This window comes from Serratia sp. HNCC26DJ244, from assembly GCF_057180565.1.
The window spans coordinates 1-57,671 of sequence record NZ_JBXUGO010000017.1 but is presented as its reverse complement, the minus strand read 5'-3'; the positions used below and the strand labels follow the sequence as shown (position 1 = coordinate 57,671).

The window sequence follows — 57,671 nt, the reverse complement described above, 5'->3', positions numbered from 1 at the left end:
GAATTTTATTCTGTAAATCAACTGCCACTGACAGGAACAAGCGGTGTAAACAGAATAAAATTCGAATTATTACCGTACTGTTTGGGCAACCAACAGTTCATTATGCTGGATAAGTACCACCACGCTAATTTTTTACTCGGAAAATATGGGTTGGGAAAAACATTCTGCGTGGAAATCGTACTAAAAAACTTACACAACACTATCAGCAAGATCCATTACACTGTCAATATCATTGATTAATGTAAAAATCTGCCATGAAATTAACCATTGAGCGTTTAACTCATTTGTCTCCGCAAGACCTGATCGATCTGGGTAAAATCTGGCCACATCAACAACCAGCACAGTGGCAGTGTGACCAGCAAGATGGCAAGGTATTATTCGCCGCCCGCTTTAATGACCGACTATTGGCCGCAGTAAAAATTGAGGTGCAAGGAAACCGAGCACAACTGCACGACCTGATGGTTCGCAAGGTGACCCGACGCCGGGGGGTTGGGCTCTACCTGGTGCAGGATACACAACGCCAATTACCTGAGGTGCGACACTGGCAGCTTTCTACCTCCGGGTTGGCTGCGGGGGAACGTAGCGAAATCGACAACTTTATGCGTGCCTGCGGCTTTATGGCACAAGGTGAACTTTGGCAAAAATGAAACGTTGGCTGGTAATAGCGATATTGCTACTCCTGATGCTGACGGCCTGGTTTTCCAGCCGCCAACCGGCGATTAACTCCTCTCCCACCTGGGATCAGCAAGTCTATATCTGGCAACGAGTCTGGACACCACAACATGGCGATGCTCTGGTTGCCAGCCATGATCTGTTCTCAAGCTTACGGGTACTGGGTTTACAAGTGCATCCCCAAGAGGGGGTGCGCGAAATCGCGGTTAATACTAGCTTGCTTAAACAGGATGGCCGCCCGTTATGGCTAGTGGTACGTCTGGACGGGCAACTGCAACAACTGGATGAAACCGCCATTTACCCGCAGTTGCAACAATTGCTACAACAGTGGCAAACCGCAGGATTGCAGGTCGTTGGTGTAGAGATCGATCATGATGCGGCCACTGCACGCTTGCCTGCCTATCAACATTTTCTACAACAACTACGCCAACAACTGCCTTCTTCATTACAACTGGGCATTACCGCGCTGCCCACCTGGCTCAGTTCCCCCGCTTTATCTGGTGTACTACAACAGGTCGACAGTTCTGTGTTACAGCTACATGCGGTGCTCTCACCAGAACAAGGGCTGTTTGATGGTCAGCAGGCTCTGGGTTGGGTGGGGCAATATGCCCGCATCAGTGGCAAGCCCTTTCGCGTAGCCTTACCCACTTATGGCATGGGGCTGATAGGGTTTGATGCTCAAGGTGCACAGGTTGAGAGCGAGTCCACGCAACACGTGGCTGGCAACTTACAAGAACTCAGCGTAGCACCACAACAGATTGCCGACTTCTTGCAACAGCTCATCCCGCTCTCTCCTAAGCATTTACGTGGTATTATCTGGTTTCGTTTACCGTTAGCCAGTGATCGCAGAGCCTGGTCAATGGAGACATTACGCGCCGTCATCACTCAGCAACCATTAACTGTTAACTGGCAGGTAGAATTTTTACCACAGCCACAGCAGAATGGATTATATGACCTGAACATCCAGAATAATGGGCCGGTAGATGCCCCGTTGCCCCGCGAAGTGCACATTCAGGCTGAGGGTTGCCTGGCTGCGGATGCAGTGGGCAATTATCAGTTGGCAACGTCATCGCAACAACCGCGCTTTGTCCGTATTCGCAGTGAGCAGTTACGCGCAGGGCAATCACGCCCCTTGGGCTGGTTACGCTGTCAACAGATCACGCCAGGAGGTACTGATGTCATCCCTTGATACGCCTTTATCATCGATAAGGTATAAAAAAAGTTATCTCCGTTCGCTGCCGCTGGCCTCACTGATTGCTGCGGCATTAATAACCCCCCTTAGCAGCCAAGCTTGCGGCCCGTTTTTTCTCAATCGGTTACTGGTCGACCGCAACAGCACGCTACTGGTGATGCCGGAGGGAAACTTCGCTTTCGAAACCCACCGTCTGGTGCCGGTAGACAAACAATTACCGTTATGGAAAGAGCCGGTACCCGAACCAGAAAACGCGCCAAAACCAGCATCACTGTCACCAGAACAGCAAATCATTGCCCAGATGCGGGCCACCCGCACCGTAGAACAAGTGGATGCCGTAAATACTCAGGGACTCTCTAATGCTGCACGTCTGTATACCCTGGGGGCGGTAGCTTTTGCCGCACAGGACCCACGAGCACCTGAATACTTCCAGCTAGTTCTGGCGCTACCGCTTGCCGAGCAAGGGGAATGGGGGTTACGGGCACAATACTCTTTGGGTCGTGTTTTCATGAGCGACTATGCCATACCTGAAAGCCAATCGTCTTCCACGGCACCATCGCTTCCCCATCCAAAAGCCGCCCAGTTAGCGCAGGCCACTGCTGCCTTCCAGCAGGTCATTGACAAAGTGAAAGCAGGAGCCGCCGACCCTGACCAACTGGCACTCAGTAGCCTCGGGCAACAAGCACGAATCCATTTATGGCTGGGGGAAATTGTCCCTGCCGTACAGCTTTATGCCCAGCAAACCGCCCAAGGCGATCCCCAAGGTGGGCTTTCGTTGCAGTACATTTCCAGCTATCTGGTTAAGCCGGAACATCTGGAGGCATTAAAGCAAGCCATTAATGACCCGTTAGTGCAGCAACTAGTGACTATCGAGCTTTTTGCACGCAGCAGTAACCTGTACATGATGAGCTCAGATGACGGTGCAACAGCGTTAAAACAGACGATAATTCCCATTCTGACGTTGTTGAATGATTCCGTAAAAAACGGCTTCGTCGGTAGCGATAGGCTGGCAGCGCTGGCCTATCGCTCAGGGCAATATGCCATGGCCGCCAGCCTACTGAAACAAGCAGGTGATAGTGGTTTAGCCTGGTGGTTACGTGCCAAAATGGCCTTGCGTGCAGGCGATATTAAAGCCGCTACCGCAGCTTATGCTAAAGCAGCCGCTGCCTTCCCGGCAGATGAAACCTGGGGGCAACAGAACAGCGATATCGACGACTTTAATACTGAACTGATCGTTCCAGATTGCCGGGTGTCCGGTGAACAGGCCATTCTGGCGTTAAACCGTGGTGATTATCTGCAAGCCATAGAATGGATGTATCGTGGCAAAGAACCTTATTGGGCAGATGTGGCAGATATCGCCGAACGGGTATTGACCGTCGATGAACTGAAAGGTTTTGTTGATAAGCATGTGCCACCACCCAGCACACCACTAAAACCAGTTAATCCAGACGATGATGACTACAGCGATCAGTTGCTCACCATTGACGTTAAACTGCGCGAGTTATTGGCACGACGGCTAATGCGTGCTAGCCGTTATCAGGAAGCACTCAGCTATTTTGCTATACCAAACTACCACCAGACAGCGGAGGAATTTGCCGCACAGTTACAAACCGCACAGGATAAAGCGCAAGATAAAATCACACGCGCCAAAGCTTACTATCAAGCTGCCTACTTGCTGCGCACACAAGGGCTAAAGCTTACCGGCTACGAAATGACGCCAGACTATGCCATCTATGGGGCGGATTATTCCTATGTGGGGGATGCTTTCAATACCCATGAGCTAAAACACAAGAGCTGGATCAGCGCTGCCGAAGCGGCTCGGGCGGCCAAATCATTGCCAGACGCGGATAATCGTTTCCTTCACTACCGCTGGCAGGCAGTAGAATTGGCGAAAAAATCGGCCAATCTATTACCACCGAAGAGCCAAGCCTACGCCGCGGTATTGTGCCACGCCAGCAGTTGGGTCATGGCCCGCGATGCCAAGACAGGCCGAGCACTCTATCAACGCTATATCAAAAACGGTGCCGTATTCGACTGGTCAAACCAATTTGGTTCCCACTGTCCAGAACCAGAATTTGTCAAAGCTGAGCATTAACTAGCAAGACCACTAAGCACACAAACAGAAAAGCCCAGAGTATCAATCTGGGCTTTTTGATAAATAACAACTTTCCGATAAATAACAATGTGTTTCAAACTGCAGAGCCATTAACCATAGCGTCAATAAAACTGGCTATAATTAAGCCTCGATCGCCATCTTTAATTTCTTCATGGCATTCTTTTCAAGCTGGCGTACTCGCTCAGCAGAAACGCCATACTGATCGGCCAACTCTTGCAAAGTGGACTTGTTGTCATCGTCCAACCAACGGGCACGGATAATATGCTGGCTACGCTCGTCCAGACCTTCCAACGCATAGGTCAGCTTATCTGTGGCATTACTTTCCCAGTTATCTTCCTCGATCCCTTCGGCAAAATCAGAGCTTTTATCCTGCAGATAGAGCATCGGCGACAAGGTATGACCATCATGCCCGTCATCTTCTGGCATGGGGTCAAAAGACATATCCTGCGCCGCCATACGGGATTCCATCTCCAGTACGTCTTTAGTTGTCACCCCCAGCTCACGGGCCACCAGTTCCACTTCATCCTGGTTGAACCACCCCAAACGTTGCTTGGTTTTCCGCAGGTTAAAAAACAGCTTACGCTGAGCCTTGGTGGTAGCCACTTTCACAATACGCCAGTTACGCAAGACGTATTCATGAATTTCAGCCTTGATCCAATGCACCGCAAAAGAAACCAGACGCACCCCAACTTCTGGGTTGAAGCGACGTACCGCTTTCATCAGGCCAATATTCCCTTCCTGGATCAGGTCTGCTTGTGGCAGACCATACCCTGAATAGTTGCGAGCAATATGAGCGACAAAACGCAGATGAGACAGGATCAGCAGCTTCGCTGCTTCCAGATCGCCCTGATAATGCAGCCGTTCAGCCAACTCCCGCTCTTCCTCTGCCGTCAGCATTGGATAGGTGTTGGCGGCCCGCAGATAGGCTTCCAAGCTGCCCTGCGGGACTAAGGCTAAAGTTTGCATTTCTTTGGTCATTCAACCCCTCTCTTGATTAAACAGGTCATGCCGGTGATTTAATGGTGGGATTTTATTGATTTTACGACAATTGCGGTTGCAAAAGCGGTTTCACACATGAATCACCTAAACATTTTCTGCACAATTTGACCCTTTCCCCCCCCCAAAAGTTCACTACTTTTTAACATTATCACCACGGGGGGAACCGACCTATATTACTTTTGCCGCTATCCTTCCGCAACACAGTCATCACCCGTGCTGCAGAAAAACAGTATATCAAAAAATCACTATTGAGGTGTAAAGCGACGTAAATGTTGCACCGTGGCCAACCAGGCTGCCACCCAGCCAATCATCGCGGAGACCAAGAGCAGCAGTAACGCCTCATCCCAACCCAAGCCATGCAAGGTGAAGGTGGTACCAAATACAGTTGCCACATGGGTGACCACCGTCTCCAGTTTCCATACCAACGCGCCAGACAGCGCTAATGACAATAGCGCACCAAACAACCCAAGGATTGCTCCACCATTAAGGAATGGCCGCAAGATAAACCCATCGGTAGCACCAATCAGTTTCATGACATTAATGGTATCGCGACGACTGAAAATATTCAGACGTACACTGTTACCGATCACCAGGAAAACCGCCACAATCATCAGTATGCCAATCATTGCCGCCACCTGCCCAACCAACCCAGTCAGGGCGGCCAGACGAGCAAACCAGCTATCATCCATGCGGACTTCTTCCACACCAGGAACCGCCGCCACACGATCACGCAGGGTATTAAGCGTTTCAGAACTCTGGAAACTCATTTGCGGGGTGATGATCGCCACAGCAGGTAACGGATTTTCCTCCAACATATCCAGCGCGCCACCAAACCCAGACCAATTGCGGAACTCACCGCGAGCCTCTTCACGGGATAGGTAGTTCACTTTGTCTACACCGGCTTGGGCTTTGATGGCATCCAACACTTTTACCGCAGCGTCATCATCAAGGGACTTATCCAGATAGACCGTCAGTTGCGGCGTTGGGTACCATTGTGTCGACGCAGTACTCACGTTCTTCCAGATAATGTAACAAACGCTAGGTAAGGTCAGGGAAATGGCGATCACCATCACGGTCAGCAATGTGGCCAGTGGTTGGCGCATCATATCAGCCATGGCATTCACCCAAGCATAGCGCCACTGTTGATGCCAGCCACCGCGTAGTGCCTTGCTCTTGGCGGTTTTTGCATTAGTTGCCATCGTGCGCGTCTCCTACCATACGGCCCTGGCTGAGTGTCAGGATACGATAATTACGCCGGGAGATAAGCCCTGTATCATGGGTTGCCATCAATACCGTTACCCCGACGCGGTTGAACTCTTCAAACAGGCGCAAAATACCTTCCGACAGCACATCATCAAGGTTACCGGTCGGTTCATCTGCCAGCAGTACCGCGGGTTTGTTCACCACCGCACGGGCAATGCCAACACGTTGCTGTTCACCACCAGAAAGCTGAATCGGAAAATTCTTCGCTTTATCCAGTAACCCCACCTTATCCAATGCGGCCGAGACGCGACGCCGGATATCTTCGCTACTGGCACCGGCAATGATCAGCGGCATTGCCACGTTGTCATACACTGTGCGATCGAGCAATAAATGGTGATCCTGAAAAATCATGCCAATTTGACGGCGCAAAAATGGCACCTCACGGTTCTTCAAGCGGCTGACGTCATGCCCGCCAAACCAGATATGACCGGCACTTGGCCGCTCGATGCCACAAATCAGTTTCAGCAGGGTACTTTTCCCTGCACCGGAATGACCGGTCAGAAATGCCATTTCCGCTGGCCGTAAATGGAAATCGACCCCCTGCAGGGCTTGGCGGCCGCCCAGATAAGCTTTACTGACCTGTTCAAAGCGAATCATCGGTATTAGTCCTCTCGGGCAAAAAGTGCCTCAATAAAATCGCCAGCCTTAAATGGCCGTAAATCTTCGATCCCTTCACCAACACCAATATAACGGATCGGAATACTGAGCTGATCGGCGATCGCAAAGATCACCCCACCTTTGGCGGTACCATCCAGTTTAGTCAGCGCGATACCGGTCAAACCGACAGCTTCATTAAATAATCTCGCCTGACTCAGCGCATTTTGCCCGGTACTGGCATCCAGCGTCAGCATAACCTCATGAGGGGCCTGGTCGTCCAGTTTTTTCATGACGCGCACAATCTTCTTCAACTCCTCCATCAAGTGCGCCTTATTCTGCAAGCGACCGGCGGTATCGGCGAGCAATACATCAATATTACGGGCTTTAGCCGCTTGTACTGCGTCGAAGATCACCGAGGCGGAATCAGCACCCGTATGTTGAGCTATCACCGGAATACGATTACGCTCCCCCCAAACCTGCAATTGCTCAACCGCCGCTGCACGGAAAGTATCACCTGCGGCCAGCATGACGGATTTACCCTCCGCCTGGAACTGACGTGCCAGCTTACCGATCGTGGTTGTTTTACCGACACCGTTAACCCCCACCATCAGGATCACAAAGGGGGTTTTACCGCTGACATCCAGCGGCTGATCCACTTTGAGCAAAATATCTGCCATCTCTTCTTTCAGCTTGCCATAAAGCGCTTCCGCATCTTTCAACTGCTGATGGCTGGCATGTTCTGTCAGGGAGGTAATGATTTTACGTGTGGTATCCACACCCACATCGGCGATCAACAGCTGTTCTTCCAACTCATCAAACAGATCATCGTCAATCTTCTTGCCGCGGAACAGACTGATAAAGCCAGAACCCAGGTTTTGTTTGGTTTTCAGCAAACTCCGTTTAAGCCGGGTGAAAAAACCTTCTTTGGTGGGGCGTTCCTGTTCTTGTGCTACCGCGGGTTCTGGTTGCTCCTGCTCCTCCACCATCGCTTCAATCAATGGGGGTTCTGGCTCAATCTCAATAATGGCGGGAGGCGCTTCAACTTCAACTTCAACTTCGGGAACCCGCTGTTCAGGTTCAGCAGACAGCGGTAATGGCTCGGCCACTGGAGCGCTATGTTCAACCAACGCCGGGACATTTTCGGCAATCGGTTCACCACTCAACGTAGCATCCCATTCCCCTGGCGTTTCTATCACTTCAGCGGGTGCGGACGCCATAACGGGAACTTGGTCATCCAACGTGCTAGCTGTGGGGGTTTCTGTAACCTGATGTTCCACCGATTCGCTGGCTGGCTCAGGTTGCTGTGATTCCTCTTCTTTTTGACCTAAACCCAACCAGGAGAAAAAACCACGTTTCTTTTCTTTTGCCATGTTCTGATCCTGCTCCGTACCAATGGCTTGCCAATGCGAAAAATCAATCCAACAAGTCTATCACTTTCCCTCGTCTAGCAACACGCATCCGGCATGCTTTCAATCCACTAATCCAGTAACAAAAAACCCGCTTCTTGTCCCTGGTGTATTTTCCAGGAAATGATCAGGTATATCCCCATCGCCATTCAACTTAGGTATAGAATAGTAGTAACTTTTCGTTAACCTTACTCTTTTAAGATGTTGTTATGGCAAAAATAGCGGCACACGGTATACGTAAAACACCGCATTCCAGCTCTGCTGGACAGATCCGCATCATCGGTGGTCAATGGCGCGGGCGAAAGTTGCCCGTTCCTAACAGTGAAGGGTTACGTCCTACCACTGATCGCGTGCGTGAAACTTTATTCAACTGGCTTGCGCCGGTGATCCAGGGGGCACGTTGCCTGGATTGCTTTGCCGGTAGTGGTGCATTAGGGTTGGAGGCGCTGTCTCGCTACGCAGAAAGTGCCACGCTGTTGGAATATCAGCGCCCGGTAGCACAGCAACTGGAGAAAAACCTGGCATTACTGAACGGCAATGGCAGTGTGATTAATACCAACGCATTAACCTGGCTGGAGGAAAAAGGGTCCCCCTTTGATGTGGTATTTCTCGATCCGCCTTTTCGCCAAGGACTACTGGCTGAAACCATGACGCTACTGGAACAACAAGGTTGGCTGGCGGATGAAGCTTGGATTTATGTCGAAGCTGAAGCCGAAAGCGCTGCTACCGAAGTCCCAGTGACCTGGAAATTACACCGCGAAAAAGTTGCCGGTCAGGTCGCTTACCGCCTTTACACCCGATCCGTTGAAGAGAAAACCGAACATGCTGATTAATCTGGGCCGTTTATTAATGCTCTGTGTCTGGGGTTTTCTCCTCGCTAATCTGTTTAACCCGTTCCCCAAACCCCTGAAGTATTTTATCGATGTCGCCCTGTTCTTTATGGTGGTCATGCACGGGTTGCAGTTGGTACTACTCAAATCAACGCAACCGAAAGAGAGTCCAATCAGCCGCTGGCAAGAAACCAAAATCTTTATTTTTGGCGTTTTTGAGCTGCTGGCATGGAATAAAAAACAATCTCCAGTTAAAAAAAAGTAATCGGGACCAGTGTGTTACTACTTGCGGTGATATAAAGTGTACACTGACAGAATGACAATCCAGGCACCGATACCCAAGTGATCGGGTGATACCAGTAAACGGCAATCGAGCCCGATAAATTGATCCATTGGGTGAGAAGATACAGCCAATATCACGGTATCGCTGAAAGGCGATGGGTCGATGCCAATGAAAGAAGGAAGAGACTATGAGTTGGCCGTTCCTTGCTGTATTTTTTTCCGGTTGGCTGTTCGTTGATGCCTCCTACCGTGGACCCCATTGGCAACGCTGGGTATTCAAACCGGTCACGTTACTCCTATTACTGTTATTAGCCTGGCAAGCCCCGGAGTTAGGCGTAGCAGGTTACCTAATCGTCTTTGGCCTGCTGGCAACCTTGGCCGGTGACATCTTATTGCAACTCCCCAATGAACGGTTGCTGTACGCCATTGGCGCGTTCTTCCTGTCGCATTTGCTGTATACCCTGAGTTTCGCCAGCCAGATGACCTTTAGTTTTTTCTGGCCGTTGCCCTTGGTCTTACTGGCCTTTGGTGCGTTATTATTGGCTACCATCTGGAGCCGGCTGGAAGAGATGCGCTGGCCGATCACTACGCTGGTGGTGATGACACTGCTGATGGTCTGGATAGCTGGCGAGCATTATTTCCTGCGCAGCACTGATCTGGCCTTCTCACTGCTGATAGGTTCTTTATTGCTGCTGGTGGCCAATGCGGTCTGGCTGCTGAACCGTTATCGGTTTACCTTCCGCGCTGCCGATGGGGTCACGGCTTTCTGCTATTTCGTTGGCCATTTCCTGATTGTGCGCTCACTCTATTTGTAGTTCACATTATCGTTCCCAGCAGGTTCGGCGCGCCGAACCTGCTTTCCCTCGACTAAATTAATCTCCATACATTCTTCGCCCCTAATCGATTAGATTGGGCTACTTGGGCATGGGTCACGGTAAATTCAGATTGGCGTTACACTCTCCTGACAGTGTTCAAGCAGAGCACGAATAAAAAAATAGGAGGTGGGTCAGCGGCGAGAATTAATCACGCCAGCATTCTCTGGCGTGATGATTTTCTTACTGTTGGCTTATCAGGACATCCAGTGCTTTGTAAAGCGCTTTGGCACTACGCTCATAACCACCAACAGTGAAATGAACTTTATCTGGCCTGGCCAGACCGTTCTGTGCCCAGTTATTCATGGCACAATCGCCGCCCATATACTGTTGCCAGTCCCAATAGAGCAATCCTTCACTTTTCGCCACCGACTGCTGGGTCTTAATCACGTTGCGTAGATTGGCGGGTTGTTGTGAACGACAGTCCGGTGCAGCTTTGTTTTTAATGCTGTCCCCGGGGCCGACCAGCAGGATCACGGCATTGGGTATTGTTTGACGAATTTTACCGACAATTGATGTCAGTTGTTCACGATAAAGCGCCAGATCGAGGGTGTCATTAAAGGCTTCATTAGTCCCGTAAGCGAGGATCACCATATCCGGTGCGGTATCCGCCAAAGTATTGATCCATTGCGCTGCCCATTTATCCATCATCGCAATGGTCGCACCGTTGATGCCCACAGAAGATAGCATCACCCCGGGATGATCACGGGTAATCAGCCAACCACCAATGTTGAGCGACGTTTGCTGATTGGTGGTGATGGTCGCGGGGAATACCACTGGAACGGGCTCAGAAAAACGCCATCCAGAAGAGGGCTGCAGGTTCAACATACCCACATTATTGGATTGTACCGTGAGCGATGCGGGATAATCAGCCTGATACAGAGCCTGCATATTATACTGATTTACTGAAGCATTTCGCTCTTTCATCATCAGAGAACTATGCCCGGTCAATGGCGAAATGATAAAACCGCCCAGCGGGAAATTCGGTGCGTTATCTTTCCTGCTGGTCAGGAACGACCACTGTTTTTTGGGTTCGGTGAAAATCAAATTAGCGCTACGCTGCCCAACGATATTACTGGGTGGTACCAAACCAATCCCGGCATCGCCGTAACGTGCCTGGAATTTATCACGCAGTGCACCGGAAAAGAAATCCGCCGCCGTATGGGAATCCCCCATCTGCACGATATGCACACGAGCGGAAGGATCGCGCAGCCGCTGGGTAAAACGGTTAAAATTCGGCTCGCCGAAATTGGTCAAATCATTATGTGCCCCCAGTTGCACCTCAGTTTGCGGCTGTTGCTCTGGTTGCTTTTCTTTCGTCAATTGACAAGAGAGCAAACCGAAGATAGCAGCGAAACAAAGACCTTTTTTTAATAGGTTACGGTGCCTCAACGGGTGTTTTTGTTGTTTCATGATGTGTTTCTTCTTGCGCCTCAGGCTTCTCATCCGGTGCGGCGTTAAATTTAATCATACTCAATACCGTATCTGCGAGAATTTTCTGCCCTTTATAGGTGAAATGGATGCCATCCCCACTGCGTAGCTTGATGTTGCTGCTATTGTCACCGATATAATCGGAATAGGTATTGCCCTGATATTTAAAAATTATATTTGCGGAAAGCCAGACCTGCCCTGCCTGGGAGACTTCCGACTGATAGAGATCACTGAGGTAGTGTACACCATCCGACAACTTCTCTTTGCGCATATTCGGCGGCCCGATCCAGATAACATCCACGTGATATTCCTCTGCCGTTATCAAGATATCCTGGATCCGCTTGCGATACTGGGCTTCCCACTCTGGTGAAGTAAAGCGCAAATAGCGCCCGCCGCCCCCTTCAGACGGCATATCCCAGGGGTCATTGGGCCCGAGGAACACCACCATCAACCGAATATTCGGATGAGTCTTCAAGGTATTCCTGACTGTTTCCGGCCAATTGAAGAATTTCGGATACGCCAAGCCGGTGCTCTGCTTACTGAGGTTAAGACTTTCAATACCGTAGTTTTTGGTGAGCTGTGATTGTAGCACTGGGGCAACCCCCTGCATGAGGGAATCACCGACAAAGAAAACAGCATCTCCCTTGGCAAGCTCAATGACTGATTTCGCTGTTTTCTTCACCGCTACCTGTTCAACACCCTGTTCCGAATTCGATTTCAACGACGCTCTAACGACCACGAGATGATGACGATTCAATAATTCCGGGAACGGCACCGACAATCCAACTACCGGATGGAGATAACCATTAATAAAATGTAACCCCACCTGAAATCCTTGCGAAGATTCCACACTGCTCGCCATGGTCTCTTTAACCGATTCTGTCGATTCTGTCCGTTCTGTCGATTCTGTCCGTTCTGTCGGTTCTGTCCGTTCTGTCCGTTCTGTCGATTCTGTCCGTTCTGTCCGTTCTGTCGGTTCAACGGTTTCGACAATATGATTACCCTGAATATGCAACCACATCGTCTCACCGGCACTCGCCCCCCCCTCTAAAAGATAGCCACCGAGATCCCACGCGTAATATCCCTGTAATCTTGCCCATGGTGCAGACTGGTGATACATCTGCTGCCAGTAGCGCTCCAGCGCACTCTGATTTATCCAGACCAGCGCAAAAGTTGTTATCACAACGATAAAGACCACTTTCAGTGCACGCTCAACATTTTCTGTAAAATCAAAAGTTTGCATAAATAAAACCCGGCATACCTGAAGGCGATAAAATGAAAACCAACGTCATAAAAAGTGCCAGCGGCAGCGGATAATAAATCCACGAAACACGCTGATAATGTCGCCCCACCCAGTGATACAGCGCGACGCACTGCGGATACAGCAATAACAGCCCCCAGAACGCAATAAGCATCGGCGCACTGGTGATAAACGACTCACCCCATCCACCGGTAGTCAGTTGTGTCAACATGGTGATTGCATCGTTAAAGGTGGCACTGCGGAAGAAAATCCACGTCAGGCAGACCACATGGAAGGTAAAAATACGCGCCAGCCAAACGTTGGTTTTCTGCCATATTGAGGTAGCGGGGCCTTGATGCAATGGGAAGAGCTTATGTTTGATGTTTATCAACACGATCCCCACCCCGTGGAGCGCCCCCCAGATGATAAACGGCAGACCAACACCATGCCAAATACCCGAGATCACCATGGCAATAAAAGCATTTATATTCATGCGGAATGTACCTTTCCGGTTTCCGCCGAGGGGAATATAGACGTAATCACGAATGAACTTGGATAAACTAATATGCCAGCGTGCCCAAAACTCTTTCAAGTTAGTGGCAAGGTAAGGGGCATTAAAGTTCACGGGTAACACAAAGCCGAGCAACATCGCGATCCCCGTCACCAGATTGGTATAGCCGGAGAAATTAAAGTAGATATTCCACGCGTAGGCGTAAACCGCCACCAGGTTCTCCCCGGCATTGTAACTGACTGGCGAACTGAACACCGGGTTGACAAAATTCTCAGATAAATAGGCGCTGAATAAAAATAATTTCACCATCGACAGGATAATGAGTAACAGCGCTTTTTTATAATCGATAACTTCTCGTGATCCCGCCTGAACCTGCGGCATAAAGGTAAGTGCGCGATTAATCGGACCGGCCACGATACTCGGAAAGAAGCAGAGATAAAGCACCACATCCCAAAAAGGGGCTTTTTCGATCTCTTTACGGCAGACAGACACCACATAACTCACTGAGTGGAATAGATAGAAAGAGAGTCCCAGCGGTGCGAGCATGGCGAGTGTCGGCAGCTCAGCCTCAATGCCAGCCTGATTCAGCACTCCTTGCAGTGATTCCTGTAAAAAACCGTAGTACTTGAAAACGATAAAACTACCGACGATCCCGACTCCTAACAGACTATATATCCAACGTGACGATAAATAGCCGCTAAGAACATTTGCCAGCAGGTAAATAAACAACGTATACCCTGCCAGAACATAAGCAAAGTTCGCTTGGAACGAAAAAACAAAAAGATAACTCGCTGTGATTAAAAGAATGTTTTGTAATCGAACATTTTTTTGACAGAGCCAGTAAGCCAGAAAAAAAGGGGTAAAACAGGCAATAAATTCAAATGAAAAGAAATTCATATCAGACTCTGCACAGACGAACGAAGAACGCCGATAGTAAGAACGCAGAGTATAATAAAATTTATCAAATAATATTCAATAGGAATACTCGTATTCAATCTAAATCACTGACTGATGGAAAATCATCAGGATTGATTCGATTGCCGACCTGCGGCGAGTGGATTGAACTTGGAGATATGAAATAGAACATCAATCTACCCTCCTGGCTCAGTGAACCAGGAGGGTACGATTTATGATTTATGAGTTCCGGGCTACTTTCTGGGCCTTCGAAATCAGTGTCTTATTACTGTCATACATCTGCAGCAGATAGCGGTTATAGGAGGCACCCTTCTGAGAATAACCTGATAGCTGACGGATCAGTTCTGGTGTACTCAGTGAATCATCCTCACCCAGACGCTGTTTTGCCCGCTCTGAACGCAGTGAGTTATACGCCTTATGTGTATTCATATTCTTAATGTAGGCGATAACACCGTCCTCAATGGTTTTGTAAGCGTAATAACCTTTCACCTGACCTGGTGCGGTAACGCAGTTTTGTCCGCAACGCAAACCAAAAAGGTTGTTGTTGGATTGAGCCAGTTTTGATGTGCCCCAACCGGATTCCGTTGCAGCCTGTGTGGCAACGAAGTGGGTAGGCAAAATATCGACGCGATGTAACAACGAACCCCAGTTGGTGCGCTTCGGTGAGTTGCATGTCATATCGTAGCGCTGACACAGGGTTCTGAGCTTGGCGATATCACTCGGTGACCAGTGCTTGGCATCCTGGTGTTCCAGTAACCAGCTCCTGTCATTCATAATTTCACGATTGAGTCTATCAATCGTAGGGACAATGACATTAAGAAACGCTTTCTTACGCGGTGTGCCTGAAGGGTACTTTCGCAAATCAGGCAGCATCTGATGAGGCTGCTTGCCTTTATGAGAATACTCTATGTTCGTTATGGCACTGGTTGAAGCGTAGCTAAAACCGGTAGTCAATACAAAAATAAAGAAAGCGAATATGGCATTTGTCCTCATTGAAAAAGAGGGCATTTGCTTTTCCTCGTCTGTTGTTTGAACAAAATTCAAACGGATACTAACAAAATAGAAAAGCCATAACCAGATTTTTTCGCAAGCCCCATTGGCTCATTCACGACCAAACTGCGATGGCCTATCCTCATCATCCACGGCAAATCCGCTCCTGCCGGGGCTCAAGAAGCCACCACTGCTGCAACTGGCATAACATTGCGGATCTCACGCTTGACTCTAGAGTCTACTCCAAGGTGTAGACTCTTTATCAGACACCAGCGTTGTTTCAAGTGATTGCCTGAGGGGGCACTATGCATACTCACCAAGAGCACCACCACCAAGAGAAAAACCAGCAAAACAGTTGCCATTGCAACCATCAACATAGCCAAACACAGCATGGCTGCAGCCATAAAAAAGCGACAATAGGGGAAAACCCTGCCCATTCTCCCGAACAACCTCATGAGCACGATAACCAGAATGGCTGTTGTGCCCACCATGATGATCCTGATGAGGAGAGCGACAGTCTGACTGCCGCTCCCCCTCGCGGCAGTCAGCGCTTCAGTTGGACAGTGACGGGTATGGATTGCCCCAGTTGCGCAAAAAAAATTGAAAATGCCGTTGCATCACTACCTGGCGTGAATCAGGTACAGGTGCTGTTTGCGACTGAAAAGCTGGTGGTGGATGCCCAGTCAGATATCAGCATCAATGTGCGAAACGCAGTAAAACGCGCGGGGTTTACGCTCCTGAGCCCCACAGCCAACCACCAAAACAGTGAAGTTAAAACCATCCACTGGGGGGAATTTACCCCATTATTACTGCTCTCCGGGTTGATGTTAACCAGTTGGATGATTGATATTTTCAACCCACAATGGGGCAATATTGCCTTTATTATCACTGCCCTGGTTGGACTGTTGCCCATTGCCAGCAAAGCGTTACGACTGATTCGTTCAGGTACCCCGTTCGCCATAGAAACATTGATGAGTATCGCGGCCATCGGCGCACTATTTATTGGTGCCACCGCAGAAGCGGCAATGGTGCTACTGCTATTTATGTTGGGTGAGTTGCTGGAATCCTATGCCGCCAAGCGAGCACGACGTGGCGTTAAGGCGTTGATGGCCTTAGTCCCGGAAGATGCCTGGCTGATCCAGGGTAATCAACGTAAGCGTGTTACGGTTGCCAGCCTGCGCCCTGGCGATGTGATAGAAATCGCCCCGGGTGGCCGCTTACCTGCTGACGCTGAGTTACTCAACCCGTTTGCCAGCTTTGACGAAAGTGCCTTAACTGGGGAGTCCGTACCAGTAGAGCGCCAGCAAGGGGAGAAAGTCGCGGCTGGCAGTTTGTCTGTCGATCAGGTGGTACAGGTAGCCGTCATATCGGAACCGGGCAACAATGCCATTGACCGCATACTGCAATTAATTGAAGAAGCCGAAGAGCGCCGTGCGCCCATTGAGCGTTTCATCGACCGCTTTAGCCGTTACTACACCCCGGCGATCATGCTCTTGGCACTGGCAGTGATCCTGATCCCCCCGTTGCTATTGGCGGAGCCTTGGTCGCTGTGGATTTACCGCGGGCTGACATTACTGCTGATCGGTTGCCCATGTGCCTTGGTCATTTCCACACCGGCCGCGATCACTTCCGCGCTGGCGGCAGCAACACGTCGCGGTGCGCTGATTAAAGGCGGAGCCGCGCTAGAGCAGTTGGGGCAAGTACAAACCATCGCGTTCGATAAAACCGGCACATTAACCCAAGGCAAACCCACGGTGACGGATGTATTGCCCGCCGAAGGGATCAGCGAGCAGGTGTTACTGGCCACTGCCGCCGCCATTGAAGCAGGGTCACACCATCCACTGGCGCAAGCTATCATCAACCATGCGGTAGAACGCAGGGTTGAACTCCCTCTCGCTGAAGGCCGCCGCGCACTGGCCGGTATCGGCGTTGAAGGCATGGTAGCCGGTAAAATCATCCGGATCAGCACACCGGGCAAGCTGGCAGAAAATCAGTTAACCCGCGAATGGCACCACAAAGTAGACACCCTGGAAAATGAGGGGAAAACCGCCGTGGTGGTACTGGTTGATGGCGCGCCCATTGGCCTGTTGGCCCTGCGCGATGTGTTGCGCGAAGATGCCAAGCTGGCGCTGACCCAACTGGCAGCGTTGGGGATTAGTAGCCTGATGCTCACTGGTGATAACCCGCGCGCTGCCGCCGCCATCGCCAGTGAGCTGGGGATCGACTATCGCGCCGGATTAATGCCAGAAGATAAAGTGCGGATAGTCAGTGAACTGAGCAAACAGCAGTACACTGCCATGATTGGCGATGGCATCAATGATGCCCCAGCCATGAAAGCCGCCAGTATCGGCATCGCTATGGGCAGTGGTACTGATGTGGCGTTGGAAACAGCCGATGCGGCACTGACCCACAATCGGCTGGTGGGAATCACCGAGATGATCCGTATTTCCCGTGCCACTCGGGCCAATATTCGCCAGAACATTACTATTGCGTTAGGGCTGAAAGGGATTTTCCTGGTCACGACTTTGTTGGGTATAACCGGTTTATGGTTGGCAGTACTGGCAGATTCCGGCGCTACCGCACTGGTGACCGCCAATGCCTTACGGTTGTTGAAAAAACGCTGATTCCCCTGGCTCCAGCGAGTTGCAGCTTACCGGCAACTTGCTGAGGCCAGTGTATAAATATCTGTTACTCCGCCAACCCCTTGCGCAACAGATAGCGATACGGCGCCTTATCTGTTTCCTGAGCCAGCAAAGTGTGTTCCATAAAGCGGCAAAAACCCGGTATGTCGCGGGTAGTGGCAGGATCATCGGCAATGATCAGCAAGGTTTTGCCGTTATCCATATAGCGTACCGTTTTACGCACCATCATTACCGGTTCCGGGCAGCGTAATCCCAAGGCATCTAGCGTCTGGTCTGCCTGGGCAAAAATGTCAGTCATATTCTTCTCTCGATCAAAAAACATCCAAGTATACTTACTGGATCTTAACAGCGCTTAGTTTACGCCAGTCGTTTTTTTGCGCAAGATACGTTAACGTTTGCGTTAAATTTAACCATTGCATTCGTTGCGCAAACACGTATCATGCCGCCGCACAGCTAAAAAATGACATGGGTTCCCTCACCCCATCATCCAAAAAGGTCACATTATGTATTCATTTACCCCCCAGCAACGCTTAACCGCACTGGTTTGGCTTTCGCTCTTTCATATTACCATCATTGCCTCCAGCAACTATCTGGTGCAATTGCCGATCAACATTTTCGGCTTTCACACCACTTGGGGAGCGTTCACCTTCCCATTTATCTTCCTGGCTACTGATTTAACGGTACGGATCTTCGGCGCACCATTGGCACGCAAGATCATTCTTTCCGTGATGATCCCGGCGCTGCTGATCTCCTATATTATTTCTACGGTGACCTTCCAGGGAGAATGGCAAGGGTTTGCGGCTTTAACCCAATTTAACCTGCTTGTAGCACGGATTGCCGTTGCCAGCTTTATGGCCTATGTGTTGGGCCAAATCCTCGATGTCCATGTCTTCAACCGCTTGCGTCAACGCCGCACCTGGTGGGTCGCCCCAGCCGCTGCCATGTTGCTGGGTAATATCAGTGATACCATGGCCTTCTTTTTTATTGCTTTCTACAAAAGCAGTGACCCTTTTATGGCCGCTAACTGGGTGGAGATCGCACTGGTAGATTACAGCTTTAAGGTCATGATCTGCATGTTGTTCTTCCTGCCGATGTATGGTGTACTGCTGAACATGTTGCTCAAGCGCCTGTCTTCACACCAACAGCAGAGCCGGTTGCCGTTAAGCCAGTGGTAATGCTGGCGTCGTCTCTTATCCTGTGGGATATCTGACACCCAGGTGACTGAGTGCCATACTCCATTTATCTGTTATCTGTAAAAGAATAAGGACGCCCAATGCGTAAAGTAGTGAGATTGATGGCTATCAGCCTGTTGGCACTTGGCCTCGCTGCCTGTGATGGTGCTAACAAAGACAACAAACAACCCGTCAACGGCACGCCGGCAAGTACCCCAGCAAACCAGACGCTGAGCTTATTGGATGGCAAGTTGACCTTCTCACTGCCCAATGGCATGGCAGATCAAAGCAGCAAGCTCAATAGCCAGATCAATAATCGCTATGTCTATGCCGACAGCAGCGGTCAACGTGTTGTGATCGTGTTGCTAGGGGACAAAACGTCAGAGAGTCTGGAAGTACTGGTTCAACGCCTGGAGCACCAACTACGCACCCGTGATGCCAACCTGGAGGTGCTCAGCAATAAAACCATTGACGCCAATGGCACCCCCATGCGCCAGCTAAACACCATCATCACTGGTAATGGTCAAAAATCCTACACATCCACCCTGCTGGCGCTGGTGGATGATAATCTGCTGACTATTCAGATCATACTACCGGCGGATAACCCACAGCAGGCGCAAGACGAAGCACAGCTTATTATCAACACGCTGAAATTCAGCAAGTAACACCCGGTTCAATCCCCGAAGCATCAGTGCCGACGGGGATGGTATTACGGGTATCGTATTAAGGGTGCAGCTTCTGCACCCTATGCTAAAGCCTGTGCCAACAAGGTAATAGGGTGTTCACAACGCTTGCTGGTGGACATTTCTATCTGCCATTTGCAGGTTTCGCAATCCGTGATCACCATATCCACCCCACTCGCTTCAATCTGCCGAAACAACGAGGCACCAATACCTTGCGCCGTTTGATAGTTCTCCGACTTGAAACCGTAGGTTCCGGCAATGCCACAACATTGTGAATCCAGCACGACCAATTCCAAACCTGGGATCTGCCGCAACAGTTCTAGCGTATAAGCCGTCCAGCCCATTTTTTCCATATGACATGGCGTGTGGTAAGCCACTCGTAACGGCATTGGGTTGAGTGGCAATGTGCGACCTTGCTGAAGCAAACGGTAGAGGTATCGAGTTGCCAATTCCACTCGCTCACGCACTGCCGAGGTGTCGACATCCAGTAAATGCGGGTACTCATCACGTAGGGTAAACGTACAGCTAGAGGAGGTGGCAACCACTGGAATACCTTGCATCACCACCGCTTTATGCAGTGATTCGGCATTCACTTTGGCCTGCTTTTTCGCTTGTGCCATAAAGCCATTGGCGATAAGTGGTACGCCACAGCACTTTTCACGCTCCAGTAGCTGCACACCAATATCGATGGCGTTAAACACCTTGATCAGATCTTTACCCAACTGGGGATGGTTATAATTGACAAAACAGCCGTGGAAAAAAGCCACTTGTTCCGTATAACGCTGCTGCTGTTGCGCCTGCTGGCGGTACCAACGGCGGAAAGTACCAAACGAATATTTTGGCAGCTCACGCCGATGGTCAATCTTCAGCGCTTTATCCAACAGTTTGCGTACCGGTTTCAGGCCAGTGGTGGCGTTAACAATCGGCGCAAACGGGGTTGATAACGAGCCCATAATGTCCGTATGGCTGAGAATGGCATCACGCAGTGTCGGTTTACTCTGGCTGAAATTGGCGCGAGCACGTTGGATAATGTCACCGATTTTCACATCGGAAGGGCAGGCCACTTCGCATCGCTTGCAGTTGGTGCAATATTTGAGCGCCTCATCGTAAAGCGCTGGGTCTTTCAACCGTAAACGCTCACCGTCTGGCCCAGCCTGTTTCGGCCCTGGATAGAGAGGATTAACCTTGGCTACCGGGCAGTAGGTGGTACAAACCGTACATTTGATGCAGCTCTCAAAACTCATGTCTTTTGACTGGCTCATTTTACGTTGTGCCCCTCTATAATCTGCTGCGCCACATGCAGGGCACCAATCAACGAGACCCCGGCACCACAACCTTGCTGTAACGGATCATAACCACCGGCCACGGCACCAATGGCATACAGATTAGTGATCGCCTCCCCCTGCTTAAGGGCTCGCAAATTAGCATCGGTTTTTACCCCAAACTGCAGGTAAGGCTGCGCCGCGAAAAAATCCGGGTGACTCCAGTCGGCCCGCTCGGCTTTGCTGAAGACATCCAGCCCGAACACCGGCTCACGGATACCGGCTAAATCAGCGACCAAACCGTTGCTGAAGAAGCTGCCGCTCGCCAATACCACCTGCTGCGCGCGCAACGGAATATCCGTGTGATTGCGGGTATACAATCCGCTAATGCGCTGCTGGTCAATACTGGCCCGCAACACGGTATCTCCCGGCATAAAGACACCACCCAGTTGTTGCAAGCGCTGGCGCAATGCCTGGTACAAACGCATCCCCAACACCGAAGGCGGTAAGGTTGGCAGAAGGAAAACCGGCCTGCCCACTGCTTGGCGTAATGCGAGTAACGGCTGGTCACTCTCCAGCCCCAAGCAGGCTGGCAAGAAAATAGCCTCAGCTTCACCCGCCTGGCGCTTCACCTCTTCCGCCAAGGCCGCCAAATGCTCTGGCAGATCCAGTACACGGGCAATGTTCGCCGCGCGAAATTCACTCGGGTTATTACGCAAACGATCTAAAAGAGGTAAATGCAAAAATGCCGCTTCAGCGATCACCTTTTGTTCTTCAATCAGCGAACTGGCGGCCATCTGCGGTTGGAAATCGAGAAAGCCCTCAATACCCAGCACTGCAATATGCTGCCAAGGCAAATTTCCCCCCCACGCAGATACCGGGATCGCCTGCGGACTCAACCAAGTCGCCCGGCGCGTGCCCAGTGGCGTAACACGCAAATGGTTCCACTCACAGCTCCCTTGCATGGCAACCCCACAACGTTGCAGCAACTCCTCCGCCTCCCGCGCCAAGGTCGCAACCTGAGTAGCCCCTAGCAGACTGTAAGGATGCTGCGGTGCCTGTTGCTGCAGTGCAGGCAATGCGGCGAGAGGGGAAGTGACTGCCGTACCATCAGGCAATTGCGCCAAGAGATCGAGAGAGCCGGAAGAGAAGTAGAGCGCACTCTGGCCACTACTGACCACGGCACAACGCTTGCCAGATTCCGCCAAGCGAATCGCACAGCTCAACCCGGCTAATCCTCCGCCAATCACCACCACATCAAATTGCATCATCCGCCTCCTGTTGGCACTCGCCAGGCGCATCCAAACCACATAAACCTTGATAAACCCAACTGGTGAATTCACTTTCCCGCAGGGCATCGCCCCAGGCAATCGGGCGTACACCTTTCCAGCGCTCATTGAGGAAATGGGAAAGTTGTTCAATAGATTGTTGCGGGGTTGTCATCTTAAAACGCGTCAGTAAACCCGCAGCACGACAGGCACACAGTTCCCCTTGGCAGGTGCCCATGCCGACACGGGTACGCCGGCGTAAATCGACCAGGTTATTCACCGTCAGCGAGTTCACTGCATAGCGAACTTCCCCGGCGGTGACCGCTTCACACTCACACACCAGGCTGTTATCCAGCCGATTGCCGGACGGCACCAAGCTGGCGAGATCACCATGACGATAGACCGCCGAACCGCGGATGCTGGCCGGAAGAGAAACCACACTACGCACTGTCTCTTCTGCCGACTGACGAGAACCCGGTAACGCCTCTGTGGCGGTAGTACAAGGCGTATCGACCCCCAGTTTGGCGCACACCTTATCCGTTACCCACTGCGCCATCAGTCGGTAAGTCATCAGTTTACCGCCAGTAATGGTGATAAACCCCTCCAACCCATCGCGCACTGCGTGGTCGAGCAGCACAATGCCTCGGCTGACGCTGCGCCCAGAAGGATCATCATCACAAGCAACCAATGGCCGCACGCCAGCGTAAGCACGCAGAATACGGGTTTGTGCCAATTCAGGTGCCAATAGCGAACCTTCACGGAGCAACAGGTCCACTTCCTGCGGCGTGACCACCATATTGTCAATCTGGTCATAATCAATATGCGTCGAGGTGGTACCAATCAGCGAGATGGTATCCCCTGGCACCAGAATGTCGGCATCGGCGGGTTTTCGGCAGCGGTTAATCACCATGTTGTTAATGCGATGCCCCAAGATCAGCAATGCCCCCTTGGCAGGGAACATACGGACACGCAGGTCGGCATACTCGGCGATTTGCTGCCCCCAGATGCCGGCAGCATTCACCACCACCGGCGCATGGATATCATAATGGCGCGCTAATTGATGGTCGAAAACGCGCACGCCGGTCACACGATCAGCTTCACGCAACAACCCCGTCACTTGGTGATAAGTCAGGATCTGTGCGCCATGCTCACGGGCATCGAGCATATTGGCGGCCGTCAAACGGAAAGGATCTACCGTACCATCCGGCACGCGTACCGCGCCAATCAAGTCAGGATTTGCCGCGGGTTCGAGGTGGCGGGCCAATTGGGGATCAATCGCTTCAGCCTCAATCCCGGCCTGGTGGCAAGCCGAGATAAATTGCTGCTGATACGCCAGTGAATCCTGTGGCAAGGTAATAAACAGGCCATTAGTCGGTTCAATACAGTGATGGGCAATACGCTTAAGGATGCGATTCTCTTCAATGCATTCACGGGCCGATTCACTGTCGGTCACAGCATAACGAGCCCCACTGTGTAACAACCCATGGTTACGCCCTGTCGCCCCGGTAGCGATGTCATGCCGTTCCAATAAAATACAGCGCAATCCCCGCCGCGCGCAGTCACGAGCAATCCCCGCGCCGGTAGCCCCGCCGCCAATGATGATCACTTCCGTTTCAGTCACTGGTGAGTTGTTACTCATCACGCCCCCTAATTCTATGGTAATAGGGTTATTTAGGCATAACTCCAGGAACAATTGTTTGATAAGGAGCAATAACGAGCAATAAACGAAAACAAAAAGCCACAATAGTGATTCAAATCACGCTAATCGCCCCTTAGCCACACTCAAAACGCTAATAAATCACTCAAAAAAACATTAACCGTTATAAATATGTAACAAATGCGCGCCACATCACAGAGAAAAATGCCAGTTTTCACTAGGATGATGCTCGTTATAGAACACCATCCGCTCAATCATCTCCAGGAGATCCTTTTCCTGCTGATGTAATAACTGATAAAGCCATCGGAGGCGCTCATGCTGAGTATATTTAAACCAGCCGCACACATTTCCCGTGTGCCACTCGATAAGGTAGATCCGCTCTACCGTAAGCTGCGCTGGCAAATTTTTATGGGGATTTTCTTTGGTTACGCCGCCTACTATCTGGTGCGTAAAAACTTCACCCTGGCGATGCCGTATCTGGTCGAGCAAGGGTTCAGTCGTGGTGATCTCGGCTTTGCACTGTCAGGTATTTCAATCGCCTATGGTTTCTCCAAATTTATTATGGGCTCGGTATCTGACCGTTCAAACCCTCGGGTTTTCCTGCCTGCCGGGTTGATCCTCTCCGCCGCTGTGATGTTATTCATGGGCTTTGTGCCTTGGGCTACCTCCAGCATTGCTATCATGTTCGTGCTGCTGTTTCTGTGTGGTTGGTTCCAAGGTATGGGCTGGCCGCCTTGTGGTCGTACCATGGTGCACTGGTGGTCACAGAAAGAGCGTGGCGGTATCGTTTCGATATGGAACTGTGCCCATAACGTGGGCGGGGGCTTGCCACCATTGCTGTTCCTGCTCGGTATGGCCTGGTTCAATGACTGGCGTGCCGCACTGTATATGCCCGCGTTTGCCGCGATCCTGGTCGCACTGGTCGCCTTTGCCTTAATGCGTGATACGCCACAATCTTGTGGTTTGCCACCCATTGAAGAGTACAAAAACGACTATCCAACCGACTACAGCGATAAAGCGGAAGAAGAACTCACTGCCAAGCAAATCTTCATGCAGTATGTCTTGCCTAACAAGTTGTTGTGGTACATCGCCTTCGCCAACGTGTTTGTCTATTTGCTGCGTTATGGCATTCTTGACTGGTCGCCAACCTACCTGAAAGAAGTGAAACACTTCACACTGGATAAATCATCCTGGGCCTACTTCCTCTACGAATACGCCGGTATTCCAGGCACCCTGCTGTGTGGCTGGATGTCGGACAAGGTGTTTAAAGGTAACCGTGGTGCCACCGGGGTGTTCTTTATGATCCTGGTCACTATTGCCACCGTTATTTACTGGTTGAACCCGGTGGGCAACCCGGGCATCGATATGGCTTGTATGATCGCCATCGGCTTCCTGATCTACGGCCCAGTGATGTTGATCGGCCTGCACGCCCTAGAGCTAGCACCGAAAAAAGCCGCAGGTACTGCGGCGGGCTTCACCGGTCTGTTCGGTTACCTGGGGGGGTCAGTGATAGCCAGTGCAGTTGTGGGCTACACCGTGGACGCCTTCGGCTGGAATGGCGGTTTTATGGTGTTGATCGGTGGTAGTGTGGGGGCGGTATTGCTGTTACTGCTGACCATGTTCAGTGAGAACAAACACAAGGCAGAACTGGCCGCCAAACGCCATTAACAACATATTTGCATGATTTAAAGGCCGCTTCGCGGCCTTTTTCCTTCCTCTGACAGCAATCAATAAGGAGTACAATGAAATGCGGACTCAAGTTAAAGCTCTGCTAACAGGGATGCTGCTTGTCACCTCAATGGCTACTGCGGTCCAAGCCGCAGAGAAAGTGGTCATTGCTCACCGAGGTGCCAGCGGTTATCTACCGGAACATACGCTACCGGCAAAATCGATGGCTTATGCCATGGGAGCGGATTATCTGGAACAAGATGTGGTAATGACCAAGGATGATAAGCTAATTGTCCTGCACGACCACTACCTGGATCGGGTCACCGATGTCGCGAAAAAATTCCCTGACCGTCACCGTAAAGATGGGCGTTATTATGCCCTCGACTTTACGCTAGCAGAGATTCAGAGCCTGAAGTTTACCGAAGAATTTTTGGTCAAAGATGGCGTTCAGCAGCAGAAGTTCCCTAATCGATTCCCGATGTGGAAATCCGACTTCCGCATCCATACGCTGCAAGATGAAATTGAGATGATTCAAGGTATGAATCACTCTACCGGCAAAAATGTGGGCATCTATATAGAAACCAAAGCGCCTTGGTTCCACAAAACTGAAGGGAAGGATATCTCCAAAGCGGTGCTGGAAGTGCTGAAATCCTACGGTTATACCAAGAAAAGCGATAAGGTCTACTTGCAGAGCTTTGATGCCCCAGACTTGCAACGGGTGAAAAAAGAGCTCCTACCTGCCATGAACATGGACATCAAACTGGTTCAGTTGATCACCAATACTGATGATCAGAAGGTGATCGAAACCATGGAGATCCACCCAGATGGTAGCCTGACCCCCTACAGCTATGACTGGATGCTGAAACCAGGCGGTGCCGCCAAACTGGCTAAATATGCCGATGGTATTGGGCCATGGTATCCAATGATTGTGAAGAGCACTTCAACGCCAGGCCACATTGAGCTGACCACCTTGGCGAAAGAGGCTAAACAGCAAGGCTTGCAGGTCCACCCTTACACCTTCCGTTCTGATCCAGGGCAGGTTCCTCCTTATGCCAAGGATTTCAACGATATGTTGAAAATTTTCTATATCGATGCGGGGGTTGATGGTGTATTTACCGACTTCCCGGATAAAGCCGTGAAGTTCCTGCAACAACACCAGTTACACCAGTAAACCCAACCAAGCCCCATCCACTCGGGTGGGGCTTCCAGAAAATACTCCCCATAACGTCACTTCAGCTTATGCCGATTCACGGGCTATAAATGCTCGAAATTGGGGAGCAATGACAGTAGCTAGCACGTCGATATTATTTTTTACCAGAGCGAACGGCAGCGCTCCCGTATCAACGTGAGCCAAGAACTGTTGCTGCCGGTAGAGCTGATACTGATATTTCATCTTGGCGAGAATAGTGTCGGCCGAACCAATCATCATGGCATTATCAATGGCCAGCGAATGGCGCAGAAAATCAATAGATGTCGAATCAGCACGTAATTCTTTCATCATTCCGTTGAAATAAGGGTAGAACTCCTCAACCGCCTGTTCATCACTCTGCGCAGTATGGAACCAACTCGTGGTGGTGATGGGCATCACCTGCATCGGATGGCCGGCTACCACTGCTGCTTGCCGATAAGCATCGATCGCCATTTTAAAGTTGTGAGCACTCCCTGCCAACGTCGTTATCATCATCGGCAATCCCTTATTTGCTGCACTCACCGCGCTGTCACTATGGCCACCCACCGCGTGCCATATTTTCAATTTCCCATTCATTGGCTGCGGGTAGATCTGCGCATTCACCAACGGTGGCCGAAATTTCCCCTGCCAGTTGATGGGCTGTTGCTGTTCACTTGCTTGATTAATTGCTATCAGCAATTCGAGTTTTTCATCAAACAGAGCCTCATAATCGGCGGGGGAATATCCCAGTAAGCCAAAACCGCCTATGCGTGAGCCCCTTCCCACTACGATCTCCGATCGTCCATTTGAAATCAGATCGAGCGTGGCAAAATCTTCAAACACGCGTACCGGATCGAGGGTACTGATCACGCTGACTGAACTCATCAGGGTGATGTTTTTCGTCGCCTGTGCGGCTGCGCCCAATATCACGGTATGTGCCGCACTAACAAAACCCTTCTCATGACTTTCACCAAGAGCGTAAATATCAAGACCGACCGCTTCAGCCTGTATGGCCATTTCGATTAAATTCCTAACCCGTTCCTGCTCAGTGGATTTTTTACCGGTTATCGGATCAGTCAGATGGGCCCCTATCGATGAGATGCCTATTTTGAAAGGTGATTTGTTGCTATGCATGATTAATTAACTCTTGTTCTTCTTGTACCCAATAAGTCAGGGGACTGGTTAGTCCCCATTATCATTAGTTATTTGAGCAAACCTAACTGCTTCATAAAGGTGTAGTCATCGTAAAATAACCACTCTTCATCCATTGTTCCTTTATCATTCCAACGACCGATAGTGGCCATTTCTATTTCAAAGCGTTTGCCGGTTGGCTGAATCACCGTACCATCCGATAAAACCATCGGCTTGGTGAACGTACCGCGCCATACACCAGTGACTGCAGTATAATTACCCTGACCAATGCGTACATGATGGATAGGGTTTTCAGTATCCGGTGCAAACGCAAAGATTTTCTTTGAACGCTCAAGATGGTCTTTTAAGCCATAAGTCACCGTACCATCGGGATAGTGCACAATAATATCTTCCGCGTGACTTCTATTCATCTCATCCCATTTTTGGTGACTATAGACATTAAAATCCAAGTCATCAAAATTCCTGAGATTTTTTTCTACGTTTTCTCGTTCCGTTTTAAATTCTTTCAATGTCTTGTTGATACGCTCTGGTGCTTTAGCATCAGATGTCGCAGAGAAATCATCAGGTTTATTTTCGGCTGAGAATACTGAGAAACTCATAAGCAGTGCGATAGCAATACCTGACTTTGATTTTATCTTATAACTCATAAAATATAACCTTATTATTTCTATAGATATAATCCATACCCTTTTAATTTCAAGTCGAATATATATTCTTCCTGCGACTAAAATTATTTAGGGTATGGCGAGAATGGCGGATATAAATCAGTTAACCAGTTTGGCCATCATATAAACACCGTTTTTATCGTGCGAAGCGATAATCTTATAATCTGCATTGGCTTTTTTTGCCTGAGCAGCTATCTGCGCCTCAGCACTGTCAATAGTAGAGGCTCTTGCAGTGACATTTTGAGCCAGGCTACTGAAAGAAACGAGAGAGGCAGCGGTAAAAAGAACAAAAAATTTAACCTTATTCATGGGAGCTCCTTTATAGTAAATATATTATTTATCAAAACAATTACTGCACGAAACAAGGATATCCCAGTTAACCATTCTTAAACATGTTAAATAATTGCCATAGTCTTTCAATAAAATTGATGATGCCGTAATGATATGATTGAACATACATTTATCCCCACGGGCAGCAATAACATTCGGCATTTGGGTGATATATTGCCAAAATGTGGACTTATTCCCTGCAACGACCCATCATTAAGCCAACCCAATACACAGGTTGAACATGTACTCATCAATGATGATTAACAAGAGGATGGTTCGTGGAGCGTTCAGTATTATTGCATCATCTCAAAACATCATGCTATGCCTTCTCCGCCGTCGTGTTAACGGGTTGGGTTACCGACTCGTTGAACGAGGAGTTGATTTTTAAAACGTTTTTACGCCTGTTGCATCCGGAAGAGGTTGAACGTTATTCACATCCATTTACCGATCTGGTCAGCTTTTCCCTCTGGGCTATTCCGTTGGTGTTTACCACGCTGTTGCTGTTATTTGCCTCAGTGATGACATTACATCATGTTAAAAAACCACGCCTTTACCAAATAACGCACAAAAAACCACTCTTGCATGCTCCCCATGTTGCGGGTACCCCGACGCCAGAGCAATTAACCGCTTTCTTGCACACTTACGCCACTGCGGGGAAAATCTCACTACTGGTCCCCCACGCCTTACAGCAAGAATATCAAGTGCGACTGGCAAGCATTGAAGAAGCGAACAATATTGATATTCACCTACTAAAAGAAGATGACGACCTGCAAAAAATAGCCATGGAACTTGAGCAGTGGATAAAAAAAGAGGCAAAAAATAGGTTAAATGAACATTTGGGGCCGGTGTTTTTTGATATTACTTACTCATCACCGGTACGCAGCAGCGCCGCTTTATTTTGCAGTCTGGAGCAGGATATAGAGCTGATTCAAGCGACGCCTGATGGAAAACTCACTTCTTATGACCTAGTCTGCAAGATCCAGGAATAACCTCGGTCTGCCCAGTGAGGCTATCTCAACACCGACATAATAAGTGCAGGCTATATCTTGGTGCTAGTGCTGGCTGAAGGGGAGTTTAACCATGTAACTTGGCACGAAACGAAGGTGCCAATAGATAGTCCATGCACCAGCGGCTTACTTTACCCATCCCATCGGAACGGGCCGCAAAGAAGATCTGCGTAGCATGTTTATGTTCCTGCATCGGCTTTTTAACCAATAAACCCGCATTCAACAGTGGCAGAACCAGATGGTGCGGCACATAACCAATCGCCACGTTGCGCTGAATCAACTCAATGCCCGTCGCAAAGTCGGGGACGAACATCGGCTTTTGCCCTTCTAGCAGCCAAGCCTGCTGCGGCACAAAATTGACTGCGGTATCGCGAATACAAACGGCGGGATACTGGCGCAACTCGGTATTCTGCAGCGGTTGAACCTGTATGGCTAACGGATGCTGTGGCCCAACGACAAAATCCCACTCCAGGTGACCAATAGATTCACTGACGATCCCTTCGGTGCTCGGTACCGCATGAGGGGCACCAATCACCAGGTTAGCCCTTTTACCATATAAGGCATCCCAACAGCCGTTATAGACTTCGGTATCGATAGTCAGACGGGTAGACGGAAATACGCGCTCAAAATCACAGACAAACTCGACGATAGCGGAACGAGGAATAATGTTGTTCACCGCAATCGTCAGTTCTTGTTCCACACCACTGTGGATCAGTGCGGTATTGCGGCGTAAAGCATCCAGGTCATTAAGAATGGTCTTACTGTGTTCGACAAAGTACTCCCCCGCCGGAGTGAGTTCGATATAGCGGCCTTTACGCAGCAGGAGTTCAACACCAAAGCTCTCCTCTAGTTTTTTAACCGTGTAGCTAATCGCAGAAGGGACTTTATTCAGATGTTCGGCAGCGGTTGTGATGCTCTGGTATTTCGCAACCAGATGTATAACCCGCAATGTCTCATCGGAAATAAACATAATGACTCCCTGAAGTGGCCTGGAGAGGAGAGACTGCCAACCCAAGGTTGGGCAGTCTGCTCATTATGCTGGATTATACCACGCTCACCTAGCCGCTGATGGACTCTTCTTGGTTACTGACGGGCTCCCAGGATATTTTTTCACCCTTTCTGATCTGCTGCCAAGTTAACAGACAGAACATCAGCCCAACAATAAAGTAAGCCAGGCTCACTGCCGGGGTGGCATTAAACGCCAGTTTGTGCCCGTGAATAAAGCCGAAAAACGACAGCATTGAGGCGATAAAAGCAAAAACTGCCGCCCAGTTAAAGCGACGGTCAATAACAAACACTGCTATAGCAGCCAACATCAACCCCGCCAACACCGCACCACTGCCCAAGGTCGCCATACCATTAAGCAAAACACCACTGCCGCGTAACTGTTCAGTAAACTGCAGCGTTTTGTCCACACCAGTGGCATTAATTACACTGTTCATCTGGCTATTCGCCCACTCAGCAATATTCGGAATAAACGCTAAAATAATTGCTGGAGCATGGCGTTTCGGTGTCTCTTGGAAAGCCTGGGCACCGATAATCAAGCCGATAAACAATAAAATGGGAATAATCGCCACAAGAGGAATAATGGATAAAAAAACCGCCGTCAAACCGAGGAAGCAGACCAGCGAGATACCAATACCAGTAGCTAACGAATAGCCTACGCATCCCCCGACTGCTTTCCAACCAGGATGGCCGACATAAACCGCCGGCGGGAACGGGGAACCTAAAAATGCACCTGCAATGGCGCCCATACCATCGGCAATTAATACCGCACGTAGATTATAATTGTCCCCTGCTGCAGAGGCAGACTCAACGTTATTAATTACCTCAGTAAAGTTATAAATGCCCAAGGGGACAGCGGTAACCAGCAGTGGCCAGACTTGCGCCATGGGAAGTGACAGCACATCAGCAGTGAGTATGGGGAAATAGACACCAAAGTGGTTAAATGACCCACCCACCTTGGACAGATCCATCATATTACTGAAACCAAAAAAGGTCGCTCCCCACGCCAAAGCGGAACCAATAATAATCACCGCCAGACCACCGGGGATGCCGAAAGGCAGACGGACACGCCCCATCCAGGAGATCAGAATAATCATAAAACAGATTAATCCAATCCAAGGGGTTTCATACATCAAAAAACCCGGACGCATGGCGATAAACGTAATGGAAACCCCCGCCAACGCACCTAACATGGCGGCTCTTGGGGTATATTTACGAATTGTCGGGCCAATAAAAGCACCCAGTAGCACAATACACCCCACCAACAGTGCCCATACCATCCCCAGGATCCAGCTTAATATGGGATTACCGGTGCTAATGTAGGTCGGCAACATCACCATAAAAACCACAATAAACATTTGCGGTACGCTAGGCCCATAAGGCAGCGCGGTTACGGTATTTCTCTTTTCAACTTTGGCTTTCTGGTAGGCAATATAGGTATAAAAAAGGTTACCTATCAGTAGAGCAATCCCTAACGCAGGTAAAATACGGCTGTAAACATTAACCTCGGGTATTTTAACGACATAGAGGCATAACCCGGTTAACACCAAGGTATTGACTAATATATTGGTAAACAGACCAAAAAATGCATTTAAATCACCAACACTCCACAATTTTGGTTTAAATTTTTCCACCTGCATGCTACCTGTCTCCGACAATAAACACGAAAAATTCTTATTTGATGGGGATTTGTTAGGCAAAGCGTAGACTGACTCACCAGTGCCAACCCTATCTCCCACCGATCGTCTAATTGCAGAGATGTTGACTAGGTGATGAGTCCCTTCCATGGGACTCGACCATTGTCGCCTTGCGGCAACTTGGGTCTTTAGATTACTTTTTCTGGCTCAGTCGACTTAACAGGATATACCCCAAACAAGCCACCAGAATTGAATCCACTGAAGGGATGGTCGTCAAGGTAAACATGTTATTGACGGTCATAAAACCTACAGCAGAACCAGCAGCCCAGGCGACAAATGTCAGCAGTTTAATCTGTGGTTCTGTCGTCAGCACTGTTTCCTGATAGCCATTACGACGATAGAGGAAAAAGTCGGCGATATAGATACCGGCCACAGGCGGGGTGGCAATGCCCAAGAATAACAGGAATGGAATAAACCAGGCCATGATATCCATGCTACCCACAATCGCCGCCAGCACCCCTAACACCAGAGTGATCTGCCATTTAGGGAAACGGGTGAACAAGGTTGATACCACCAGCGTACCTTGGAACATATTCCCCGCGTTACCGGTAATACAGGCAAAGATCAGCAACAGCGCCGCAGGCAATACCGCACCAAATGCCGCCATCGCTGTCAGTAGCGACCCTTTACCACTCAAGGCGCTAGGTGTCGCACCCACCCAATACAGTAGTGGATAGGCCACCAGAAAGGTGATAATTGCCCCAATCAAGGCATGCTTGCGGTTATGCACAAAGCTGCCAAAATCCGGTAGGGTTGCCACCAGCACAATAATCGTCCCCACCACGGTAGAGACCGCCACACCAGTATCCATGCTGGCTAAACGCTCACCCAGTTCAACCTGCCCGTGGGTAGCAACATACAGGATATAGCACAGCACCAGAGCAATAATCGGTACAGCAATTTGCGCCACTTTGCCCAAGACAGCAAAACCAAAGGCGGTAGAAGCGACAAAAATACAGCACCCGACCACCACCAACAGGGGCACTGGCAAGACCATGCCATACTGTGCCAACAAATCATGCACCGAATGGCCGAACATATTGGCGGTGACGGCAATCCAACCAAACAAACTGATGGCCATCAGAATATTGATAGCCACCGCACCACGCTCACCAAAAGAGTATTTCACAATGCCGTAGGTTGGCAGACGCGCCTTTTCACCCACACAAATGGTGATAGCAGAGAGTATCGCCAGGATCAGGCCGCCCAATGCCACCACACTGATCAACTCCGTGCGGGATAACTGATTACCCAGGCTGGAAGAAGAAAGCAGTACCGGAGTGACCGCAATACCCAACAGGATCATCGCAATATGAAATCCCGATGCGGTGTTGAGGTTTTCCTCTGTTTTACGCATATATTACTCCTCGTGAATATACCCGATGAACGCCAAACCGCATGGCTCCCCAGCAACCAGCTGAAGCCAGCCACTGGGGTGAAATGCCACTTGAAACCAGGTATATAAGGCTAAGACTTAGCCAGTAAAGGTTTCACCGGTATACTGACGCCAGCCACCATGTTCGGTAATTTCTTTTTGCCCTTCCAGCAGCCAAGGTTCGGCTAATACCCCGAGCACCACACTGCCATCCTGCAATTTCACTTTACCAATCGACAACCCTTCAGGTTCGCTCAGTAATAGGGTGGCAAATGAAGCCATCGGCAGTTCCCACAGCTCTAGCGGAACAGAAATCCCCCCTTCCATCACCCGGATCATCCCTGGATGACGATCATTAATGCTCCACAAACGGTAATGGGCATCAGTTTGATCTTCACGAACAAAAACACCGCCGGCGGCAATCATATTGCCGTTCAATTCCAAACCACGCATCAAAGTGCCATTTACGGCAACCAAAGTCGTCTGGCTCATCGTTCTTTCCTTTCCTGTTAGGGCTTAATCCAAGTGCCGGTCTGGTGATTCAGTGCGGCTTTAATGGCTTGAGGGCTGGTGATCAAGCCCTGGCCGGTTTTTCCTTGTTGCTTGCTGTTCATCACAAAACGCAGAATCGCTTCCACCTTCGGCTGCATACTACCGGCACCAAACTGCCCTTGCTGCAACAAATCCTGTGCCTGTTCAATGCTTAATGCATCCAACCACTGCTGTTGTGGCGTACCGAAATTAATTGCTACCTGTTCAACCCCAGTAGGGATCATCAGCAAGTCTGCGCCCAGTTGTTCAGCCAGCAGTGCAGAAGCCAGATCTTTATCGATCACCGCTTCCACGCCACGCAGTTGTTGGTGCTCATCCTGCACCACCGGGATACCGCCGCCGCCACAGGCGATAACAATACAGCCCTGCGCCAACAGTTGAGCAATCACCTCCCGCTCGATAATCTCCAGTGGCATCGGTGACGCTACGGTACGCCGCCAACCACGGCCCGCATCTTCCATCACCGTCCAGCCCAACTTCTGCTGGCGCTCCAATGCAGTCTGGTGATCAAAGAAGGCGCCTACTGGCTTGCTCGGGTTCTGGAAGGCCGCATCATCGGCGCTCACCAGAGTTTGCGTGACCAAAGCCACTACCGGCCGTTGGATACCGCGACGTAGCAATTCGTTATGCAGCGCTTTCTGGAACATGTAACCAATGGCACCCTGGGTATCACCCACGGCATAATCCAGTGGAACCGGTGCAACTTCTTCCGCCGCCAGTTCTGAGCGGCGCAGAATAAAGCCTACCTGTGGTCCATTGCCATGAGTCAATACCAGATCCCAACCGGCCTCGATCATCTCGACAACATGCCCCACCGTTTCCATCACGGCCTGATACTGGTCTGGGATGCTGTTATGTTGGTCGTCCTGGATCAGTGCGTTACCACCAACAGCAACCACCGCTAAAGGTCTGCTCATACTGATTCTCCTGCTGGCAACGTTTTCGCCAATGCTTCAATGGCTTCAACAAAACACGACATTGGTGCAGTAGTAATCCCAGCGCCAATCTGCCCAACCCCGGCTTCTTTATGGGCGATTCCGGTGTTAATTACTGGCAGAATCTGACGATCGGCCACTTTACGCGCATCAATACCCGCCGCTGTCGGCGCAAAATTCAAGGCTGGCAACGTAAAGGCTGGGTTAGCCCCAATGGTGATAAACTGCATACGACGGCTGTTATTGGTGGCATCGGCTGGCGTACCACCAACAAATTTCACGATGGCCGGTGAAGACGCCATGGCAAAGCCGCCGACCCCAGCCGTTTCAGTAATCGCGCTATCCCCCAAATCAGCCGCAGCGTCATCAACGCCATAACCTGGGAAGAACAGCCCTTCCACGGCGTTGGCCGGTGCCTGGAACCAGCGGTCACCGGTACCGGATAAACGGATACCAAAGTTGACACCATTACGTGCCATCACGGTGACCATTGAGCTGTAAGGCACGCCTGTGGCCGCATCCATCATGGCTTTACAAGCCGCCATGGATAGATTGAGGAAGAAGTGGTCATTACCGGTAATAAATGCCACCACGCGCTGTAACGTTTCTACCGGCAGGTTGCAAGCCAGTAATGCCGGTACCAGACGCTTAATCAGCAAACCTGTGGCTGCGGAGTTACGGTTATGAACCTCATCCCCCATATGCAGGGCTTGCGCCATCAGTGGTTTCAATTCCAACTCACCAATCTGACGAACGGCCGCTTTTAACGCTGGAGCCAGTTCTTGCTTCATCCACTGCAAACGCTGCAACACTTCATCATTGTTGGCACCAAAGCGCAGGACTTTACCCAACCCTTCATTGAAGTTGCTAAACGCGCGCTGGCCATTGGTTTTATTCTCAATCACCCAGACTGGCATGGATGGGCTGATGATACCCGCCATCGGGCCCACAGCCTGGTGATGATGGCAAGGCTCCAGAGCCACTTTACCGTCTAGCACCAAACGTTCAGCCGCCTGATGATCGTTAGCCCATCCCTCAAACAGGATCGCACCAATGATCGCGCCTTTCACCGGGCCGCACATATCTGGCCAGGCAATCGGTGGCCCAGAATGCAGGATCAGCTTACGCTCAGCCATCGCCGGGATAGCCTCCGCCGCACTCATCACGTCAATCAGTACCGGTTGAGCGCTCAGGTAACGCTCAAAAGCGATCTGGTTAGCTTGTTCAACCAGCGGATGACGGACCAATGCCGCCAGGTCCAGACCGGCCTGAATATTACCCATTGCAGGTGGCTGCCATTGCAACGCAACCACATCACCTTGGGCTTGTTTTAAGTTATCGGCAAAACCGGCCAGCCCGGCGTTAACCACTTTCAATGGCTGTTGAAATAATGGGTTCATGCTGTTTCTCCGTTTTTCTCAGCCTGAATACGAGCCACCAGGCTAGCCCACAACGCCGCCTGGGCATTGCAACCAGCAACCAGTACACCTGCCTCACGCAGGGCAGCAACTTGACGTGAACGCTGTTGTGGATCGGCTTCTGTTCCACAGACATGGGCAATCAGTAACGGGCCATTGCTGCTGTGATGTTTAGCCAGTAAAGCCAGCAGTTCAGTAGCAGGATCAGCAGCGGCGCCATAACCCAAGACCAGATCAAACAGCACCACGGCAGTTTCTGGATCATTCAGTTCCTGCTCGATACGCTGGTTACGCAGGGTAGGGTCGATCATCGGGTGTGGTCTGCCACGGGTGAAATCATCGTCACCCATATCGATCAAGGTATGCCCTTCACTACGCCAGATATCTGCTAAACGAGTGTTGCCTTTAACAGGCGTATTGGATGCGGCAATAAAGCCTTGCTGTTGGCATAGCAACTGACCTTCATAACAGAAGGTTCCACCGGCGAAGACGCCACGGATAGCCCAACGGGAAGCGGCTAAGTCTCCAATGACTGACTCTAAAACCTCAATATCCTGCTGTGGAATATGGGTGACTGAATCAGGTACTGCGGTGCCATTAGCCAGTGCCACGGCAATGCCAGCTGCATCAGCCAATGTGGCGGCGGCAGTCACCCCTGGACGGGTGATATCTTCCGCTGCAGCACCCAGGAAGTTCACTACTACTGGCTTGCCACAAGCTTGGGCACGCTCAAGAATGCGCTCTGCTACTGGACGAGCGGGTGGTTTGGAGATCAGGACAATCACCTGAGTTGCCGGATCCGCAGCCAGCGCTTGCAAGCCGTGCAACATGGAAATCCCGCCGATCTCTTCATGCAAATCGTGCCCACCGGTACCTAGTGCCTGGGAAATCCCCGCACCAAGCTGATCAATACGGCAACTCACTTCCTGCAAGCCAGTGCCTGATGCCCCAACAATGCCAATCGAGCCACCTTTCACCACGTTAGCAAAACCCAGTGGTAACCCATTGATAATGGCAGTGCCACAATCCGGGCCCATCACCAGGCGGTTTTTACGCTGAGCCAACAGTTTGATCTGTTTTTCCTGCTCCAGGCTAACGTTGTCACTGAACAACATCACGTTCATATTCAGATGCAGCGCCTTGATAGCTTCAGCCGCCGCATAATCCCCAGGCACGGAAATCAGCGCCAGATTAATGTCCGGCTGTTGTTCCGCTGCCATTTCGAGACTCACCAAGGTCGGTGCACGCAAGCCGTCCGAGTTGCTTTCCTTTGGCTTGCTATTAAGCCGTTGGTGGGCAATTTCCAGCGCCTCACGGCAAGCGTCTTCTTCACCACGCACCGCAATAATCAGATCGTTTGGCCCGGCCTTGCAGCCATCATCCAAACCGGCGTCACGTAGTTGGCTAAGGTTGGTTTCCGTCCCCATGACGACGGAGGCCTGTTCAATACCAGGGAGTTTGCTGATCTGTGCAGAAATCTGCATCAGCGAAACCGAGTCCTGATAAAGATTGGCAAAAACTTTATGCATTACACTCATCGCATTTACCTGTTCGAGGTTTGCCCGTCACTGGTGTTCGGGCGGAAGGGTTCTTGACTGAAAACAATGATTTTCAGCCTATTAAAACCAGAAAATTGGGATCCGAGTTGATTCAAGCTATCGGCAATCTCCCTGCCACTTGAACCGCTCTACCATTTGAATCTCTCTACCACTTGAATAACAAAGAAAAGAGTTGATACTCGCAATAACCTGAGTTGCAGGAGGGGGAGCAAGGCCGCAGGCTGCCAGTCACAGGAATAAACCATGAACCTGGTGCGAACGGCTGTCGCCAACGCAGATGCAGCTTGCCCTATTACGAGTATCTTGCCGGGCTCAGAGTGAGCGTTGCCATGCTGTCAAAGCCTGTCACATGCCGGCTAATCCATTAAGAAATGCCGGAAACACCGCGACTGTCATGGGTTTCTCACCCGAATCCGGCGGTACTATCCACGATACCCCGGCTCACTCAAGTTACCGCGGACAAGTCGGCCACTTGAGTGATAATGGGTATCTATAGGCTTATTTTTGCAAGCCAGCCACAATAGCGTTGGCATCACTGACCCAGCCAAAAATTGCGCCCTGGGCTTTGATCATTTCCAATGCGTATTTCTGGAACTCTGGGAAATAAGAACCGACACAATCTTGAGGAATAATACATTCGTAGCCACGGTCATTGGCTTCACGTACGGTGGTATTCACGCACACTTCGGTGGTCACACCGCAGACAATCAATGTCTTGATGCCATGATTTTGCAGGATCAAATGCAGGTCGGTCTGGTAGAACGCGCCTTTGCCTGGCTTATCAATCACTGGCTCGCCTGCCTGTGGGTAGAGTTCAGGAATAATGTCATGGCCCGCTTCACCGCGTACCAGAATGCGCCCCATCGGGCCATGGGTACCAATAAAGGTTTGACCGCCACGGGTCAATTTGGCTGGTGGGCAGTCGCTCAGATCGGCACGATGACCTTCACGCGTATGGATCACCAACAAGCCCTGGCTGCGAGCGGCATCGAGGACACGTTTACAAGGTTCAATGGCGCTGCGAACGAAAGAAACATCGTTACCCAGTGCTTCACCAAAGCCACCAGGTTCAACAAAATCTCTTTGCATATCAATCATCACCAGTGCGGTGCTGGTAGGGTCAAAGGGTAGATCGAAGGGTTCTGCATGAAAAACTTGCTGAGTCATGACACATCTCCTACATCGTTGAGATTTCTGGCCTTGAGGCCGACAATTTTGATAGGTAATTTTCAATATAGTAGGGGGATCAACGGGGGATTTGACAGACAAACGATTTCGCCTGCAGCAACGAAATTTTTGCAACAGACAACCGTATAGAGGATTAATGTGAGATTACTGCAAGTTAGTGCTTTTAATTGCAATTAAATTGATGATAAATCGGCGCTACATATAAAAAAATTGTTTATGAAATGTGCGCTGAATCGCTGAAATCGTATAAAAAAAAGTAAATACCCATATTTTTTTAGGGGTATTTTATTTGCAGGACAGAAACAGCCGGTGTTTTTGCCCTGCAACTTGAATTAAGACCCGTCCCACGCGCAGTGACGTTAACCCAGGAACATCTTGCGCAGATAATGCGGTACCGCGTCATCGGCATTAGAGCCAATCACGTCACGGTCGGGCAAGGTCTCTTTCAGCCGTTGGTGAGCATTTTGCATGATGCAACCTTTACCCGCCATCAACAACATTTCCAGGTCATTCATTCCATCGCCAAAGGCGATACACTCCTTAAGGGAATAACCAACAATCTTGGCAACAGCCTCCAGCGCATGACCTTTCGACACGCCACCAGCCATCACCTCCAGGCAGTTAGACAGTGAGAAACTGACGTTAACCCGATCACCCCAACGTGCGTTAATGGCATCTTCCAGTAACATCAATGGGCCGTGATCAGCACAAGTAAAGTACACCTTGCACACACCGTCAGTTTCCAATAAACCTGGCTCAAACACTTGATACCTAAAGACGGATTCTTGGAAAAACTCTTCCTGTTCCGGGCTTTCACGATTCACAAACCAGTCGTCATTACGGAAAACGTTGGTCAGAATGTCTGGGTTGTTATGGACAATGTTATAGAGATCGTGAGCAATATCTTCGTCCAGGTTATGGCTGAAGATCAATTCCCCTTCGGTGTTGTGCACTCGCGCACCGTTGGAAGTAATCATAAATGCACTGATGCCCAGGCTATCGCGGATTTGCGAAACGTCGATATGATGACGACCCGTGGCAAAAACAAAATGTACACCGCGCTGTGTCAATAGCTGCAGAGTCTCTTTGGCGTAAGGGGTCAAGGTATGGTCTGGGGATAGCAGCGTGCCATCTAAATCAGAAGCGACGACGTGATACATAGCAATATGTTTTAACCTCTAGTGTATTGGCGGTAGCAACAGTACTACCTAATAATGAGCAAAGAAACGCAGGATTGCGCCCAGTGCTTCGGCACGCATCGCGTCCTGTTCAAACAGGATCTCATGACGAGCGCCATGGATAATCCACGGTTTGCCCCCTTCGCAAGGGTGCCCCGCATCGGATAACGCCTGACAAAAAGCCCGATGAGAACGGTTGTCTACCACCCGTTCCTCACTGGCTTGCAATAATAGGAGCGGTGTGGTTATTTTAGCGGCTTCGGCAATAATTTGCTGCCCAGCCTGAATACTTTCCCTCACCCAATGATAAGTAGGGCCCCCAATCTGGATTTCCGGGTAATCGGCATAATAGTGCAGGTTACGGCGATAACGCTCACGGCTATGGGTCAGTGCGTTCACCACATAAGGGAGTGGCCGCCAGCGCCCGGTGCCTACCGCATAATAATCACGCATCGAAGGGTGATTCTCTGCCCAGTTCAGAATCGGGGTAGCCAGCCACCTTGGCATGGGCAAAGCAATACCAAACATCGGCGCACAGAGCGCCGCTGCAGCAAATGCCTGGGGTTCACGGGCCAGAAACTGTGCCAGGATCGCCGCCCCCATGGAGTGAGCCAAGGCAAAATAGCGCTGATAACCATAAGGTTCGACTTGTTGATGATAAAACTGAGCAAAGTCATCGACATAATCAGCAAAATTGACCACATGACCACGGTGTCTATCGGTGAGTATACGCCCGGAACGCCCCTGACCACGGTGATCCAGGATCATGACGTCATAACCTTGGTGATACAGGTCATAAGCCACTTCCGCATATTTGAGATAACTCTCGATACGGCCAGGGCTAATCACCACCACTCGCTGATGTGCCGGTGAACTCAGCCGAACAAAGCGGATAGGAACCCCGGCGACACCAATAAATTCACCTTCCACCCGTTGCTGCCAAAAATCCAGCAATGGCCCGGTAGCAAAAGCAGAGAACTGCTCTTCACGGTTTAACCATTGGGTATCACTGAGCGTCAACATCGTCATTACTGGCCTTCTATACTCGTCACCAATGAAGCTGCAGCGGTGTTGGCTGCACGCCCTCGCCCCGGTCACATAGTTATCTATTCTCCCGGGGACTCACGCCTTGGCCGCCTGCCTGCAACCTCATTGAACTTGAGTATACGTTGCAGCTAGCCGATACAAAAACCGGCTCAAGATTAATTACACTATACCCAAAATAATTCGAATTGCTTTACAAAACGCTGAGCTTTTGAACAGCGCTGGCGCTGTCTCCGCTAGGGGCGAACCTCATGGACGAAGCGAGTAACGGCAGGCAACACCCAAGCAATTTGCAGGATGAAGGATATATCGCTTGAAAAGCAATGGGTATAACTTATTGTGTCACAAATCAGCCCCAAGTTCATGCAAGTTGCTGCCGGAATATCAGCCAGTCACAACGTTCCGCTAGTTTGCAAACCATGGAAGAACACATTCAGGAAGCCTGACAATGACCTTAGACTGGTGGTTAACCTATCTGCTGACAACCCTGATCCTGAGCCTTTCCCCCGGTTCAGGAGCCATCAACACCATGAGCACCGGTATCAGCCACGGTTATCGTGGGGCGGTAGCCTCCATTGCTGGGTTGCAACTGGGGTTGTGCATTCATATTGTCTTGGTGGGGATTGGCCTGGGGGCGATAGTTTCCCAATCGCTGCTGGCATTTGAACTGCTGAAATGGCTGGGGGTGGTCTATCTGATGTGGTTAGGTATTCAGCAGTGGCGATCCGCTGGTGCGCTGGATTTACACACATTGGCAGGCACCCTGCCACGCCGCCACCTGTTTCGCCGCGCCGTGCTGGTGAATCTGTCCAACCCTAAAAGTATTGTGTTTCTCGCGGCGCTCTTCCCGCAATTTATCATCCCTAACCAACCACAATTAGCGCAGTATCTCATACTCGGGATCACCAGTGTGGTGGTGGATATTATCGTCATGACGGGTTATGCCACGCTGGCCACCCGAATTGCCCGTTGGCTGAAAACACCGCGACAAATGCAATTACTAAACCGCATTTTCGGTTCACTGTTTATTCTGGTGGCGGGGTTATTAGCCACCGCCCACAAGGCATAAGGCGACCGGCAGAACCTAGCTTGGTTAACGGGTAAAGATCAGATGCACACCAAAACCGGTGAACAATACCCCGGCCAGGCCATCAACCCACTTCACCATGCGCTGATAACCTCGGCGCATCTTAGGTAAGGCGAATACCACCGCCACCAAACTAAACCACAGCAAAGTTTCGCCAGTGATCAAGGCGAATAACCCCCAACGCGCACCGGCACCCACCTCTTCCCCAACAAACAGCGAGAACACGCTACCAAAATAAATCACCGCTTTCGGGTTGGAAAGGTTAGTCAACAAACCACGGATAAAACTGCGCCCAGGTTTCGCTAATACCACTTTCCCCTCGGTTGATTCACAGGGGTGCAGATGGTGGCTACGGGCTGAGCGCAACAGTTGCCACCCCATCCAACACAGATATATGCCCCCCGCCACCATAATAATCTGATGCAACCACGCCATTTTCTGCAGGATCAGGTTCAAGCCCAGTAATGCCACGCCAGCCCAAACCATGACGCCGAGAGTAATACCCACTACCCCCAGCATCGCCTCACGGCGCGAACGACTGACTGCAGTTTGAGACACAAAAAAGAAATCCGGCCCTGGACTGATTAACGCCACCAGATGTAGCAGTGCTATCTTCAAAAACAGTATCGACATGCTTGTAGGTCCTTATCTTTCTTCATCATCGAGATGCTCGCGGATCACCGCCATAAAAGGGGTCCCAAAACGTTCCAGTTTGCGTTGACCAACACCGTTAACACTCAACAGCTCGCTGGCGTTGATCGGCATCTGCTCCGCCATCTCCAGCAAAGTCGCATCATTGAACACCACATAAGGCGGGATATTCTCTTCATCGGCAATGGATTTACGCAGCTTGCGCAATTTGGCAAATAGCTTGCGATCATAATTGCCGCCATAGGATTTCTGGTTGGCACTGCTACGCAATTTAATACGCTGAATTCTTGGCACCGCCAGTTGCAAGGGCAGTTCACCACGCAATATTGGGCGCGCGGCTTCCGTCAGTTGCAGCGCCGAATACATGGCAATATTCTGCGTAATAAAACCCAGATGAATCAGTTGGCGCAGAACACTGGTCCAGTGCTCAGTAGTTTGATCGCGGCCAATCCCATACACCGGCAGCTTTTCATGGCCAAATTCGCGGATGCGCTGGTTATTGGCACCGCGCAAGACTTCCACCACATAAGCAATACCAAAGCGTTGCCCAACACGGCCTATCACCGACAAAGCCTTGCGCGCATCCTCAAGGCCATCATAACGCTTAGGGGGATCAAGGCAGATATCACAGTTGCCACAGGCTTGCTGACGGCCTTCACCAAAGTAATTCAACAGCACCAAACGGCGGCAGGTTTGTGCCTCCGCAAAGGCCCCCATGGCATTGAGCTTATGGCGTTCGATATCCAACTGCGGACCTGCCGGTTTCTCTTCCAGACAGCGACGCAGCCAGGCCATATCGGCCGGGTCATACAACAGCACCGCTTCTGCCGGTAAACCATCACGCCCTGCACGCCCCGTTTCCTGATAATAGGACTCGATGTTGCGCGGTATATCAAAGTGCACCACAAAGCGCACATTAGGCTTATTAATCCCCATGCCAAAAGCCACCGTGGCGACTACCACCTGCAAGTCATCACGTTGAAAGGCTTCCTGCACTTGAGAACGACGGGCGTTATCCAAACCGGCATGATAAGCCGCCACACTCAGCCCTCGGCTCTGCAAGCGGGCGGCCGTGTCTTCCACCTTAGCGCGGCTATTACAGTAAATAATGCCACTTTTGCCCCGCTGGTCTTGCACCAGACGCCATAGCTGGTCGAACGGTTTGAACTTCTCCACCAACGTGTAGCGGATATTAGGGCGATCAAAACTGCTGATCTGGATCAGCGGGTCCTGTAACGACAGTAAACGGACAATATCCCGCCGGGTGGCTTCATCCGCCGTGGCAGTCAACGCCAACACCGGCATGGTAGGAAAACGTTGTTTCAACTGGCCTAGCGCCCGATACTCCGGGCGGAAATCATGCCCCCACTGAGAGATGCAGTGTGCTTCATCCACTGCCAGTAATGCGGGTGGGCAATGTTCCAGTAACTCAAAGAAACTGTCCATCACCAGCCGTTCAGGGGCAACATAGAGCAATTTGATCTTGCCACTACGGCAATTTGCCATCACTTCCCACTGCTGCTCACGGGTTTGTGTCGAGTTATAGCACGCGGCTGCCACGCCATAGGCGAGCAGTTGATCAACCTGATCTTTCATCAATGAAATTAATGGGGAGACCACCAGCGTCAGCCCATCCATCACCAGTGCCGGAATTTGATAACACAATGACTTACCTCCGCCAGTGGGCATTACGACCAGGCAATCCTGACCCGCAATGGTGGCGTTGATAATCGTTTGTTGACCCGGACGGAACTGCTGATAGCCGAAGGTATTACGCAACACCTGCTCTGCTAGCAACTCTTTGTTTATCACTGCTGCGGTTGACACACCCTTCCCCATTTAAACACGACAGCAGTACCCAGTTTGGCACTGCCATCCGCACCACAAAATTACATAATATCGTTAAGCATGACACCAACACCAAACCGTGTCTGTTTGAAGTTGTAATCAATCATCGATTCGCCATAACCACTGAACAGCTGAGTATAGAAACGCACATGAGAGGTGATAGGATAACTCCAGCCCAGCTCCGCACCACCAAAACCGGTGTTCCAGTTATAGTGGCTATTAACACTGACCACACTTTGCCCCAGGGCATAACCCACTTTTAGCCGGTAATACCCCATATACTTGGTGATATCCGGATTATCGTCGTTGCTATCACTTTCAGAAAAACGGAACCAGGGCTTGATATCTACCTGCCAATTGCCGTTCTGCGCCATCAAGCGTGCATAACCGCGGTTCCAACTACGGGAAGTGGGATCTTCACGGCCATTGGACTGATGGTTAAAACCCACTTCAATATCGCGCAACGTCCAACCAGCAAACTGGTAATCGGTGGCCCAGCCAAGGAAAATTTGGGGTTCATAGTTAGTTTCACGAAACGGCGATGACTCCTCACTATTAGAAAGTTGCCACCAGGAACGCTGAGTATAGGAAGCCCCCAATAACGAATTCTCACCGAGAATACCCGTCCAGATAGGAAAGGCCAGACTAATCTGGAATTTAACCTCATCTTTTTTGGCATTTTGCGACCAACTATAGGATTCGATAGCCTCTTTATTGAGGTCACTGGTATCGGTGTAAATTAAGTAGTTGGGTTCATAAGCATAAAAAGTGAATGGCCCATCATAATGCTGCAACATATTGCTAATAATGCTGCCACGAACCGCGGATGTATTCAGATTCTTTTGCTCAGAAGCCTCATTGGCCGATACGGCTAATGGTGCTAACAACAGCGCCATCAACGCAACAGACATAACGCGCATGATTTGCTCACTCCAGAAATATTAAGAAAAGTTGTGATAAAAACGGATTATTTTACACACAAATCATAGGCGCTGTCCCTTGCTTAATTGCTGATGGTGTCACTGAGCATCCGGTTATGAGCCATTAACTCGCTATGCCGATCATCATTACTGGGCATGTAGCATAAGAAATGCCGCCTTAACCGGATAATCAGTAAAGATGTTGAACATTTTAGTAGATGATATGTTTAGGTGGGACTAGAAAGAAACAAAAAAAAGCATAGAATTAACAAATGAGCAACACGGATTGGCGAATGCGCCCAGCAACCCTATTCCTCTGAAGGTAATAACCATGTCGCATACCCCGATGACCGTGGAAGCCGCGCGTCAGAAGATCAGTGAGATTTTTGTCTATCACATGCCATTTAATCGTGAATTGGGGTTGGAATTGCGCCACTTTGACGACGACTATGTGGAGTTGACCTTTATCAATCAACACAAGCTGGTGGGTAATGCCGCACAAAATATCCTGCATGGTGGGGTGATCGCCTCGGTGCTGGATGTTGCCGCCGGATTGGTCTGTGTCGGCAATGTTCTGATACGCCAAGATCCCCTGTTCGAAGAGGAACTGTTGGCCCGCTTGGCACGCATGGGAACTATCGATTTGCGCGTTGACTATTTGCGCCCTGGCCGTGGTGAGCACTTTATTGCCGCCGCCAGCGTGCTGCGTAGCGGTAATAAAGTATCAGTGGCGCGCGTTGAACTGCATAATCACGACGGCGTGCATATTGCCAGCGCAACGGCTACCTATCTGGTGGGATAACAGCGGGGCAATATGCTCTGTGCCAAACATTGCCCCGCTGCCCTGCTGTTGATAGCTGGCATCAATAGGCCCAACTGGAAACAGACTTTGTAACAACATAACTGTATGTAGATCACAAAATCGGGACACGCTCGGTTAACTACAGTAAAATCTCTGTATCTCAGTTCCTACCCGGTACTCCTTATGGATGCAAACCAGACGCGGCAGGGCATCTTATTTGCTCTGGCCGCTTATTTTATTTGGGGCATTGCCCCGGTCTATTTCAAGTTGATCCAACAAGTACCTGCTGATGAGATCCTGACCCATCGGGTGATTTGGTCATTTTTGTTTATGTTGGTGCTGATATCGCTGGGCCGCCACTGGCAAAAAGTACGAGCGGCATGTCGTAATCCCAAAAAGCTACTCTTACTGGCCGTGACTGCGGTCTTGGTGGGGGGCAACTGGCTACTGTTTATTTGGGCGGTGAATAACCACCATATGCTGGAAGCGAGCCTAGGCTATTTTATCAATCCGTTAGTGAATATCCTGCTCGGGATGCTGTTCTTGGGTGAGCGATTTCGCCGTATGCAATGGTTCGCCGTCGCGTTGGCATTTACCGGGGTACTGGTGCAATTGTGGCAGTTCGGTTCACTGCCCATCGTCGCTCTGGGGCTGGCTTTCAGCTTTGCCTTTTATGGGCTATTACGCAAAAAAATCGCTATTGATGCGCAAACCGGTATGTTGGTTGAAACGTTGTGGTTACTACCCGTCGCCGCCATCTACCTGTTTCTGATTGCCGACAGCCCCACCAGTCAGCTCAGTAACAACCCTTGGTCATTAAATCTATTACTGGTGGCTGCCGGGATTATCACCACCGTACCACTGCTGTTCTTTACGGCGGCAGCCACCCGGTTGCGTCTTTCAACCCTTGGGTTCTTTCAATACCTTGGCCCAACCATGATGTTCCTATTGGCTACCACCTTCTACGGCGAAACGATCGGCCTGGATAAATTGGTCACCTTCGGCTTTATCTGGGCGGCGTTAGGGCTGTTCACCCTTGATGCGCTCTATACCCAGCGGATATTACGTTGATTTCGTCGGCAAGGCGCGGTTGGAAATAAACCGCGCTATTGCTGGCCCGGTCAATAAAATAGTGAACAAACGCAGTGTCTGCATGGCCATTACAAACGTGATATCAACCCGGCTACCTGCGGCAATAATGGCCACTGTATCCAACCCTCCTGGGCTGGTTGCCAGATAAGCAGTTAATAGATCGACAGGCAAAAATAGGGTTAACATCCATGCCAGTCCGCCACAAAACAGCATCAAGGCGATAATCGACATCACTATTTGTGGCAAGGTACGCAATGCCAACAGGAAGATTGGCCGGGTAAAACGCAGCCCCACACTCCAGCCAATGACCGTATAAGCCAACGCCAACAACCATTCCGGCACCTGCAACATCATGGTGCCGCTAGAGTGTAATGCAGCCCCCAGGATCATTGGCAACATCAGTACACCAGAGGGAATACGCAAGCGTGGCCCCAGCCAGATACCCGCCACAGCAATCCCTACCGTGCCTAGAAAATTCCAATGCAATGCTGGGAACCACTCAACTGCCACACTGCCTTGCCCTGCCTCACTCCCCAAGCTAATACGCACCACCATTGCTGCTGCCGTCGCCACGAACAGCACCCGCAGATATTGCATAAAGGCCACCAGACGGACATCGGCACCAAAATCCCCGGCCATCGCCACCATCGCCGAAGCCCCGCCGGGTGAAGTTCCCCAAGCGCCGGTCGGCCCCGGTAACCCGCTAAAGCGCATAAGACACCAGCCGGCAAACCCGCTTGCCAACAGCGTAGAGAGCAAAACCAGTAACACCAGTGGCCAATCTTGCAGTAACGGCGTCAGAATATCGGGGGATAGACTTTGAGCAATCATGCAGCCTAACACGGCTTGTGAAACAACAAAGTAATGGGCGGGAACACGGACTGATGCCCCTAGCAGGCCCATCACGACGCCAACAATCATCGGCCCTAACAGCAGAGCAGCGGGAAAGTGGAAGAATTGCAGTAACCCTCCCAATAACAATGAAGCCAGTAGCAAGATAATCCATTGAATAAATTTAGGAAAATTATCCATAATGCCCTATGTTTTTTTCATTAATCGTATACTCGTCACCAATACTTATGGAAACCCCACCGTGATCACCGCTAGATTGATTCAGTTGGTATAGCCAATCAATCAAATTTTCTACTTTTTTATTTAAAGACAAACGAGCCCAAAACCACGAAAATATCGTATATCCAAGCCCATATTTAAAAGATCGCAGGAAGGCCCAGTGCAACGCTCAGAAATAACCTCATATGCGTTTAAAGATGGACAAATCGATTTCCTTGCCGCCATCATTGTCAGCCCTAGCCGCAAAGCTGAAGACCTTTATTTATCTTATCTAAACTATGTGGGTGAACAACGCGCAGGGCGATTCGCTGCGCTGTGTGACCAATGTCTACAAGCTGGCTGGATCCGCACCAACACACATCAAGAGAAAACGTTTATTCACCTCACCGCGGATGGCTGGTGTTTTGCTCTGCTCGCTGCTCAGAACACCTCACAAATCCGATTAAACCAGGGCTTACGCAACACGGTACGCGTACCGGAGGCCCATTACGCTCGCTTGTATGCCGCTTGGTTTGCACCGCACTATCTTTGGTCGGTAGATACGGAGCTACTTGAACAAAGCGTCAATGATGGTTTTTACCTGATGTCACAAAGTGATCAACTTTGGTATTTAGCCAACACCGCTGACCTTGTCAAAGGTGCAGGGGATTACTTTCTCGCGACCTACCTGCGGATGTCACTGGCCGCCACCACACCCGCCACCTATAAAACCCTGCATTCCTTGATATCAAACGTGGCGAAAAGAGCGTTGCCGATTCAACTGAGCCAAGATGCGGGCCTTTTTTCGCACAACCCCAGCCAAGCCCAACACTTCCTAGCCCCCCTTGACGAACACTATTTAGCTCGGCGTGAACTGCTGTTCCCGCTCACTCCCCGAACTAAACTCAGCCTTTCGTACTTGATCGATCTGTTTATTATCCAATGTCTGCGCCCTGAATTACTCCAAAACAGACTGGAACAGCTTGAACAGTTGGAGCTGGCAAGTGATTATTCCCTGGGTTTTTTCCATTGGCAAAAGGTCTTCAACTATCTGCAGTTGAGCGAAGATACGCTGATGTCTCGGTTTTACGATGCGCCAATGTGGCTCGAGTCGGTATGTACCCCACAGGGTATCGCTTGGGGACAATTGGTTCTGGATTTGCTGCAAATGTGCCGAGTCAAAACGCGCCCAGAGTTGCGAGAATTTTTCACCGCCTTGGCTCAGCACCCACTGGCAGAACACCTTAGTGCTTCCAGTACCCTAATCAAATTTAACCTCGCGCATATGGCCCAGCGCCTTTTTGCTTATTTGACCGACCAGGAAACCGGCCAAAGCCGTTACATTGATAAACCCGATATGTGGCAAATATGGATCACCGAAGTAGCCACTACATTGCACAACCCGAAAGAGCAGCAAAATGAACGTTTAGCTTGGATGATTACCGAGCACGATACCTTGTTGGTGAAGTTGCAAAAACGGGGCAAAAAGGGCTGGAGTCTTGGGCGAAAAATCTCTCCACACAGCCTTAAATATGAACATAATCTTGCTTTGACCAGTATTGATCTGACGATCACCGAACATTTGCAACGCGGCCAGGATTACTGGAGCGACGTATTTAAGCTCACCCCCAGCTTGCTCATGTTGTTATCGCAAAGTGAGAACGTGTTTAACGCAACTGGCGAACCGCTGCGTTTGGTCGCGGAACCGGCCCTGGTGGTGCTTGAAGAACAAAGCGGGCAGCTCGTGCTGCAATGCTATCCAACGGCGACAAAGCAGAACAAAGCCTTGTTGCAGCCTCGTATTGAAGGGATCTACTCTTTTTATTCGATTCCCGAACACATCGAGCGCTTTTTTACCCTCGCAGGAAAAATGCCCGCCGTCCCCATCGAACAGGCCGATGCGCTGATCGAACGCTTGGGTGATCAAGTCAACTGGTACTTTCTCACCGAAGAGCGTGGCAACATTATCCTAGGAGAATGGGATGCAACGCCGCACTTGTGGCTCAGGCTTGGCGAAAAGACATTAGAACTGTCTATTGAGCACCAATCTCACGACCAACGCACGCGCATCGGTTCGGGACAAGGCCCGCTCTGGCTCTATCAGGAAGGTAGTCTCTGGTATCACCGCGATCTTGGGCAAGAGCGACAGCAAGCGAAAGCGATAGCCCAAAAGCTCGGTTTAAAGGCATGTAAAAATCATCGTTACAGCGTACCCAGCGAGCAACTACCGCAACTGCTTGATGACCTAGATCAGCTCAAAGACGTGACCATCCACTGGCATCAAGGGAGCAAACGGGTCAAACAACTGCGCTCACAAGATGTTGGCCTTTCGATTCGACAAAAAGAAGAATGGTTTCAAGTTTCCGGTGATGTGCATTTTGATGGCGCTGAAGTGCTTGATCTCAAACGCCTACTTGAGGCTAGGCGCACGGGCTTTATTACCATAGAACAACAAAATCTCACCTTATTAGTCAGCGATGAGCTACGTAAACAGTTAGATTTTTTAGACAGCGTGCTAGATGACAATCTCTCGGTTAATCGTCAACTGGCCTACCCACTACAAAAGCTTATCGAAACCATGTCGGTGCAAAGTGACCAAAGTTGGCAAGCGCTACAACAGGCTTGGTCGCACCCCATCTCACTTGATAAAGCACTGCTTGAGCCACTACGCGATTACCAACGCAGCGGCGTACTCTGGGCAGCACATTTATTGCACAATGGTTTTGGTGTCTGTTTGGCCGACGATATGGGGCTTGGCAAAACGCTGCAAGCCTTAACCCTACTGAACCATTTTCAAGCGCAAGGCCCAAGCTTAGTGGTCTGCCCCAAATCAGTATTGCTGAATTGGCGCCAAGAAAGCCAACGCTTCACGCCGCAGTTAACAATGATAGACCTAGAGAGCTGCGCCGATCGCCAGCAAACCTTAGCTGATGCCCAACCTGGAGAGGTGATTGTCGTCAGTTATGGGTTGGTGACTCGCTTGGCCGAAACCTTGCAAGCAAACGAGTGGCAAACCGTGGTCTTGGATGAAGCCCAGCAGATCAAAAATCCTAATGCTGAGCGCGCTAAAGTGCTGTTTGATCTTAAAGCACAGCGGCGCATTGCCCTCTCTGGCACCCCAGTGGAAAACCATTTGGTTGAACTTTGGAGCCAGTTCACCTTCTTAAACCCAGGCTTACTCGGCTCTTTAAAGCAGTTTAAAGCCAAATACGCACAAGCAGGCAAAAATGAACAAGATCTGCTGCGACTGCGCGCTTTAGTCAGCCCATTTATTTTGCGTCGCCTAAAAGAGGAGGTGTTAACGGAACTGCCGGAAAAAACTGAGCTGATCCATCATGTTGAATTGACCAGTAAAGAACGCAATGCTTACGAAGCGGTACGCAAAGAGGCGTTGCAAACCCTGAGTGAGAGCAACGGGAATTCCGCCATTTCGCTATTCGCTGGCTTAACCCGCTTGCGCCAAGTGTGTTGCGACCCAGGTTTGGTGTTTGAGCACCTTAGCGAGACCAGCAGCAAACAAAAAGAGGCGCTGCAACTGATCGCCGACGCCCTTGATGGCGGACATAATATTCTGGTGTTCAGCCAATTTGTCCAATTACTCAAACGGTTCGGCCAGCGGTTAACCATGCAGGGAATCGATTTTTGTTACCTCGATGGGCAATCCACCAGCAAGCAACGGCAAAGTGCGATCAACACATTTAAATCTGGCAAGCACAGCCTTTTTTTGATCAGCCTAAAAGCAGGCGGTTCTGGGCTTAACCTCACCGAAGCTGATACCGTTATCCACCTTGACCCATGGTGGAACCCCGCAGTGGAAGATCAAGCGAGCGATCGCGCTTATCGGATGGGGCAAACCAAACCTGTCACCGTCTATCGGTTGGTCACAGTCAATACCGTGGAGGAAAAAATCATCCAACTGCACAGTGAAAAACGCGACTTGGCCGATAAAGTACTATCTGGTCAATCGAGTGCCGAACAGCTCAACCCTGAATTGCTTTTACAGCTAATGACGGAGTGAATGTAGCAACATCATTAGCCGTCAATGCTTAATAGTTCACCCGGTCTGGTCACAGGTCTACATAACGTTACTTATTGAGTAACAATATGTAGACCAAGTAAGTACGAGGAGTGATTGCCGGTTTAGAACGCAAGATTGCTATCTAGGAACGCCACCTTGCGGAGTTTGGCTATTCCTTGCTGGTATTACAGCAAGGAATAGCCAGTGCTACTGACGATTTAACCGTGCTTTACGACTGTGACTGCTGGTCATCAGTCGCTTAAAACGACGTTCAAACTCCAACGCATCCTTGTTAAACCAATAAGCTTCGAACCGTTGATGCAGATAGCGTGAGAATTGAGATTGGCTCACGGCGACCTTGTTATTACTTAACACTAAATTGAAATGTCTGGGTTAACAAAGGCTGAGGCTGAACTTTCCGTGCTTTGCCTTCTCGTGGGAAAAAGCTTTTCGGATCGGCGGTGATAAATCCCCAAAACTGCAAAAAACGCTCGATAAAACGTGATTCAATCATCAAGCCTAACTGTTTTTCTGGCGAGAAATAATCATTTGGAGAGAACTCCTGCAACAAATCAGGGAAGGCGGTCATCACCTCTTTAATAAGCTGATCTGCGCTGGTATGGCTTTGTAAGCGCCACAGCATAAACAGCCAGAAGGTGCGTAAATCAACATTTTGATCAAAACCGTCTAAGTAACCCCAGTTATATTTTTTAATTGCAGTTTCTAACATGGGTTGGAAAAAGGCTTGAATACCTTGTGTTTGATAGCGCTTCTGGGCTGTCTTTTTGACATGGTAGTGACCACTACGACGATAAATGATGCCCGCAATTTCTGCCAACACTCGGGTATAGTGCAACGCATTGAATTTCTCTTCATTGCTACCCGCATAGTCATTAATAGTGATTGGCGTATTGAGTTCTGACACCGCAAACTCCGGCAATAACGCGCTAGCCTGCTTGACTAATTTAACCGGAAGGTTACCTCTGCTGGTTGCTTTAAATGAACCCTCATTTTGCATCGCTTCATCAAGAATTAGGGTTAAATAGCGCATTACCGGGCTAGATGAAAGGTCGTCTGGCGTGGCAATGGTCACCCCGTTCAATTCATCAAAAGACGCATAGAGCCAATTGGTCATTTGCGTTGGCGATAAACCACAAAAATCAGGGTGCGGGTGGTTGTTGCGTTCAAACATTTTATGTTGCAAAGCCGCATTGAGCTCATCAAGTGTCAAGCTGGGGTTCATGGCAACCATGGCTTCAACATCATCGAACACTTCAGCATGCTGTTTTTCTAAACTGTTCATACAGCAATGCTTGTATTTTTTTCCGCTGCCACAATGGCAACGGTCGTTTCGACCTAGTTTCATATTCACTTCACATTTCCTATTAGACCCCTTATACAACCGATTGGGTCAGTCTGTTATAGCCAAAGTGGAAAAGTAAACAGCATACTCCGGACAAGTAGTTGGGTCTATTTCTTGCTCACCACATGATATTTTCGCTTAACAAGATCTTGTATACCCAAAATAATTCGAATTGCTTGACAGAACACTGTGCGTTTTGAACAGCGCTGGCTCCGAAGGAGCGAGGTCCTATGGGCCGAGTCACGCAGCAAGCGAGGAAGCCCTAGGAGCATAGCCAACTATGTGGCTAGGGTGACAGAAAAATCCGCCTGGAGCGGATTTGAACGCTGCTTGCAGCGGCCCCGATAGGGGCGAGCCTCACGGACGAGGCGAGTAACTGCAGCTAACACCCAAGCAGTTTGACGTATGAAGGGTATACCTGATCAACAATGTGACCGCGAGATTACCAAAACCCAAGCGAGATGGCTTGGCAACAAAGGCCTCTCTTCAACATGCATTAGATCGGAAAAACAACTATCCGTTTGGCATTTGTTAAGTGTTGTTACGCTGACTCAAACCATCGCCTCTTCGTAAACTTTATCTACTTCAGCAAACCTTAGCACGTGCTCTAGGCGGGTTAATGTGGTGAGTTTCATAGAGTTTCTTATCGGGCGGTGAGGTACTTTAGTCAGTGGGGTTTGTAGCGTAAGTGGTTTACCAAGTTCAAATAAATAATACAGATCTGCCGAGTCCGATTTTTTACCGGCTTGTTCTTCTGAAATGGCATAACGCGGTAATACCATCACACGTTTAATTGGCCAAAGTTTGTCAATTTGCTTAGTGTCACTTTGGCTGTCTGAGGTTGATGCTAACGCTAAATAACGGATCTCCTCAGCCACATGTTGCTTAAATTTTCGTAAAAAGGTGCTTTGCGGCAGGTGATACCATTTTGCCGTACCTTGCTCAAACCCTTCAAAGTAGCCATGGCTGCGTCCACGTTGCCCACCCAGAGCTACTGTCATCGTCAGGTCCGGGTACAATACTTGCCGCATGCCGTGGTAAGGTATGCGTGCGGCCTCTTGTACGTAGAGCCTCTCCGCTATGCCTCCGACAGGATACATAGTCTCATTACCTTGTCCTGCTTGCGCATGTGGAACGGACCCAATTTGCGCTTGTAAAAACTCGAGTAGCCATTGATGACCGCAGTAACCGCTTTCAATTTGACTCGGCAGCAGGGCGAACGCACCGATCCCCACTTCTTCAATCGCCAGCGCATAAGGGTTTAGCATTTGGGTTTGATCAAAAAAGCCTGGGTATAACGCAAAGGCACCAAATACCGGGCGGCTTTTCTTCGCAAGCTGGCCAGAGGTCGTGTTCGATAGGCTTGATTGTAACTCAGACAAACGTATTAACGCATCGCGGTAGCGGTGCATTTGGTTAATGGCATCGTCTGGTACGTAGTCGGTTGATGTTATATCTTCGCTGCTATCATCAAAGCGGTTCTTATCAGTTTTGATGCGGTATTTGGCATCAAACAACCAAATAAATTGCTGTTCTTGGTCCGAACCTGCAGTTTTAGGTAGCGTCACCTCTAAGACGATGTCCGGCTCTTGGTTGACCAAATAGGAGCGTATTGATTTGCCCTTTTTAGTGAATTTAGGTTCGTGCGCCAGCCTTGCGATGACACCATCGGCCCGCTTAAAGCGAAACGCGCCCGCAAAGCCATCTTTCAGTTGGTATTCAAAAAAATCATTCTGCAATAGCTTAGCTGCACCATTCTCAACTAGCGTAAAACCAAGGTCATGCTCCAAAATTTGTTTGAGGCAGAGAAAACACCAAACTTCGTAAATCTCAGCCACCGACTTCATAGAAATGCTCGACTGGTTGCCAAACACGTCTAAATAGAATTTCAGCTCTTGCCATACACGATACACCGCGCTGTAACCGGTTTTTTGCTGTAACACCAAGGATTCACGGCTTAAGCCGGTGTAAGCCCCCACCTCTTTCAAAAAGCTCTGGCTCAACACTTTTTGCAACGGCTGCTGCCAGCTATGCAGTTCATCTAAAAAAGAATCGGATAAACGTTGATGCTCTGGGGCTTGGTTACTCAGGCGTAATTTGGCTTCAAACTCAGCCAATTGACGCTTGCAATAACCAACCGCCATTTTGATAAAACGATTTTCTGCCGTATCCACGCTCAGTTGTTTTTTTTCGACCCGATAGCGTTGGTCATATTGACCATTGGCGAAGTCTTGCTTTACTTGCTGCGCCAATTTATGGGGTAAACGACCCTTTAATTTGGCGGCTTTGATATTGGCAACCGTGGGTTGTAGGCAGCTATGGGGTGCAGCACAAATCACCTTGATACCTTGCTCAAAGCGGGCTCTTAATGCAGCAAAGTTCGCTAGCCACATTAAAGGGAAATGGCCACGCTGCTTGCTGGTTGTAGCATCTTGTTCGGTTTTCTCAACCAAACTAAAACGCCAGAGCGGGTAAACTGCATCAATGGCTCGGTACATGGCGGGTAAGTCTTGATGCAGTGCCATTTTGGTCGGCAGCACTTCAAACGCGATATGCTGGGTATGGGTTTTACCATCAAGCTCAAACGACAGCGGCAAACGCAGCCAACCCACGTCATTACCGGTATCAATGCTGCCCGTTAAGCGTGCAGGAACCAGCCCCCTTGCTGTTTTCATTTCAGCGGAGAACCGAAATGCCTCGCTGACACTTTGGCTTCGGTGTACCAAACGCGCATCCGTCACGTTACCCCAAAATACCCATTCAAACTGATATTGGGTATTTTCAAAAAACAACGGAGCACTTAACGTTAGTTCAGCACACTTTGCAGGGCTAGCGGTATCTGCCCCCCTATCCTCTTGCGTAGAAACACGAGTTTGTTCAAGGCTGTTACCTTGTTCGT

47 protein-coding genes are annotated in these 57,671 nt (G+C 50.0%); 16 read left to right on the top strand and 31 right to left on the bottom strand.

The window, feature by feature from the left end:
- The first annotated feature begins 254 nt into the window (after positions 1-254).
- From panM to AC2A06_RS13800, 3 genes are read left to right on the top strand one after another with little or no spacing between them, the layout of a single operon-like run.
- Positions 255-647: an aspartate 1-decarboxylase autocleavage activator PanM gene (gene panM / locus AC2A06_RS13810; protein WP_484380666.1), complete on the top strand. Its 393-nt coding sequence runs from the start codon at positions 255-257 to the stop codon at positions 645-647.
- On the top strand, positions 644-1,861 hold the full coding sequence (locus AC2A06_RS13805; RefSeq protein WP_484380665.1) for a DUF3142 domain-containing protein: 1,218 nt from the start codon (positions 644-646) through the stop codon (positions 1,859-1,861). Before panM ends, AC2A06_RS13805 begins: the two co-directional genes overlap by 4 nt.
- Positions 1,848-3,959: a hypothetical protein gene (locus tag AC2A06_RS13800; RefSeq protein ID WP_484380664.1), complete on the top strand. Its 2,112-nt coding sequence runs from the start codon at positions 1,848-1,850 to the stop codon at positions 3,957-3,959. Before AC2A06_RS13805 ends, AC2A06_RS13800 begins: the two co-directional genes overlap by 14 nt.
- A 141-nt stretch (positions 3,960-4,100) precedes the next feature.
- Here the strand turns inward: AC2A06_RS13800 and rpoH are convergent, their stop codons facing one another.
- From rpoH to ftsY, 4 genes are all read right to left on the bottom strand, one after another.
- The gene (gene rpoH / locus AC2A06_RS13795) at positions 4,101-4,958 is read right to left on the bottom strand and encodes an RNA polymerase sigma factor RpoH (RefSeq protein ID WP_023489689.1); all 858 of its coding nucleotides are present in this window, start codon (positions 4,956-4,958) and stop codon (positions 4,101-4,103) included.
- A gap of 266 nt (positions 4,959-5,224) precedes the next feature.
- A complete protein-coding gene (gene ftsX, locus AC2A06_RS13790) occupies positions 5,225-6,178 on the bottom strand; it encodes a permease-like cell division protein FtsX (RefSeq protein ID WP_473196253.1) in 954 nt (317 codons plus the stop codon).
- Positions 6,168-6,839 (bottom strand): cell division ATP-binding protein FtsE, encoded by a 672-nt coding sequence (ftsE, locus tag AC2A06_RS13785; protein ID WP_484380663.1) that lies wholly within the window; start codon positions 6,837-6,839, stop codon positions 6,168-6,170. Before ftsE ends, ftsX begins: the two co-directional genes overlap by 11 nt.
- 5 nt (positions 6,840-6,844) lie before the next feature.
- Positions 6,845-8,209: a signal recognition particle-docking protein FtsY gene (gene ftsY / locus AC2A06_RS13780; protein WP_484380662.1), complete on the bottom strand. Its 1,365-nt coding sequence runs from the start codon at positions 8,207-8,209 to the stop codon at positions 6,845-6,847.
- 245 nt (positions 8,210-8,454) lie between these two features.
- Here ftsY and rsmD point away from each other — a divergent pair, with 245 nt between their 5' ends.
- From rsmD to AC2A06_RS13765, 3 genes are all read left to right on the top strand, one after another.
- Complete coding sequence (gene rsmD, locus AC2A06_RS13775; RefSeq protein WP_484380661.1) at positions 8,455-9,078, top strand: 16S rRNA (guanine(966)-N(2))-methyltransferase; 624 nt, start codon at positions 8,455-8,457, stop codon at positions 9,076-9,078.
- Entirely contained in the window at positions 9,068-9,340 is a 273-nt protein-coding gene (locus AC2A06_RS13770) for a DUF1145 family protein (RefSeq protein WP_484380660.1), read from the top strand. Before rsmD ends, AC2A06_RS13770 begins: the two co-directional genes overlap by 11 nt.
- Positions 9,341-9,545: 205 nt before the next feature.
- Positions 9,546-10,172: a lysoplasmalogenase gene (locus tag AC2A06_RS13765; protein WP_023492107.1), complete on the top strand. Its 627-nt coding sequence runs from the start codon at positions 9,546-9,548 to the stop codon at positions 10,170-10,172.
- Positions 10,173-10,412: 240 nt separating this feature from the next.
- On the opposite strand, the gene AC2A06_RS13760 is transcribed toward AC2A06_RS13765, so the two are convergent.
- The 4 genes from AC2A06_RS13760 to AC2A06_RS13745 form a co-directional block, all read right to left on the bottom strand.
- Positions 10,413-11,642 (bottom strand): SGNH/GDSL hydrolase family protein, encoded by a 1,230-nt coding sequence (locus AC2A06_RS13760; protein WP_484380659.1) that lies wholly within the window; start codon positions 11,640-11,642, stop codon positions 10,413-10,415.
- On the bottom strand, positions 11,608-12,903 hold the full coding sequence (locus tag AC2A06_RS13755; RefSeq protein ID WP_484380658.1) for an SGNH/GDSL hydrolase family protein: 1,296 nt from the start codon (positions 12,901-12,903) through the stop codon (positions 11,608-11,610). The genes AC2A06_RS13760 and AC2A06_RS13755 overlap by 35 nt, the downstream gene beginning before the upstream one ends.
- Complete coding sequence (locus AC2A06_RS13750; protein ID WP_484380657.1) at positions 12,890-14,308, bottom strand: MBOAT family O-acyltransferase; 1,419 nt, start codon at positions 14,306-14,308, stop codon at positions 12,890-12,892. Before AC2A06_RS13750 ends, AC2A06_RS13755 begins: the two co-directional genes overlap by 14 nt.
- Positions 14,309-14,545: 237 nt before the next feature.
- Positions 14,546-15,334, bottom strand: a complete 789-nt coding sequence (locus tag AC2A06_RS13745) for a protein bax (protein WP_484380656.1) — start codon at positions 15,332-15,334, stop codon at positions 14,546-14,548.
- 287 nt (positions 15,335-15,621) lie between these two features.
- Here AC2A06_RS13745 and AC2A06_RS13740 point away from each other — a divergent pair, with 287 nt between their 5' ends.
- Positions 15,622-17,940, top strand: a complete 2,319-nt coding sequence (locus AC2A06_RS13740; RefSeq protein ID WP_484380655.1) for a zinc/cadmium/mercury/lead-transporting ATPase — start codon at positions 15,622-15,624, stop codon at positions 17,938-17,940.
- A 64-nt stretch (positions 17,941-18,004) separates the two neighbouring features.
- On the opposite strand, the gene tusA is transcribed toward AC2A06_RS13740, so the two are convergent.
- Positions 18,005-18,256: a sulfurtransferase TusA gene (gene tusA, locus AC2A06_RS13735; protein ID WP_023489555.1), complete on the bottom strand. Its 252-nt coding sequence runs from the start codon at positions 18,254-18,256 to the stop codon at positions 18,005-18,007.
- 205 nt (positions 18,257-18,461) lie between these two features.
- On the opposite strand from tusA, the gene AC2A06_RS13730 reads away from it, so the two are divergent.
- Both AC2A06_RS13730 and AC2A06_RS13725 read left to right on the top strand, forming a co-directional pair.
- Positions 18,462-19,133 (top strand): 7-cyano-7-deazaguanine/7-aminomethyl-7-deazaguanine transporter, encoded by a 672-nt coding sequence (locus AC2A06_RS13730; RefSeq protein ID WP_023489556.1) that lies wholly within the window; start codon positions 18,462-18,464, stop codon positions 19,131-19,133.
- 98 nt (positions 19,134-19,231) lie between these two features.
- Complete coding sequence (locus tag AC2A06_RS13725; RefSeq protein WP_484380654.1) at positions 19,232-19,795, top strand: DcrB family lipoprotein; 564 nt, start codon at positions 19,232-19,234, stop codon at positions 19,793-19,795.
- Between the two features lie 80 nt (positions 19,796-19,875).
- On the opposite strand, the gene glpC is transcribed toward AC2A06_RS13725, so the two are convergent.
- Genes glpC through glpA form a run of 3 tightly spaced genes read right to left on the bottom strand, consistent with a single transcriptional unit; the run spans position 19,876 to position 23,982 of the window.
- Positions 19,876-21,075 carry an anaerobic glycerol-3-phosphate dehydrogenase subunit GlpC gene (gene glpC / locus AC2A06_RS13720; protein WP_473196264.1) on the bottom strand — a complete coding sequence of 400 codons (1,200 nt, stop codon included), beginning with the start codon at positions 21,073-21,075 and terminating at the stop codon, positions 19,876-19,878.
- Positions 21,072-22,343, bottom strand: coding sequence for a glycerol-3-phosphate dehydrogenase subunit GlpB (glpB, locus tag AC2A06_RS13715; RefSeq protein ID WP_484380694.1), 1,272 nt, complete (start codon positions 22,341-22,343; stop codon positions 21,072-21,074). The genes glpC and glpB overlap by 4 nt, the downstream gene beginning before the upstream one ends.
- Complete coding sequence (gene glpA / locus AC2A06_RS13710) at positions 22,333-23,982, bottom strand: anaerobic glycerol-3-phosphate dehydrogenase subunit A (RefSeq protein WP_484380653.1); 1,650 nt, start codon at positions 23,980-23,982, stop codon at positions 22,333-22,335. Before glpA ends, glpB begins: the two co-directional genes overlap by 11 nt.
- 333 nt (positions 23,983-24,315) lie before the next feature.
- Between glpA and glpT the strand changes: the two genes are divergently transcribed.
- Positions 24,316-25,668: a glycerol-3-phosphate transporter gene (gene glpT / locus AC2A06_RS13705; protein ID WP_023489561.1), complete on the top strand. Its 1,353-nt coding sequence runs from the start codon at positions 24,316-24,318 to the stop codon at positions 25,666-25,668.
- A 79-nt stretch (positions 25,669-25,747) separates the two neighbouring features.
- On the top strand, positions 25,748-26,839 hold the full coding sequence (gene glpQ / locus AC2A06_RS13700) for a glycerophosphodiester phosphodiesterase (protein WP_473196266.1): 1,092 nt from the start codon (positions 25,748-25,750) through the stop codon (positions 26,837-26,839).
- Positions 26,840-26,905: 66 nt separating this feature from the next.
- Here glpQ and AC2A06_RS13695 read toward each other — a convergent pair whose 3' ends face one another.
- From AC2A06_RS13695 to AC2A06_RS13685, 3 genes are all read right to left on the bottom strand, one after another.
- Positions 26,906-27,970 (bottom strand): LLM class flavin-dependent oxidoreductase, encoded by a 1,065-nt coding sequence (locus AC2A06_RS13695; protein WP_484380652.1) that lies wholly within the window; start codon positions 27,968-27,970, stop codon positions 26,906-26,908.
- 68 nt (positions 27,971-28,038) lie between these two features.
- Positions 28,039-28,635 carry an ester cyclase gene (locus AC2A06_RS13690; protein ID WP_473196268.1) on the bottom strand — a complete coding sequence of 199 codons (597 nt, stop codon included), beginning with the start codon at positions 28,633-28,635 and terminating at the stop codon, positions 28,039-28,041.
- 117 nt (positions 28,636-28,752) lie between these two features.
- Complete coding sequence (locus AC2A06_RS13685) at positions 28,753-28,962, bottom strand: DUF1471 domain-containing protein (protein WP_037385054.1); 210 nt, start codon at positions 28,960-28,962, stop codon at positions 28,753-28,755.
- A gap of 299 nt (positions 28,963-29,261) precedes the next feature.
- Between AC2A06_RS13685 and AC2A06_RS13680 the strand changes: the two genes are divergently transcribed.
- The gene (locus AC2A06_RS13680; RefSeq protein ID WP_484380651.1) at positions 29,262-29,972 is read left to right on the top strand and encodes a hypothetical protein; all 711 of its coding nucleotides are present in this window, start codon (positions 29,262-29,264) and stop codon (positions 29,970-29,972) included.
- An 85-nt stretch (positions 29,973-30,057) separates the two neighbouring features.
- Here AC2A06_RS13680 and AC2A06_RS13675 read toward each other — a convergent pair whose 3' ends face one another.
- The 10 genes from AC2A06_RS13675 to pldB form a co-directional block, all read right to left on the bottom strand.
- On the bottom strand, positions 30,058-30,960 hold the full coding sequence (locus AC2A06_RS13675; protein WP_023489856.1) for a LysR substrate-binding domain-containing protein: 903 nt from the start codon (positions 30,958-30,960) through the stop codon (positions 30,058-30,060).
- An 88-nt stretch (positions 30,961-31,048) separates the two neighbouring features.
- Positions 31,049-32,635, bottom strand: a complete 1,587-nt coding sequence (locus tag AC2A06_RS13670; RefSeq protein WP_484380650.1) for a regulator — start codon at positions 32,633-32,635, stop codon at positions 31,049-31,051.
- Between the two features lie 190 nt (positions 32,636-32,825).
- Positions 32,826-34,049, bottom strand: coding sequence for a cytosine permease (locus AC2A06_RS13665; RefSeq protein ID WP_484380649.1), 1,224 nt, complete (start codon positions 34,047-34,049; stop codon positions 32,826-32,828).
- Positions 34,050-34,166: 117 nt separating this feature from the next.
- Positions 34,167-34,559: an allophanate hydrolase-related protein gene (locus tag AC2A06_RS13660; protein ID WP_116728792.1), complete on the bottom strand. Its 393-nt coding sequence runs from the start codon at positions 34,557-34,559 to the stop codon at positions 34,167-34,169.
- A 17-nt stretch (positions 34,560-34,576) separates the two neighbouring features.
- Positions 34,577-35,536 carry a carbamate kinase gene (arcC, locus tag AC2A06_RS13655; RefSeq protein ID WP_473196272.1) on the bottom strand — a complete coding sequence of 320 codons (960 nt, stop codon included), beginning with the start codon at positions 35,534-35,536 and terminating at the stop codon, positions 34,577-34,579.
- Positions 35,533-36,954 carry a YlbE family protein gene (locus AC2A06_RS13650; protein WP_484380648.1) on the bottom strand — a complete coding sequence of 474 codons (1,422 nt, stop codon included), beginning with the start codon at positions 36,952-36,954 and terminating at the stop codon, positions 35,533-35,535. Before AC2A06_RS13650 ends, arcC begins: the two co-directional genes overlap by 4 nt.
- Positions 36,951-38,510 carry an acyl-CoA synthetase FdrA gene (gene fdrA / locus AC2A06_RS13645; protein WP_484380647.1) on the bottom strand — a complete coding sequence of 520 codons (1,560 nt, stop codon included), beginning with the start codon at positions 38,508-38,510 and terminating at the stop codon, positions 36,951-36,953. The genes AC2A06_RS13650 and fdrA overlap by 4 nt, the downstream gene beginning before the upstream one ends.
- Positions 38,511-39,029: 519 nt before the next feature.
- On the bottom strand, positions 39,030-39,698 hold the full coding sequence (locus tag AC2A06_RS13640) for a cysteine hydrolase family protein (RefSeq protein WP_484380646.1): 669 nt from the start codon (positions 39,696-39,698) through the stop codon (positions 39,030-39,032).
- Positions 39,699-40,078: 380 nt separating this feature from the next.
- A complete protein-coding gene (yigL, locus tag AC2A06_RS13635; protein ID WP_023492000.1) occupies positions 40,079-40,879 on the bottom strand; it encodes a sugar/pyridoxal phosphate phosphatase YigL in 801 nt (266 codons plus the stop codon).
- Positions 40,880-40,927: 48 nt separating this feature from the next.
- Positions 40,928-41,926: a lysophospholipase L2 gene (gene pldB / locus AC2A06_RS13630; RefSeq protein WP_484380645.1), complete on the bottom strand. Its 999-nt coding sequence runs from the start codon at positions 41,924-41,926 to the stop codon at positions 40,928-40,930.
- 463 nt (positions 41,927-42,389) lie between these two features.
- Between pldB and rhtB the strand changes: the two genes are divergently transcribed.
- Positions 42,390-43,010, top strand: a complete 621-nt coding sequence (rhtB, locus tag AC2A06_RS13625; protein ID WP_484380644.1) for a homoserine/homoserine lactone efflux protein — start codon at positions 42,390-42,392, stop codon at positions 43,008-43,010.
- A gap of 24 nt (positions 43,011-43,034) precedes the next feature.
- On the opposite strand, the gene rhtC is transcribed toward rhtB, so the two are convergent.
- The 3 genes from rhtC to pldA form a co-directional block, all read right to left on the bottom strand.
- Positions 43,035-43,661: a threonine export protein RhtC gene (rhtC, locus tag AC2A06_RS13620; RefSeq protein WP_023490752.1), complete on the bottom strand. Its 627-nt coding sequence runs from the start codon at positions 43,659-43,661 to the stop codon at positions 43,035-43,037.
- 12 nt (positions 43,662-43,673) lie between these two features.
- Complete coding sequence (gene recQ, locus AC2A06_RS13615) at positions 43,674-45,506, bottom strand: ATP-dependent DNA helicase RecQ (protein ID WP_484380643.1); 1,833 nt, start codon at positions 45,504-45,506, stop codon at positions 43,674-43,676.
- Positions 45,507-45,568: 62 nt separating this feature from the next.
- Positions 45,569-46,447: a phospholipase A gene (pldA, locus tag AC2A06_RS13610; RefSeq protein WP_484380642.1), complete on the bottom strand. Its 879-nt coding sequence runs from the start codon at positions 46,445-46,447 to the stop codon at positions 45,569-45,571.
- Between the two features lie 331 nt (positions 46,448-46,778).
- On the opposite strand from pldA, the gene AC2A06_RS13605 reads away from it, so the two are divergent.
- Complete coding sequence (locus AC2A06_RS13605; protein WP_484380641.1) at positions 46,779-47,249, top strand: thioesterase family protein; 471 nt, start codon at positions 46,779-46,781, stop codon at positions 47,247-47,249.
- Between the two features lie 183 nt (positions 47,250-47,432).
- Positions 47,433-48,320, top strand: a complete 888-nt coding sequence (gene rarD, locus AC2A06_RS13600; RefSeq protein WP_484380640.1) for an EamA family transporter RarD — start codon at positions 47,433-47,435, stop codon at positions 48,318-48,320.
- On the opposite strand, the gene AC2A06_RS13595 is transcribed toward rarD, so the two are convergent.
- Positions 48,312-49,373, bottom strand: a complete 1,062-nt coding sequence (locus AC2A06_RS13595) for an AbrB family transcriptional regulator (RefSeq protein WP_484380639.1) — start codon at positions 49,371-49,373, stop codon at positions 48,312-48,314. The genes rarD and AC2A06_RS13595 overlap by 9 nt on opposite strands.
- 199 nt (positions 49,374-49,572) lie before the next feature.
- On the opposite strand from AC2A06_RS13595, the gene AC2A06_RS13590 reads away from it, so the two are divergent.
- Positions 49,573-53,409 (top strand): DEAD/DEAH box helicase, encoded by a 3,837-nt coding sequence (locus tag AC2A06_RS13590; protein ID WP_484380638.1) that lies wholly within the window; start codon positions 49,573-49,575, stop codon positions 53,407-53,409.
- A gap of 364 nt (positions 53,410-53,773) precedes the next feature.
- On the opposite strand, the gene AC2A06_RS13585 is transcribed toward AC2A06_RS13590, so the two are convergent.
- Positions 53,774-54,775: an SEC-C domain-containing protein gene (locus AC2A06_RS13585; RefSeq protein WP_484380693.1), complete on the bottom strand. Its 1,002-nt coding sequence runs from the start codon at positions 54,773-54,775 to the stop codon at positions 53,774-53,776.
- A gap of 548 nt (positions 54,776-55,323) precedes the next feature.
- A partial coding sequence (locus AC2A06_RS13580) for a DUF2357 domain-containing protein (RefSeq protein ID WP_484380637.1) occupies positions 55,324-57,671 on the bottom strand: 2,348 nt, incomplete at its 5' end.

Excerpts from the sequence above, each read along its gene's own strand:
- panM (WP_484380666.1), top strand. The coding sequence starts at position 255 with ATGAAATTAACCATTGAGCGTTTAACTCATTTGTCTCCGCAAGACCTG.
- AC2A06_RS13805 (WP_484380665.1), top strand. The coding sequence starts at position 644 with ATGAAACGTTGGCTGGTAATAGCGATATTGCTACTCCTGATGCTGACG.
- AC2A06_RS13800 (WP_484380664.1), top strand. The coding sequence starts at position 1,848 with ATGTCATCCCTTGATACGCCTTTATCATCGATAAGGTATAAAAAAAGT.
- rpoH (WP_023489689.1), bottom strand. The coding sequence starts at position 4,958 with ATGACCAAAGAAATGCAAACTTTAGCCTTAGTCCCGCAGGGCAGCTTG.
- ftsX (WP_473196253.1), bottom strand. The coding sequence starts at position 6,178 with ATGGCAACTAATGCAAAAACCGCCAAGAGCAAGGCACTACGCGGTGGC.
- ftsE (WP_484380663.1), bottom strand. The coding sequence starts at position 6,839 with ATGATTCGCTTTGAACAGGTCAGTAAAGCTTATCTGGGCGGCCGCCAA.
- ftsY (WP_484380662.1), bottom strand. The coding sequence starts at position 8,209 with ATGGCAAAAGAAAAGAAACGTGGTTTTTTCTCCTGGTTGGGTTTAGGT.
- rsmD (WP_484380661.1), top strand. The coding sequence starts at position 8,455 with ATGGCAAAAATAGCGGCACACGGTATACGTAAAACACCGCATTCCAGC.
- AC2A06_RS13770 (WP_484380660.1), top strand. The coding sequence starts at position 9,068 with ATGCTGATTAATCTGGGCCGTTTATTAATGCTCTGTGTCTGGGGTTTT.
- AC2A06_RS13765 (WP_023492107.1), top strand. The coding sequence starts at position 9,546 with ATGAGTTGGCCGTTCCTTGCTGTATTTTTTTCCGGTTGGCTGTTCGTT.
- AC2A06_RS13760 (WP_484380659.1), bottom strand. The coding sequence starts at position 11,642 with ATGAAACAACAAAAACACCCGTTGAGGCACCGTAACCTATTAAAAAAA.
- AC2A06_RS13755 (WP_484380658.1), bottom strand. The coding sequence starts at position 12,903 with ATGCAAACTTTTGATTTTACAGAAAATGTTGAGCGTGCACTGAAAGTG.
- AC2A06_RS13750 (WP_484380657.1), bottom strand. The coding sequence starts at position 14,308 with ATGAATTTCTTTTCATTTGAATTTATTGCCTGTTTTACCCCTTTTTTT.
- AC2A06_RS13745 (WP_484380656.1), bottom strand. The coding sequence starts at position 15,334 with ATGCCCTCTTTTTCAATGAGGACAAATGCCATATTCGCTTTCTTTATT.
- AC2A06_RS13740 (WP_484380655.1), top strand. The coding sequence starts at position 15,622 with ATGCATACTCACCAAGAGCACCACCACCAAGAGAAAAACCAGCAAAAC.
- tusA (WP_023489555.1), bottom strand. The coding sequence starts at position 18,256 with ATGACTGACATTTTTGCCCAGGCAGACCAGACGCTAGATGCCTTGGGA.
- AC2A06_RS13730 (WP_023489556.1), top strand. The coding sequence starts at position 18,462 with ATGTATTCATTTACCCCCCAGCAACGCTTAACCGCACTGGTTTGGCTT.
- AC2A06_RS13725 (WP_484380654.1), top strand. The coding sequence starts at position 19,232 with ATGCGTAAAGTAGTGAGATTGATGGCTATCAGCCTGTTGGCACTTGGC.
- glpC (WP_473196264.1), bottom strand. The coding sequence starts at position 21,075 with ATGAGCCAGTCAAAAGACATGAGTTTTGAGAGCTGCATCAAATGTACG.
- glpB (WP_484380694.1), bottom strand. The coding sequence starts at position 22,343 with ATGCAATTTGATGTGGTGGTGATTGGCGGAGGATTAGCCGGGTTGAGC.
- glpA (WP_484380653.1), bottom strand. The coding sequence starts at position 23,982 with ATGAGTAACAACTCACCAGTGACTGAAACGGAAGTGATCATCATTGGC.
- glpT (WP_023489561.1), top strand. The coding sequence starts at position 24,316 with ATGCTGAGTATATTTAAACCAGCCGCACACATTTCCCGTGTGCCACTC.
- glpQ (WP_473196266.1), top strand. The coding sequence starts at position 25,748 with ATGCGGACTCAAGTTAAAGCTCTGCTAACAGGGATGCTGCTTGTCACC.
- AC2A06_RS13695 (WP_484380652.1), bottom strand. The coding sequence starts at position 27,970 with ATGCATAGCAACAAATCACCTTTCAAAATAGGCATCTCATCGATAGGG.
- AC2A06_RS13690 (WP_473196268.1), bottom strand. The coding sequence starts at position 28,635 with ATGAGTTATAAGATAAAATCAAAGTCAGGTATTGCTATCGCACTGCTT.
- AC2A06_RS13685 (WP_037385054.1), bottom strand. The coding sequence starts at position 28,962 with ATGAATAAGGTTAAATTTTTTGTTCTTTTTACCGCTGCCTCTCTCGTT.
- AC2A06_RS13675 (WP_023489856.1), bottom strand. The coding sequence starts at position 30,960 with ATGTTTATTTCCGATGAGACATTGCGGGTTATACATCTGGTTGCGAAA.
- AC2A06_RS13670 (WP_484380650.1), bottom strand. The coding sequence starts at position 32,635 with ATGCAGGTGGAAAAATTTAAACCAAAATTGTGGAGTGTTGGTGATTTA.
- AC2A06_RS13665 (WP_484380649.1), bottom strand. The coding sequence starts at position 34,049 with ATGCGTAAAACAGAGGAAAACCTCAACACCGCATCGGGATTTCATATT.
- AC2A06_RS13660 (WP_116728792.1), bottom strand. The coding sequence starts at position 34,559 with ATGAGCCAGACGACTTTGGTTGCCGTAAATGGCACTTTGATGCGTGGT.
- arcC (WP_473196272.1), bottom strand. The coding sequence starts at position 35,536 with ATGAGCAGACCTTTAGCGGTGGTTGCTGTTGGTGGTAACGCACTGATC.
- AC2A06_RS13650 (WP_484380648.1), bottom strand. The coding sequence starts at position 36,954 with ATGAACCCATTATTTCAACAGCCATTGAAAGTGGTTAACGCCGGGCTG.
- fdrA (WP_484380647.1), bottom strand. The coding sequence starts at position 38,510 with ATGAGTGTAATGCATAAAGTTTTTGCCAATCTTTATCAGGACTCGGTT.
- AC2A06_RS13640 (WP_484380646.1), bottom strand. The coding sequence starts at position 39,698 with ATGACTCAGCAAGTTTTTCATGCAGAACCCTTCGATCTACCCTTTGAC.
- yigL (WP_023492000.1), bottom strand. The coding sequence starts at position 40,879 with ATGTATCACGTCGTCGCTTCTGATTTAGATGGCACGCTGCTATCCCCA.
- pldB (WP_484380645.1), bottom strand. The coding sequence starts at position 41,926 with ATGACGATGTTGACGCTCAGTGATACCCAATGGTTAAACCGTGAAGAG.
- rhtB (WP_484380644.1), top strand. The coding sequence starts at position 42,390 with ATGACCTTAGACTGGTGGTTAACCTATCTGCTGACAACCCTGATCCTG.
- rhtC (WP_023490752.1), bottom strand. The coding sequence starts at position 43,661 with ATGTCGATACTGTTTTTGAAGATAGCACTGCTACATCTGGTGGCGTTA.
- pldA (WP_484380642.1), bottom strand. The coding sequence starts at position 46,447 with ATGCGCGTTATGTCTGTTGCGTTGATGGCGCTGTTGTTAGCACCATTA.
- AC2A06_RS13605 (WP_484380641.1), top strand. The coding sequence starts at position 46,779 with ATGTCGCATACCCCGATGACCGTGGAAGCCGCGCGTCAGAAGATCAGT.
- rarD (WP_484380640.1), top strand. The coding sequence starts at position 47,433 with ATGGATGCAAACCAGACGCGGCAGGGCATCTTATTTGCTCTGGCCGCT.
- AC2A06_RS13595 (WP_484380639.1), bottom strand. The coding sequence starts at position 49,373 with ATGGATAATTTTCCTAAATTTATTCAATGGATTATCTTGCTACTGGCT.
- AC2A06_RS13585 (WP_484380693.1), bottom strand. The coding sequence starts at position 54,775 with ATGAAACTAGGTCGAAACGACCGTTGCCATTGTGGCAGCGGAAAAAAA.